Origin of the sequence: Acidipropionibacterium jensenii (assembly GCF_005890135.1) — a bacterium.
GTDB lineage: Bacteria > Actinomycetota > Actinomycetes > Propionibacteriales > Propionibacteriaceae > Acidipropionibacterium > Acidipropionibacterium jensenii.
Window position 1 is genome coordinate 980,418 of the sequence record NZ_CP040635.1, and the last position, 57,671, is coordinate 1,038,088.

The 57,671-nt window shown below is 69.3% G+C and carries 44 protein-coding genes and 1 pseudogene (2 of these 45 cut by a window edge); 28 read left to right on the forward strand and 17 right to left on the reverse strand.

The window, feature by feature from the left end:
• Positions 1–282, forward strand: partial view of an IS3 family transposase gene (locus FEZ32_RS04280; RefSeq protein WP_244937950.1) — the 3' end only. It extends 582 nt beyond the left edge of the window; only the last 282 of its 864 coding nucleotides appear in the window; its start codon lies off the left edge, out of view; its stop codon occupies positions 280–282.
• A 42-nt stretch (positions 283–324) separates the two neighbouring features.
• Here FEZ32_RS04280 and FEZ32_RS04285 read toward each other — a convergent pair.
• Positions 325–933: pseudogene (locus FEZ32_RS04285) on the reverse strand (ISL3-like element ISPfr1 family transposase); the annotation flags it as partial.
• Between the two features lie 319 nt (positions 934–1,252).
• Between FEZ32_RS04285 and FEZ32_RS04290 the strand changes: the two are divergent.
• The gene (locus FEZ32_RS04290) at positions 1,253–2,422 is read left to right on the forward strand and encodes a metallophosphoesterase family protein (protein ID WP_138680843.1); all 1,170 of its coding nucleotides are present in this window, start codon (positions 1,253–1,255) and stop codon (positions 2,420–2,422) included.
• Positions 2,419–5,283 (forward strand): ATP-binding protein, encoded by a 2,865-nt coding sequence (locus FEZ32_RS04295; RefSeq protein WP_138680023.1) that lies wholly within the window; start codon positions 2,419–2,421, stop codon positions 5,281–5,283. The genes FEZ32_RS04290 and FEZ32_RS04295 overlap by 4 nt, the downstream gene beginning before the upstream one ends.
• A gap of 284 nt (positions 5,284–5,567) precedes the next feature.
• Here the strand turns inward: FEZ32_RS04295 and FEZ32_RS04300 are convergent, their stop codons facing one another.
• The 3 genes from FEZ32_RS04300 to FEZ32_RS04310 all read right to left on the reverse strand — a co-directional run bounded on the left by FEZ32_RS04300 (position 5,568) and on the right by FEZ32_RS04310 (position 8,525).
• A complete protein-coding gene (locus FEZ32_RS04300; RefSeq protein ID WP_244937905.1) occupies positions 5,568–6,179 on the reverse strand; it encodes a GNAT family N-acetyltransferase in 612 nt (203 codons plus the stop codon).
• A 397-nt stretch (positions 6,180–6,576) separates the two neighbouring features.
• A complete protein-coding gene (locus tag FEZ32_RS04305; RefSeq protein ID WP_138680024.1) occupies positions 6,577–7,908 on the reverse strand; it encodes an MATE family efflux transporter in 1,332 nt (443 codons plus the stop codon).
• Entirely contained in the window at positions 7,905–8,525 is a 621-nt protein-coding gene (locus FEZ32_RS04310) for a TetR/AcrR family transcriptional regulator (protein ID WP_217496622.1), read from the reverse strand. Before FEZ32_RS04310 ends, FEZ32_RS04305 begins: the two co-directional genes overlap by 4 nt.
• Positions 8,526–8,877: 352 nt before the next feature.
• Here FEZ32_RS04310 and FEZ32_RS04315 point away from each other — a divergent pair, with 352 nt between their 5' ends.
• Positions 8,878–9,936: a PfkB family carbohydrate kinase gene (locus FEZ32_RS04315; RefSeq protein WP_244937906.1), complete on the forward strand. Its 1,059-nt coding sequence runs from the start codon at positions 8,878–8,880 to the stop codon at positions 9,934–9,936.
• Between the two features lie 132 nt (positions 9,937–10,068).
• Positions 10,069–10,566, forward strand: a complete 498-nt coding sequence (gene ybaK / locus FEZ32_RS04320; protein ID WP_138680027.1) for a Cys-tRNA(Pro) deacylase — start codon at positions 10,069–10,071, stop codon at positions 10,564–10,566.
• Between the two features lies 1 nt (position 10,567).
• Here ybaK and FEZ32_RS04325 read toward each other — a convergent pair whose 3' ends face one another.
• The 4 genes from FEZ32_RS04325 to FEZ32_RS04340 form a co-directional block, all read right to left on the reverse strand.
• Positions 10,568–10,993, reverse strand: a complete 426-nt coding sequence (locus FEZ32_RS04325) for a hypothetical protein (protein ID WP_051238335.1) — start codon at positions 10,991–10,993, stop codon at positions 10,568–10,570.
• A gap of 129 nt (positions 10,994–11,122) precedes the next feature.
• Complete coding sequence (locus FEZ32_RS04330; protein ID WP_084149385.1) at positions 11,123–11,608, reverse strand: hypothetical protein; 486 nt, start codon at positions 11,606–11,608, stop codon at positions 11,123–11,125.
• A complete protein-coding gene (locus FEZ32_RS04335; RefSeq protein WP_084149384.1) occupies positions 11,605–12,606 on the reverse strand; it encodes a PIG-L deacetylase family protein in 1,002 nt (333 codons plus the stop codon). The genes FEZ32_RS04330 and FEZ32_RS04335 overlap by 4 nt, the downstream gene beginning before the upstream one ends.
• A 76-nt stretch (positions 12,607–12,682) precedes the next feature.
• Positions 12,683–13,453, reverse strand: coding sequence for a L,D-transpeptidase (locus FEZ32_RS04340; protein WP_232020884.1), 771 nt, complete (start codon positions 13,451–13,453; stop codon positions 12,683–12,685).
• Positions 13,454–13,709: 256 nt separating this feature from the next.
• Here FEZ32_RS04340 and FEZ32_RS04345 point away from each other — a divergent pair, with 256 nt between their 5' ends.
• The 17 genes from FEZ32_RS04345 to FEZ32_RS04425 all read left to right on the forward strand — a co-directional run bounded on the left by FEZ32_RS04345 (position 13,710) and on the right by FEZ32_RS04425 (position 38,455).
• Positions 13,710–14,645, forward strand: coding sequence for a carbohydrate kinase family protein (locus FEZ32_RS04345; protein ID WP_138680028.1), 936 nt, complete (start codon positions 13,710–13,712; stop codon positions 14,643–14,645).
• 51 nt (positions 14,646–14,696) lie between these two features.
• The gene (locus tag FEZ32_RS04350) at positions 14,697–16,916 is read left to right on the forward strand and encodes an NAD(+) synthase (RefSeq protein ID WP_138680029.1); all 2,220 of its coding nucleotides are present in this window, start codon (positions 14,697–14,699) and stop codon (positions 16,914–16,916) included.
• A 404-nt stretch (positions 16,917–17,320) separates the two neighbouring features.
• Positions 17,321–18,286 carry a tetratricopeptide repeat protein gene (locus FEZ32_RS04355; protein ID WP_138680030.1) on the forward strand — a complete coding sequence of 322 codons (966 nt, stop codon included), beginning with the start codon at positions 17,321–17,323 and terminating at the stop codon, positions 18,284–18,286.
• A 788-nt stretch (positions 18,287–19,074) separates the two neighbouring features.
• A complete protein-coding gene (locus tag FEZ32_RS04360) occupies positions 19,075–20,157 on the forward strand; it encodes a YeeE/YedE family protein (protein ID WP_138680031.1) in 1,083 nt (360 codons plus the stop codon).
• A gap of 187 nt (positions 20,158–20,344) precedes the next feature.
• Complete coding sequence (locus FEZ32_RS04365) at positions 20,345–20,569, forward strand: sulfurtransferase TusA family protein (protein ID WP_097799675.1); 225 nt, start codon at positions 20,345–20,347, stop codon at positions 20,567–20,569.
• A 230-nt stretch (positions 20,570–20,799) separates the two neighbouring features.
• Positions 20,800–23,334 carry an ATP-binding cassette domain-containing protein gene (locus FEZ32_RS04370; protein WP_138680032.1) on the forward strand — a complete coding sequence of 845 codons (2,535 nt, stop codon included), beginning with the start codon at positions 20,800–20,802 and terminating at the stop codon, positions 23,332–23,334.
• A 51-nt stretch (positions 23,335–23,385) separates the two neighbouring features.
• Complete coding sequence (locus tag FEZ32_RS04375; protein WP_138680033.1) at positions 23,386–25,161, forward strand: serine/threonine protein kinase; 1,776 nt, start codon at positions 23,386–23,388, stop codon at positions 25,159–25,161.
• 183 nt (positions 25,162–25,344) lie between these two features.
• Positions 25,345–26,967 carry a hypothetical protein gene (locus FEZ32_RS04380; RefSeq protein ID WP_138680034.1) on the forward strand — a complete coding sequence of 541 codons (1,623 nt, stop codon included), beginning with the start codon at positions 25,345–25,347 and terminating at the stop codon, positions 26,965–26,967.
• Between the two features lie 124 nt (positions 26,968–27,091).
• Complete coding sequence (locus tag FEZ32_RS04385; RefSeq protein WP_138680845.1) at positions 27,092–29,329, forward strand: 6-phosphofructokinase; 2,238 nt, start codon at positions 27,092–27,094, stop codon at positions 29,327–29,329.
• A 152-nt stretch (positions 29,330–29,481) separates the two neighbouring features.
• A complete protein-coding gene (locus FEZ32_RS04390; RefSeq protein WP_138680035.1) occupies positions 29,482–30,420 on the forward strand; it encodes an alpha/beta fold hydrolase in 939 nt (312 codons plus the stop codon).
• 36 nt (positions 30,421–30,456) lie between these two features.
• A complete protein-coding gene (locus FEZ32_RS04395; protein ID WP_028703244.1) occupies positions 30,457–31,287 on the forward strand; it encodes a sensor histidine kinase in 831 nt (276 codons plus the stop codon).
• A complete protein-coding gene (locus FEZ32_RS04400) occupies positions 31,284–31,985 on the forward strand; it encodes a response regulator (RefSeq protein ID WP_138680036.1) in 702 nt (233 codons plus the stop codon). The genes FEZ32_RS04395 and FEZ32_RS04400 overlap by 4 nt, the downstream gene beginning before the upstream one ends.
• Entirely contained in the window at positions 31,982–33,067 is a 1,086-nt protein-coding gene (locus tag FEZ32_RS04405; RefSeq protein WP_138680037.1) for an ABC transporter substrate-binding protein, read from the forward strand. The genes FEZ32_RS04400 and FEZ32_RS04405 overlap by 4 nt, the downstream gene beginning before the upstream one ends.
• A complete protein-coding gene (locus tag FEZ32_RS04410; RefSeq protein ID WP_138680038.1) occupies positions 33,064–34,662 on the forward strand; it encodes an ABC transporter permease in 1,599 nt (532 codons plus the stop codon). Before FEZ32_RS04405 ends, FEZ32_RS04410 begins: the two co-directional genes overlap by 4 nt.
• Positions 34,655–35,827 (forward strand): ABC transporter ATP-binding protein, encoded by a 1,173-nt coding sequence (locus FEZ32_RS04415; protein WP_138680039.1) that lies wholly within the window; start codon positions 34,655–34,657, stop codon positions 35,825–35,827. The genes FEZ32_RS04410 and FEZ32_RS04415 overlap by 8 nt, the downstream gene beginning before the upstream one ends.
• A 276-nt stretch (positions 35,828–36,103) precedes the next feature.
• The gene (locus FEZ32_RS04420) at positions 36,104–37,507 is read left to right on the forward strand and encodes an MFS transporter (RefSeq protein ID WP_138680040.1); all 1,404 of its coding nucleotides are present in this window, start codon (positions 36,104–36,106) and stop codon (positions 37,505–37,507) included.
• Between the two features lie 183 nt (positions 37,508–37,690).
• A complete protein-coding gene (locus FEZ32_RS04425) occupies positions 37,691–38,455 on the forward strand; it encodes an SOS response-associated peptidase (RefSeq protein ID WP_138680041.1) in 765 nt (254 codons plus the stop codon).
• A 170-nt stretch (positions 38,456–38,625) separates the two neighbouring features.
• Here FEZ32_RS04425 and FEZ32_RS13485 read toward each other — a convergent pair whose 3' ends face one another.
• Complete coding sequence (locus FEZ32_RS13485) at positions 38,626–38,796, reverse strand: hypothetical protein (RefSeq protein WP_154655315.1); 171 nt, start codon at positions 38,794–38,796, stop codon at positions 38,626–38,628.
• A gap of 215 nt (positions 38,797–39,011) precedes the next feature.
• Positions 39,012–39,800 carry a hypothetical protein gene (locus tag FEZ32_RS04430; protein ID WP_097799685.1) on the reverse strand — a complete coding sequence of 263 codons (789 nt, stop codon included), beginning with the start codon at positions 39,798–39,800 and terminating at the stop codon, positions 39,012–39,014.
• Between the two features lie 294 nt (positions 39,801–40,094).
• Here FEZ32_RS04430 and FEZ32_RS04435 point away from each other — a divergent pair, with 294 nt between their 5' ends.
• The 4 genes from FEZ32_RS04435 (at position 40,095) to FEZ32_RS04450 (ending at position 46,333) form a co-directional block, all read left to right on the forward strand.
• Positions 40,095–41,249 (forward strand): L,D-transpeptidase, encoded by a 1,155-nt coding sequence (locus tag FEZ32_RS04435; protein WP_028703237.1) that lies wholly within the window; start codon positions 40,095–40,097, stop codon positions 41,247–41,249.
• A gap of 172 nt (positions 41,250–41,421) precedes the next feature.
• Positions 41,422–42,537 (forward strand): septal ring lytic transglycosylase RlpA family protein, encoded by a 1,116-nt coding sequence (locus FEZ32_RS14040; RefSeq protein ID WP_175415715.1) that lies wholly within the window; start codon positions 41,422–41,424, stop codon positions 42,535–42,537.
• Between the two features lie 428 nt (positions 42,538–42,965).
• Positions 42,966–44,249 carry a citrate synthase gene (locus FEZ32_RS04445; protein WP_097799689.1) on the forward strand — a complete coding sequence of 428 codons (1,284 nt, stop codon included), beginning with the start codon at positions 42,966–42,968 and terminating at the stop codon, positions 44,247–44,249.
• Between the two features lie 1,013 nt (positions 44,250–45,262).
• On the forward strand, positions 45,263–46,333 hold the full coding sequence (locus FEZ32_RS04450) for an adenosine deaminase (RefSeq protein ID WP_138680043.1): 1,071 nt from the start codon (positions 45,263–45,265) through the stop codon (positions 46,331–46,333).
• Positions 46,334–46,640: 307 nt separating this feature from the next.
• Here FEZ32_RS04450 and FEZ32_RS04455 read toward each other — a convergent pair whose 3' ends face one another.
• The 7 genes from FEZ32_RS04455 to murQ form a co-directional block, all read right to left on the reverse strand.
• Positions 46,641–47,570 (reverse strand): acyltransferase domain-containing protein, encoded by a 930-nt coding sequence (locus tag FEZ32_RS04455; RefSeq protein WP_028703233.1) that lies wholly within the window; start codon positions 47,568–47,570, stop codon positions 46,641–46,643.
• Positions 47,571–47,587: 17 nt separating this feature from the next.
• Positions 47,588–48,913 (reverse strand): alpha-L-fucosidase, encoded by a 1,326-nt coding sequence (locus tag FEZ32_RS04460; RefSeq protein ID WP_051238330.1) that lies wholly within the window; start codon positions 48,911–48,913, stop codon positions 47,588–47,590.
• Between the two features lie 321 nt (positions 48,914–49,234).
• A complete protein-coding gene (locus FEZ32_RS04465) occupies positions 49,235–49,882 on the reverse strand; it encodes an NADPH-dependent F420 reductase (protein WP_028703231.1) in 648 nt (215 codons plus the stop codon).
• A gap of 441 nt (positions 49,883–50,323) precedes the next feature.
• Entirely contained in the window at positions 50,324–51,703 is a 1,380-nt protein-coding gene (locus tag FEZ32_RS04470) for a PFL family protein (RefSeq protein WP_244937907.1), read from the reverse strand.
• A gap of 4 nt (positions 51,704–51,707) precedes the next feature.
• A complete protein-coding gene (locus tag FEZ32_RS04475; protein ID WP_028703229.1) occupies positions 51,708–51,977 on the reverse strand; it encodes an ACT domain-containing protein in 270 nt (89 codons plus the stop codon).
• Positions 51,978–52,381: 404 nt separating this feature from the next.
• The gene (locus tag FEZ32_RS04480) at positions 52,382–52,933 is read right to left on the reverse strand and encodes a GNAT family N-acetyltransferase (protein ID WP_244937908.1); all 552 of its coding nucleotides are present in this window, start codon (positions 52,931–52,933) and stop codon (positions 52,382–52,384) included.
• The gene (murQ, locus tag FEZ32_RS04485; protein ID WP_244937909.1) at positions 52,930–54,114 is read right to left on the reverse strand and encodes an N-acetylmuramic acid 6-phosphate etherase; all 1,185 of its coding nucleotides are present in this window, start codon (positions 54,112–54,114) and stop codon (positions 52,930–52,932) included. Before murQ ends, FEZ32_RS04480 begins: the two co-directional genes overlap by 4 nt.
• Before the next feature lie 170 nt (positions 54,115–54,284).
• Between murQ and FEZ32_RS04490 the strand changes: the two genes are divergently transcribed.
• Together FEZ32_RS04490 and FEZ32_RS04495 are read left to right on the forward strand one after the other, a co-directional pair.
• Positions 54,285–55,406 (forward strand): N-acetylglucosamine kinase, encoded by a 1,122-nt coding sequence (locus FEZ32_RS04490; protein ID WP_244937951.1) that lies wholly within the window; start codon positions 54,285–54,287, stop codon positions 55,404–55,406.
• A gap of 388 nt (positions 55,407–55,794) precedes the next feature.
• Positions 55,795–57,671 carry the 5' portion of a penicillin-binding transpeptidase domain-containing protein gene (locus FEZ32_RS04495; RefSeq protein ID WP_175415716.1) on the forward strand. 70 nt of this gene lie beyond the right edge of the window, so the window shows 1,877 of its 1,947 coding nt (coding positions 1–1,877); the start codon lies at positions 55,795–55,797; the stop codon falls past the right edge of the window.

Consider the following 57,671-nt stretch of genomic DNA (forward strand, 5'->3'; position numbering starts at 1 on the left):
ATGTCGAAGGAATTCACCGAGCTGCTCGAGTCCTATGATATCAGACTGTCCGTGGGGAGGACGGGACTGTGCTGGGATAATGCGTGGGCGGAGTCGTTCAATGCGACGTTGAAGAACGAGAGGGTGCACCGGGTGATCTATCGGACCAGGGATGAGGCGGTCCGGGATATTGTGCGGTGGATCGAGCTCAGGTATAATCAGAAACGTCTTCACTCGTCGTTGGGGTATCGGACCCCTAATGAGATTGAGGCGGAGTACAGGGAATCACGTCAGGTGGCCTGAAACCAAGTGTTTGGGCGTGTCCGAGAAACGGCAAGCAGTCCAGACCATGTCCAGCAGCCGTGCCGGGCCGGTCTTGTCGCGCACCGGGGTCAGGTCGATGATCACGGTCACGTACGTGTCGCCGTGGCGGGTGTGTCGCCACACGTGCTCGTCGACGCCGATCGTGGTCACGCCCTCGAACCGCGCCGGGTCATCGATCAGCCGCCGGCGGCCCTCGGCGAGGATCGCGTCGTTCGCGGCGGACCAGGACACCCCCAGCCCTGCCGCGACACGCGTGACCGAGAGATGATCGAGGACCAAGCCCGCCAGCCCCCACGCCAACCCACCGCGGGAGATCTTCGCCCGTACCGGCGCGGCGGCCGTGGTGTCCTGCCGCCAGACCCGCCCACACCCGCAGCATTTGTAGCGCCGGACCCGGATCAGCAGGGTCGTGGGCCGATGCCCGAACGGCTCATGCGCGAGCCGACGGATCACCGTGTCGCGCGGGGCGCCCTCGCATCCACACTCGCGGCACCACCGGTCCGGCTCCACGACACGGCACTCGATCACCGCCCGATCCGGGTCCAGACGCTGCCCGACAGCCTCCAGGCCGAGCTCGTCGAGACCGCAGAACGTGGTCAGGCAAGGTGTAGTGAAAGTAGCGTGGGGCACGTCGAGGTCTTCCGGCAGATGGCGAGTGTGAGAACTTCCATCCCCAGGGAGACCTCGACCCCTACCCGGCCACCGACACGCTCAACCCGCTACACCCTCGTTCGTGAAGAGCCCGATTCCCTCAAGTCCACCTCCTACCACCCACGAATGCAGGAAAGTCGCCACCTCGGGAGGGACACAGCAGGAAGGACACAACAGGGAAGCGCACAACAAGAGGGACACCTGGACACAGCGGCACCACGACACAGCGACGGCGACGGCGAACACTGTCAGACCCTCTCTCTAGAGTGAGCTCTGACCCCATTCAGGAGGCCCGATGATGGTGAAGTTCCTGCACACGTCCGACTGGCAGCTCGGCATGACCCGCCACTACCTGGCGCGCCGTCGCGGCGGAGACGACGACCCACAGGCCCGGTTCACCTCCGACCGGATCGACGCCGTGCGCCGGATCGGCGACCTGGCCCGGACCCAGGGCTGCGCCTTCGTGGTGGTCGCCGGCGACGTCTTCGAGACCCAGAACGTCTCCCGGCAGGTGATCACCCGGACCTGCCGGGCGATGGCCTCGATCGCCCTGCCGGTCTACCTGCTGCCGGGCAACCACGACTCCCTGGAACCCGGCTGCGTCTGGGACCGGCCAGACTTCACCCAGGCCTGCCCCGACAACGTCACGGTGCTGCGCGACTCCACACCCATCGACGCCGCCGACGGGGTCCAGGTGATCGGCGTCCCATTGCTGTCGCGCCATCCCTCCAGCGATCCGGTGGGACCGGTGGTCGCCGGGCTGACCGACGACGGCACCACCCGAGTGCTGGTCGCCCACGGACAGTTGCCCGGGCTGTCAGGCCAGGACGTCGAGGGAGTGCTCATCGACCGGCCAGCCCTGGACGCGGCCATCGCCCGCGGCGCGATCAGCTACGTCGCCCTCGGCGACCGTCACATCCGCTGGCCCGAGAGCCCGGATGCGCCGATCCGCTACTCCGGCACCCAGGAGACGACGCGATTCAGCGATCCCGGCAAGGGCAGCGTCGACGTCATCGAGATCGCCGACGGCCGGGTGAGCGCCACCCCGTTTCCGGTGGGCATCTGGCTGCACGCCAGGGTGAGTCGCCCGATGTCCACCGATGAGGACATCGACGCGCTGGCGTCCGAGCTCGCCGGGTTCGACGACCCGACCCACACCATCATCCGCTACGACCTGCACGGCGGCCTGACCGTCACCCAGAACGCCCGGCTGGAGGCGCTGCTGCAGGATCAGTCGGACAGTTTCGCCAGCCTCGAACCCAGCGAGGACCGCAACGACCTCACCGTCCTGCCCGATGACGACGACCTCGCCGGGATGGACCTGCCGGGCTGGGCAGGCGGCGCCGCCCAGGAGCTCGCCGACCTGGCGGGTCCCGGACGCCATGACGGCGACGTCGCGCCCGCCACCGCGGTCGACGCCCTCGGACTGCTGAGACGTCTGGCCGCCCGATCGGAGGCCGGCCGATGAGACTCCACCGGATCCACGTCGAGAACTTCCGATCCATCCACGAGCGCACCCTCACATTGCCCGACTCCGGCCTGGTGATCGCCGAGGGTCTCAACGAGGTCGGCAAGACCTCCATGATCGAGGCCCTGGACCTCCTGCTGGACCCCAAACTCAAGGCCACCTCCAGGGCCGGCCGAGTGGCCCAGACCCAGCCCTACGGCACCGACCTGCCCGTCGTGGTGGAAGCCGAGATGACCGTCGGCGGGGTGCGGCTGATCCACTCCAAGCAGTTCCTCCACCAGCCCCAGGCCCGCCTGGAGTTCGTCTCGGGACGGCGCGCCGGCGAGGTGCTGACCGGTGAGGAGGCCACCGACGCGATGGCTGAGATCTGGCGGGGCACCGACGACACACTGTGGCAGGCGCTCCGGCTGATGCAGGCCGGCAGCCTGGAGGCCCTGTCCCTGCGATCCTCCACCGCGCTCACCGCCGCCCTCGACCGGGCGGTCCGCGACCAGGGCGGGGAGGGGGACGACGTCGCCGCCCCCGACGGTGCGTCCGGGAACGGCGCCGATCGTGACGGGGCGGGTCTGCTCGCCGCCGTCACGCACGAGTACGAGCAGTACTGGACGCCGACCGGCAAGCCGGGCAAGGTCCTCAAGGAGGCCGCCGCGGAGACCGAGAGGCTGACGGCCGAGCTGCAGCAGGCCACCGCGCGGCTGGCCGAGGTGGACACGGTGGTCTCGGATCTGGAGGAGTCCCAGGAGAATCTCGAGGACCAGCAGAAGTCCCTGGCCGCGCTGAAGGTCTCGGCCGCCCGGGACGCCGCCGCACTGGCGGATCTGGAGGATCTGGAGCACGCGGTCACCGAGGCCACCCGGGCCGAGCAGGACGCCCGGCACCTCCGCGACGCCGCCGTCGACGAGTTGAAGGATCGCCGGGCCGCAGTCGCCGAACTGGCTGACGCCCGGGACGCGGAGGAGGACGCCCGTGCGGCCGCACGCACGGCTCTCGAGGCGGTCGAAGCGGTCGAGTCGCAGTTCACCGAGGCCGACCAGGCGTGGCGGGAGGCCGATTCTGCGCGCAGGAAGGCCAAGGAGGCCTGGGACGCCGCCCGGCGTCGCGCCTCCGAACTGCGCGACCAGGCCCGCCTCGAGCGGCTCAACCAGACGATCACCACCATCACCGCGCTCCAGGCCGAGATCGCCGAGGCCGAGAACCGGATCGACACCAACCCGGCCACCGCCGCCGGCATCAAGGCGGCACGGGCGGCCGAGCAGAAGCTCACCGCGGCCCGGATCCGGCTGGAAACCGCCAGCCCGAGGATGACGCTGAGCCGACTGGCCGAGGACGCCCCGGAACTGCGGGTCGACGGCGAGCCGATCAGCGGTGAAGGCGACGATGAGAGCCGGGTGGTCGACCGGCGGACCGTCGTCGAGGTCGCCGAGGCGTGGCGGATCACAGTCGTCCCCGCCGCAGACGTCGACGACCTGGCCCATCAGGTGGAGGCTGCCGAACGAGATCTGGCCGCGCTGCTGGACCCGATGAGGGTCGCCACGGTCGAGGAGGCCCGCGACCTGCTGAGTCGACGTCGCCGCGAGGAGGATGCGCTGATGGCGCTGCGCCAGCGGGTGGCGAGGGAACTCGAGGACGCCGGGGCCGAGGCCGAGGGGTCGGGTGGCACCGGTTCTGGGGTCGGGGCCGGGAGTTCGGTCGAGGCCGGGAATGGAGCCGAGGCCGGGAGTGGAGCCGGATCGGTGAGTCTGGCCGATCTCATCGCGGTCCGCGACCGGATCACGGCCTCCTCGGCCCTGGTCCGTGAGACCACAACCGAGGTGACCATGACCAACACCGAGACCGACGCGGCGCCCGGCATGACCGACGGATCCGAAGCACTCCAAGGCGCTGACCAAAGCACCGAGACCCCGGAACAGGCCGACCAGAGGGCCGACCTCCTGGAGTCCGCCCACGAGGATGCCGACCTGGCGGAGACCACCGCGCGTTCGGCCCGCGACACTGTCCAGGAGCGCCGCTCGACGGCCAGGGAGGCGGCCTCGGCGGCGTCCTCCACGCTGACCTCCAGTCATGATCAGGTGCACCGGCTCCAGGACCGGTTGGAGACAGCCCGCGAACAGACCAGCGACCAGGCCCTGGAGGATGCGGCACGCGCTGCCGAGGAGCAGCACAAGGACGCCACGAGCAGGGTCGCCGCGGCCTCCCGGGAGCTGGAGTCCCACTCCCCCGACCAGGTGCGGGAGGCGGCGCAGGCCTCCGCACGGCGTCTCGCCCGTGCAGGTGAGCGGCTGGTGGCGAGCCGGGGACGCCATGCCGAGCTCACCGGCCAGCTGAGGGGACTGGACCGGGAGGGGCGTCAGGACCGGTTCGACGAGCTGTCAGGGCTGGCGCACCGCAGCGGGATCGAGTCGGCGGCCCTCACCCGGCGGGCCGATGCCGCGCGGCTGCTGCACGACACCCTCATCCGCCATCGCGACGAGGAGCACCGGCGATACCTCGAGCCGTTCACCCGGGAGGTCGAGAGGCTCGGTCGCGGTGTCTTCGGGCGAGACATGGCCGTGCGGGTCGACGACTCCCTCACGGTCACGAAGCGCCTGCTCAACGGGGCCTGGCTGGACTGGGACCAATTGTCGACCGGGGCGAAGGAGCAGCTCGGCCTGGTGGTGCGTCTGGCGACCGCCCAGCTGGTGGATCCGAAGGACGGCGTCCCGGTGATTCTGGACGACGCGCTGGTCTACTCCGACCGGGTCCGGACCTCCCGGGTCCTCAAGGAGGTGGCCACCGGTTCACGCAACCACCAGGTGATCGTCCTCACCAGCGCCCCGGAACGCTACGACGGACTGGACGCCACCAGAATCCCCTTCCAGTGACCCAGACGTCCTGACCCTGTCCTTTCCCACGGCCCGGCCCTGTCTCGCCCTGCCCTTTTTCCGGCTTTCTTCCAGCTCGTCCGGCCTTTTCCACGATGCTCGCGAAGTTCGACGATGCTCGCGCTATAGCGCGAGCATCGTCGAACTTCGCGAGCATCGTGGAGCATGGTGGTGGTGGGCGTGGGTGGACGGTGGTGCGTGCTCCTGTCGCGTTGCCCCGACCCTTGTCACGACTCTGCCCGGCCGACGTCTGCACCTCGGCGGCGACAGCGCGGCGCCGGACTTCAGCTGGCGAAGTTGTAACGGATGAAGCCGATGCCGTGGGTCTGGTCCAGACTCCGCAATCCGCACGAACGGTAGAAGGCGGCAGTGGCCGGATCATCGTCGGTGATGAGCATCAGCTGCCGGATGACGGCGTAGCGGTCCATCGCGGCCATCAACAGGTGACTTCCCACACCGCATCGGTGAATCGCCGGCGCCACCAAGAGATCCTGGACCAGGGCCACCGAGCAGTTGTCCGAGACCACCCTCACCAGCCCGATGAGCTCGCCGGCTCCTGCCCGGCCCGAGGTCGAACACGTCTGGGAGGGATCCTCGCCCTGTGACGACGCGCCCTTCGCGGATTCTTCATTCTCCTGAAGCTCCTGGGACACCACGGCGGATCGCGCACCGCCTGACCCGGCGTCCACACTGCAATTGTCCGCAGTGGACTCCCCGAGTGAACGGTCGCCGCATGCCCGCGCGGTCATGAACCAGCTCGACCCGGCAAGAATGGCGTTCATCTTCTCCGGATGGTCGGTGTACCCGCTCCATCCGACCGACGCGTACAGCTCTGTCAGCTCACCGACGTCGGGGGCCGCCCCAACCTGATACTCGACATACTCGACCTGGGCCATCCTGTTCACGTCCACAGCCAACCACCACCTGACTTCTGGACCGAACGAGCGAGCCGACCAGACCGAGCCGCTCCTGTGCACCACCCGGCACTCCCCAGGTCTGCCACATGGGGCTGCCGGCCAGGCCGAGACGGAACCAGACCTCCAACAGCCACCGGCCCTGACCCCACGACGGCCACGGGCCTCAACCCCCAATGGCCACGGCCCTGACCCCACGATGCTCGCGAAGTTCGACGATGCTCGCGCTATAGCGCGAGCATCGTCGAACTTCGCGAGCATCGTGGACAAGAACGGATGTGGATTGCAACGGGCTACACGGATTGGACCGGCCACACCGGCCAGGTCACCCACCCCACCACCCCGGAACCCAGAGAGAGCCCACAAAGAGCCCCGACGGTCAGACTCCGACTCTCATCCAGGCGTCTCCCCGTTCCCGGTAGGCCAGGATCGCCCCGCGCACCACCATGAACCCGGTGAACGCCACCCACATCCACACCATCGCCGAGGCGCCACTCGGACTGGCCATCCGGACAGCGAGAACCATCGGCAGATAGGCCACCAGCATCACCACCTGGGCCCCGGCCAGCCAGCGTCCGTCCCCCGCCCCGATGAGCACCCCGTCCAGGACGAAGACCACACCCGACCACGGCTGAGTCAACGCGATGACGATGAGCCCGGCGGCCAGCGCGGACCGCACGGCGGGATCGGGGCTGAAGGCCATCGGCAGCACCCGGTGGACGGCCAGCAGCAGCACCCCCAGGCCAACCCCGACCCACAGCCCCCACCTCACCATCAGACGGGTGAGCTCGCGGGCCTGGCTCTTGTCGCCGGCCCCCAGCGCCGCTCCAGTGAGCGCCTGCCCGGCGATCCCCAGCGCGTCCAGGGCCATCGTGAGGAATGTCCACACCGTCATCGACACCTGGTAGGAGGCCAGCGCCACCACACCCAGGCCGGCCGCCACCCAGGTGGTCAGCAGCAGGCTCGCCCGCAGCGCCAGGGTCCGGATCAGCAGCGGGACGCCGTCGCGCATGGAGGCCAGCACCCCGACGGCCTGGAACTTCAATGAGACGCCGGTCCCCATGGTCCGCACCACGAAGACGATCACCAGGGCCAGCGCCATTCCGAACTGACAGATCAGGGTTCCCCATGCCGACCCGGCGATCCCCCAGCCGAGGCCGATCACGAACCACAGGTTGAGAATCAGGTTCACCGAGAAGGCGATCACCGTCACCACCAGCGGGGTGCGGGTGTCCTGAAATCCTCGCAGCACCCCGGTGACCGCCATCGTCACCAGCATCGCCGGCACCCCGCAGCCGGCGATCCGCAGATAGGTGACGGCGGGCTGGGCGGTGCTGGCCGCCGTCCCGAACCAGGGCACCACGGTCGGGGCGCCGAAGACCAGCAGCAGGGCGGAGATCACACCGAGCAGCACCGACAGCCAGACGCCGTCCACACCGGCCTGGGCGGCACCCTCGCGATCCCCGGCACCCATCCGTCGGGCGCTGGTGGCGGTGGTGGCGTAGGCCAGGAAGACGAACAGTCCGGTCACCGTCGTGAGCACGGTGCTGGCCACTCCCAGCCCGGCCAGTTCCACGGTGCCCACGTGGCCGATGACCGCGGAGTCGGCCATCAGGAAGAAGGGCTCAGCCACCAGGGACAGAAAGGCAGGCACCGCCAGGTTGAGTACCTGGTGATGCCTGGACGACTGAGCGTTGCTGGGAACCCTCACTTCTGGATCGAGTGGAAGATCCAGGTGCGGAGCTGGCTGAGCACCTGACCGGCACGGCGGGACTGGTCGTCCACACGCATCGTCGCGGTGGTCGCGAGCATGCTGAAGCCGTAGAGCGTCGAGCGCAGTACCACCTCGAAGTAGTCCACCGTGACATCGGGGGCCCAGCTCAACGGTTCGGGCAGCTGGAGCACCGAGCGCAGCACCTCGGGGACCATGGGGGGACGTTCAGCGACGTCGGTCGCCCCGTTGCTCCTGCCCGCACTGGTGTGCCGTACATAGGTCTCGACGCTGCAGTCGGAGATCGAGGCGCAGACACCGAACCAGCCAGGCTCATCAAGAGCGAAGTCGATGTAGCCACGGCAGGCCGCCAGGATGACCTCGGTGGTTCTCACCTTCGGTTCGGCGTTGGCGAACTCGACGCGCGCCCGCACGACGGCCTCATTCATCGCATCGGTGAGGTATCCGGTAGCTCGCACGGCAACCTCGTCGAGCAGAGCCTCCCGCCCGTTGAAGTGTCGGTAGGCGGCATTCGGGGAGACGCCGGTGCGGCGGGTCGCCTCGCGCAGCACGACGGCGTCCGGTCCACCGGTGCGGGCGAGGTCGAGACCGGCCATCACCAGGGCGTGGTGCAGATCACCGTGATGATATGTGTCTCGTCGTCCGTCAGTTGCGTGGCGTGCCTGCGGCATGGTCGTCCCCCAAGTAGGAAGTGCGGGACAGCCGCATCCGGCCGCCCGCACCATTCTTCGTGAGCATCCACTCTATGGGGCCGGGCACACGCCCACGACATCCCGGCGCCCCGCGGACCCGTGTTGACACCGATCCACAGCTGATTGACATCATATGGCCGGTTCACAAGGGGACTCACGACGTCGCGCATTCGGGCGACCGGTAGATGTGGTCAGTGCACACAGCGGTCCGGAAATGGTCGGGCCGGACCCTCGGCGGTGGTCTAGCCTGACGCCCATGAGCGCCGAGTCACGAGCGGGACGCGACCCGTCCCGACTGATCCACACCGGGCAGGCCCTGGTGGACGCGGTCGTCGAGATTCCGGCCGTGCCGCGCAATGGCGGCAACACGATGGCCAGCAGCTACCGGCAGTACGCCGGCGGGGCGGTGAACACCCTGGTGGCCGCCGCCCGCAGCGGCGGCCGGGCGACTCATGCCGGTGCGATCGGTCAGGGGCCGAATGCCCGTCTGATCCGCGAGGTACTGGCCGCGCAGGGGGTGGAAATCAGCGCCCCGGCCGTCCCGGAGGCTGATTCCGGGGTGTGCATCGTCCTGGTGGAACCCTCCGGAGAACGCACCTTCATCACCACCACCGGGGCCGAGCGGATCATCTCGGTCGGCTCGCTGGCGACCAGCGATCCTCAGCCGGGGGACGCCGTCTGCGTCACCGGCTACTCGCTCGTGATGGCCTCGACCCGGGACCCTCTGCTGGAGTGGCTTTCCGGGCTGCCCGCCGGGGTCGACGTCGTCCTGGACCCGGGGGACGTGATGGCCGGGCTGCCCGCCGCGGTGCACGAGCGGATGCGTGCCCTGACAACGGTGTGGACCGGAAACCTCGAGGAGTCCCGCGCCCTGGCGGGGCTGGTCGCACCGGATGCCGGCGACCTCACGATGGCCCAGACCCTGGAGCCCTGCGCCCGCTCGCTTCCCCGCGGGACGGTGGTCATCACCCGCGACGGTTCGAATGGCTGCGCGGTCCTGGCCGATGGCCAGCTCAGTGTGGTGCCGGGTTTCCCGATGGAGGCGGTGGACACCAATGGCGCCGGTGATGTCCACACCGGAGCCCTGCTGGCGGCGCGGTTGAGCGGGACGGCACGGTTGGGCAGAGCTACGCAGGTCGACAAGACGGCACAGGCGAGCGGGGGCGCACAGGTCGGCGGGACGGCACAGGTGAACGGGGCAGACTGGGAGGACGCCGCGCGCTGGGCCAATGCCGCCGCAGCCATTTCGGTGACCCGACGCGGACCCGACACCGCACCGGGGATCGACGAGATCCGGGTCTTGCTCGAGTCCTGAGCCACGCGTAACTGCTTCGAACACTCGGCTGCGAACACTCGTCTCCGACACCTCGGCGCGATGGACTCAGCGCCGCATCCTGCCGCCTGTCCAGTCTCCGACCCGCCCCGGCGTCGGAATTAGGCTGGGATCATGCCCCACTCCGATGCCGCCTCCCCCGCCACCAAGGCCCTGGCCCGGGCCAAGGTCAAGCACACCCTGCACGCCTACGACCACGACCCCTCGAACCGTCACTACGGCGAGGAGGGGGTCGCCCAGCTCGGCTTCTCGGCGGACGTGATGTTCAAGACCCTGGTGGTCCATCTGGAGGGATCGGGGGTGCGGACCCCGTTGGCGGTGGCGGTGGTCCCGGTCAGCGGCATGCTCGACCTCAAGGCGTTCGCCGCCGCGATGGGGGCGAAGAAGGCGTCGATGGCCGAACCCGACGTCGCCCAGCGGGCCACCGGATACATCGTCGGGGGTATATCCCCCCTCGGTCAGAAGAAGAAGCTGCCGACCTGTGTGGACTCCTCGGCCCTGGACCACGACGTGATGCTGGTCTCGGGCGGGCGACGGGGCCTGTCGGTGGAGCTGGCCCCCGCCGACCTCATCCGGGTCATCGGGGCGACCACCGCCGCGATCGCCGACTGAATCAGTGGCGGCGCGACCGCAGGCTCATCGGCAGCCCGATGAGACCGATCAGGATGATCACTCCCAGCACGACGTGGACCCACTTGATCCCGGACTCCCCCAGGCCGATCTGAATGATCATGAGGATCGGCATCGAGATCGCGTGGGCCATCACTCCCGACCGTCCCCCGCGCCGACGCCACACCACGGCCGAGATCGCCGCCAGGACAGCCGCCAGGGTGGCCGCGTAGCCGAGTCCGGCATGGGCCTCGATGAGGTTCCACGAGCCGTTGAGCATCAGGATCCCGAGCACCAGCTGCCCCAGCACCAGCACCACCGCGACCCACGAGGCCCAGGTGAGGACCGGCGGGATGGTCGGCCCCGACCCGGGGGCCAGGTGCGGAGCAGAGGGGCGGTCGGAGGCGTGGGGCGAGTCGGATGCTGTCATGGCGCCAACAGTATGAGGATCGGTGCGAGGCGACGCCGGATTCAGCTACCGGCCGGGCGCGCCGCTCCGCCCCTCCGGTCGCGCCGCTCGCCCCCTCCGGCCGCTGCGATCAGTCGCCCAGAGCCGCACTCACCGGGCTCCGCGCGCACGGATCCCGAACCGGCCCTCCATCACGAAGGGCCCGCCGATCGCACCCAGCACCAGCGCCACCAGCGCCGCCGGCCAGCTGATCTGTGCGATGACCGACCAGGTGCCGACGATCCAGTACTGTCCGACGGCCGCCACCACCAGGCCGAGCAGGGCGACCAGCACCCCGGCGAGCCGTTGCTGACGACGTCGCCCCACCAACCGGGACCCGCTCAGCGCGGCGCACAGCAGCACCGGGATGAGGCAGACCACCGCCACCCCGGCCCCGCACAGCAGCCCCAGGAGCAGACCGCCGAGCCAGCCACGGGCCGACAGGGTGCCGGCGTCTCCGGCCGATCCGGTCCCCATCGACGACCAGATCGCCAGGCTGAGTCCCCACACCAGCCCGGAGGCCACCGCGGCGAGCACCAGGCCGCCGGCGGCCCGCCCGACCCGCACCGACTCCCCGCCGATCGGATCGCCCCTCATGAGTGCCGGGCCGCCGAGTCCACGGCGTGCCCCTGGACCCCCGGAGCTCCCGGGTCCGAGACCTGCCGGTCCACCTGACTCCCCGGATTCACCGGATCCATCGGCCCCACCGCGTCCTCGGGTCTGGTGTCGGGGGCATCGCCAGGCATCGGGCGCCCCTCGTCGGCGCAGGTGCAGCGCGAGGGGGTGCCGGGCCAGGGCGCGCCGTCGAACGGCCAGGCCACCTTGACCGGCCCCTCGACACTGGGCTCGCGGTAGCACTCCCAGCCGAAGACCTCGGCGAAGATGTCGTCGGGCAGGGAGGTGAAGGCGGTGATGTCGCTGGTCTGGCTGGCATGACACTTCAGGGCCGCCCGCTTGACCTCCGCCAGGTCGCGGACGTCGACGGCCCACCGGAGATCAGCCTCCGGGGTGCCGATCGGGTTGCCGTCGTCACCGGGGTAGACCGGGTCGGGCATCTTCTGGGTGAGTCCGCGAGACCGGGCGAGTCGGGCGGCCTTCGCCTGACGCTCGCGATTGATCGAGACCTCCAGCACCCGGGGCCTTCGGGCGGCCTGTTCGACGGCGCTCCAGGTGACGTGGTGGACCATCACATGATCGGGATGGCCGTAGTTGCCGTGCCAGTCGTAGCCGATCAGGGCGTCGGCGTCCTCCTCGTCGAGAATGTCGGCGAGCCTGCGACCGGCCTCCTCGGCGTCGGAGTCCATGAAGGATCCCGGCGCGTGGTTCTGGGTCCAACCGGTCATCCCCGAGTCGTGGTAGCCGAGCCATTCCACCCGCGACACCCCGAGGACCTTCGCGGAGGCCTCCAGCTCGCGGTGCCGTCGGGCGGCGACGGTCTCATGGGGGTCGGCGTCCAGAGCCTCCTCGCCGCACGCCCCGTCGGTCGCCACCACCAGGATGACGCGGTCCCCCCTGGCAGCGGCACGCGCCATCGTGCCGGCGGTCGAGGAGGACTCGTCGTCGGGATGAGCATGAAGAAACACCAGGGTGGCCATGCTCCCCATCCTTCCGCGGGGAGTATCGCCCATCCAACCTCTGGACACAGGTCTCAGCTGATGGCCAACAGGGGGCTCAGCGCACCACGACGTGGGTGCCGACCCTGGTGAACGCCCAGATGGCCTTGGCATCGGCCGGCCTCATCCTGGCGCACCCGTCGGAGACCCGGCCGTTCTCGCCGACGGTGTCCAGCGGCTGGGCGCGACGGCTGTGCCGGTCGTGGGGCACCTCGTGGAATGCGATGTCCCCGTCGGCCCCGGGACGGCGCCAGAAGGCCACGAAGTAGGGCAGCGCCCAGGTGCGCTTCCCGTCCAGGGAGGCGCTCTCGGCCACCTTGTACTTCACCTTGTAGGTGCCGGGCGGGGTTTTCCACGACAGCGCGGTGGTCGGCATCACCCGGGTGACGATCCCCTTGTGGACCAGGTAGACGTGGTTCTCCGCACGCAGCCACAGGACATAGGACCCGCCGCCGGCCGAGGACTTCTGGCCGACCCGCAGCGAGGCCGGCGGAACCGATGAGGACGGTGAGGGAGTCGACGCGGCCCGGGGAGTGGCAGACGCCGAGGGTGCCCTCGGGGCCGAGGCGGAGGCAGATGGCGCGGTCGGGGCCACCGGGTCGGCGACGATCGGTCCCGCGACGCCGGTGCCGGCGGCCTCCTGCTCCGCCTCCGACCCGACCGGGCAGCGGTTGGGAGCCATCCGGGTGCGATCGTTGAGGTCCCCGGCCCGGGGCACCGCGTCGACGCAGTCGGTGGAGCCGGAGGGTGCAGCGACGTCGACGACCGAGCAACTCGCCAGCAACGGCACCGTGATGAGCGCCGTCACCATCGCACGCAGATCGACCATCCGTCACCTCCCTGACTCAGGGGCGCCGCACCGCCGTGCGGGCCCATCAGCGCATTCTATGGCGCCACTCGAGGCTCCTCCCGGGACCGACGAGCACCCCGCATGTCGGCCGGTCGGATCCCCGAGCTCGTCCCGCCACTCAACCCGGGCACCGGATCCCGGTACCGGGAGGGCAGACTTGGGCCGTGACCCCGCCGACGCGACCGGCGGGCCGCGACCGCAGACCGTGCTCCGCCCACGACTCCAGGAGGACCCCATGACCACCGAGCAGGCACCCACCCAGTCCACCGCCCTGGTCATCGGGGAGTCCCTCATCGACATCGTCAGCCGCCCCGAGCAGACTCCGGTCGAGCACCCGGGCGGGTCCCCGATGAATGTCGCGATAGGCCTGGCCCGGCTGGGACGCCGGGTCGAGCTGGCCACCTGGTACGGCTCCGACGAGCACGGCCGGCTCATCGACGACCATCTGGCCGCCGACGGCGTCATCGTCTCCGAGGGCTCCCGGCAGGCCTCCAGCACCTCGACCGCGATCGCCCACGTGGCCGCTGACGGGAGCGCCGAGTACGTCTTCGACCTCGACTGGTCGCTGCCGTCGGTGAGCGTGCCGCCGAACTGCCCGGTGGTCCACGTCGGATCCCTGGGCACCTCGATCGACCCCGGCGCCGAGGTCGTCCGGCACGCCGTGGAGGACGTCCGGGGAGCCGCGACGATCAGCTACGACCCCAACATCCGCCCCGATCTCCAGCCCGATCCGGCGGCCGCCCGCGCCATCGCCGAGCGGTTCGTCCGGCTGGCCGACGTCGTCAAGGCCTCCGACGAGGACCTCGCCTACATCGGCGAGGGGGCCGACCCCGAGGAGGTGCTCGCGGGCTGGCTCGACCTGGGCCCGAAGCTGGTCGTGATGACCGCCAGCGCCGGGGATGTGGTCGCCCTCACCGCCTCGGGTCTGGGGGTCAGGACGAGCGCCAAGAAGGTCGAGGTGGCCGACACGGTCGGCGCCGGCGACTCCTTCACGGCCGGTCTCATCGACGGACTGTGGACCGCCGGGCTGCTGGGCGCCGACAACCGCGACGCCCTGCGCCGGATCGATTCGAGAACCCTCGACGCGATCCTGGACCGCTGCACGACCATCGCCGGGATCACCGTCTCCCGGGCCGGGGCGAATCCTCCCCGCCTCGACGAACTGGTCTGAGCTCGGACTCGCTCGACACCCTGACGGGTGCTCGGATGCCAGACTGGGGGCGTGAACTTCCACTCCGCCTATGACCAGGGATTCGCCCGGGTGGCCGCCTGCACCACGCAGGTGCACCTGGCCGACCCGGCCGCCAATGTCACCGGCATCATCGAGACGGCCCGCGAGCTGGACTCCCGGGGGGTGGCGGTCGCCGTCTTCCCGGAACTGTGCCTGACGGGCTACAACATCGACGACCTGCTCCTCCAGGATGTCGTGCTGGACGCCACCGTGGCGGCCATCGAGACGTTGCGCGCCGCCTCGGCCGGGCTGCTCCCGGTGATCATCGTGGGCGCCCCGCTGCGCAGGGGGAACCGGCTGTACAACTGCGCGGTGGTGGTCCACCGGGGTCGGGTGCTGGGCGTGGTGCCCAAGAGCTACCTGCCCAACTACCGGGAGTTCTACGAGAAGCGGCACTTCGCGGCGGCCGCCGACGGGGTCGAGAACGGCGGGTTCCTCACCGGACTGCCGACCGGCCCGGAGACGGCTGATGTCCCGGGCGCAGGAGATCGGCCGAACCCGGCAGACGGGTCGAGCACGCCCGTCGGGTCGAGCGTGACTGCCGGGTCGGGCGCGACCGACCGATCGCACCCAGCACCGGCCGGATCACTTCCGGGCGACCGGTCCGAGGTGCCCTTCGGCACGGACCTTCTGTTCCGCGTCACCGACGTCCCCGGGCTGGTTCTTCACGTGGAGGTCTGCGAGGACCTGTGGGTACCCATCTCCCCGAGTGCTCAGGCGGCCCTGGCCGGGGCCACCGTGGAGGCGAACCTGTCGGGCTCCCCGATCACCGTGGGCCGGTCCCGGGAGCGCCACAGGCTGTGCCGGACGGCGTCGGCCAAGCAGCTGCAGGCCTACATCTACGCCGCGGCCGGGCCCGGTGAGTCGTCGACCGACCTGTCCTGGGACGGCCAGACGCTGGTCTACGAGTGCGGTGAGCTGCTGTCCAAGACCCCGCGTTTCGATCCGGAGCCGGGCTACTGCCTGACCGACGTCGATCTGGACGCCATCCGCCAGGAACGGATGCGCCAGGGCTCCTTCGACGACAATGCCCGGGCCACCGGTCGGGGCGAGTCCGCCGGCACCGGCGAGTCCGCCGGCTACCGTTTCGTGGACCTGAGACTCGACCCGCCGCGCACCGACATCGGTCTGGAACGCCAGATCAGCCGCTTCCCCTTCGTCCCCAATGACCCGGCCCTGCTGGAGCAGGACTGCTACGAGGCCTACAACATTCAGGTCTACGGGTTGCGACGTCGACTGGAGGCGATCGGCGGGTCCAAGGTGGTGATCGGCGTCTCGGGAGGTCTGGACTCCACCCACGCCCTGCTGGTCGCGGCCAAGGCGATGGACCAGGCAGGACGTCCGCGCTCCGACATCCTGGCCTTCACGATGCCGGGGTTCGCCACCAGCGACCACACCAAGAGCAACGCCCTGGCGCTGTGCGAGGCGCTGGGGGTGCCCTGCGAGATCCTCGACATCCGACCGGCCGCCACCCAGATGCTCAAGGCGATGGGGCATCCGGCCGGGGACGGGGAGCCCGTCTACGACGTCACCTTCGAGAACGTCCAGGCCGGGCTGCGCTACGACTTCCTGTTCCGGATCGCCAACCAGCGGGGCGGCATCGTGCTGGGTACCGGAGACCTCTCGGAACTGGCGTTGGGCTGGTGCACCTTCGGGGTCGGCGACCAGATGAGCCACTACAACGTCAATCCCGGGGTGCCGAAGACCCTCATCCAGCACCTGATCCGCTGGTGCATCTCGTCGGCCCAGTTCGACGAGGCGACCGATGCGGTGCTGGAGTCGGTGCTCGGCACCGAGATCTCCCCCGAACTGGTGCCCTCGCGTCCCGGCGAACAGATCCAGTCGACCCAGGCGAAGATCGGGCCCTACGAGCTTCAAGACTTCACCCTCTTCCATCTGCTGCGCCGCGGGCTGCGTCCGAGTCGGATCGTCTTCATGAGCCATCACGCCTGGGCCGACGCCGCGGCCGGCGAGTGGCCGCCGGGGTTCCGGGCCGAGGATCGCAACCAGTACTCACTGGGCGACATCAAGGAGTGGACGCGGCTGTTCCTGCGACGGTTCGTGACCAACCAGTTCAAGCGGTCGACGCTGCCCAACGGGCCCAAGGTGGTGGCCGGCGGGTCGCTGTCGCCGCGCGGGGACTGGCGGATGCCCTCCGATGCGGTGGCCCATGCCTGGCTGGCCGATCTGGAGACCGTCCCCGACAAGTGACCCCTTTCCCGGGGCGGACTGTCGGCACCTCCCGGGCAACGCCGGTTTCCCCCCGGCACTGCTGACCCTCCGGACGCTGTCGGCCCTTGGACAACGCCGGGTTCCCCGGATCTCCCCGTCCACCGCCAGGTCCCTCGAACACCGCCAGCACGTCGCCCCAGCCCGCCTCTCCTCCGGTTCTGTGTTCGATCCTCAGGCGTAGTCACCCCACAATCGAACACACACCCCAACGCTCACCCACCGATCCGCCCGGCGTCATCGATGACGCGACGCCAGGAGTGGGTCCCGACGCCAGGGATCGACACCAACCCCGGAGCCAGGAGTCGACACCAATCCAGGAAGACACCATCACTTCTCCTCGACACCGCCAGCACGTCGCCCGGCCCACATCTCCTCCGGGGTTCGTGTTCGATCCTCAGGCGAAGTTACCCAACGATCGAACACAAACCCCAACGCCAAGAGCCGACACCCATGTCAGGTGGGGACATCAAACCCAGGAGGACACCATCAGGTACAACCAGCGGCGAGTCCAGTTCACCTACCCGAACCCGGACGCCGACGCCAGGGAGGCCGACAGCGTCGACTCCACCTTCGAGCAGGCCCTCGACAACGCCACCTCCGAGATCCTGATGGGACAGCGCGAGGGCTGGTGGAACCTCGCGCTGGCCTACGACATGGTCGACCGGCCGGGAGAGTCCTTCAGCGCCCTGCGCCAGAGCGCGAGGCAGGGCGATATCGACGGCATCATGCGCTACTCCAACTGGTTGTGGGAGGACGGAGAACGAGCGCAGGCGATCCGGGTCAGGTCCCGGCACCACATCGTGGACCCGGTCGATGACCCCGTCGACCCGCAGATCCTGCGCCTCAAGGACGTCACACTGACCTACTGGACCCAGGTGTGCCACGACGACGTCAGCGAGGAGACTCTCGCAGCCCTCGCCGACCTGGATGTCAGCTACGTCCCCGACTTCGCATACTGGCTCGAGGACCACGATCGCTTCGAGGAGGCCGTGACTCTGCTGCGCACCACGATCGAGGCCAAGCACGAGGCTGAGCTCCTGTCCCTGCCGCTGGGCACCGTCCTCGAGAGCCATGGCGACCCTGGTGGAGCCACAGACTCCTACGCCGCGGGGATCGCCGCCGGGGACTTCTTCTGCGCCTTCAACCTCGGCACCCTGAAGAACGACCTGGGACACCCACGTGAAGCCCGCCGGCTGATCTGCCTGGCGGCATCGCACGGAGATCGCAAAGCGGTCCGATGGCTCCGCTCGGAAAGGCGCCGCTCCAGACGACGCCGCTCCCGAGGAGGGTCACTGCTGAGGCCGAGTCGCTGCGGGGTCTGTGTGCGATCTTCGGGCAAAGTCACCTGAAGATCGAACACAGACGACATCGCTCCCACGAGATCTCGAGCGGTTGCACTCCGAACGATCTCAGGGGATCTCGAGCGGTTGCACTCGGAACGATTTCGTGATTCTATGAATTCCGTTCACCCCGATCAGGGGTTGACGAGTTGGATTCACAGCACGATTCATCCCAGCGATTCGGCGCCCGGTTGATCCCGGCGCCACGACGAGTCGCAAGGCATCGAAGGACACCGTCATGACGACACTCGGGTTCATCCCGTTCCGGACCGGTCGCAGCACCGCCGCCCGGATGTCGTGTCCTTCCTGTCCGGCCTGCATGCCCTGTCTGGCCTGCTGAGCCCCCATCAGATGTCGCGCTGATCACCTTGTGAGGCCGGTCTGGCCTCGCTGAACCGGCATCTGTCCATTCCGACAGCCGGTAAGGGACGCGGTGTGACTTCATCTCCCCGGATCCCTGCTCGGTAGAACTCAGCCGCCGTCGGCCCCGCATCCGCAGGCTCAGTCTTGACTGACTCGGTATCAGCAAACTCAGTCTCAGCGGGCTCAGCATCCGTCGGCCCAGCCTCCGCAAGCTCAGTCTCAGCGAGTTGAGTCTCAGCAGACCCAGCCCCCGCAGGCCCAGCTGACCGGACGCCGACGAGACCATCCCGTACTCATCGGATCCCCCGAAACTCCGGGCAGTATTCCGTCATCGATCTGACGGCTGTTTCATTCTCACCATTCCGCAGATTCTGCACGCCTTTTCCGGCTGCACACTGCACCCCTGTCACCTCCCCTATCGACAAGGAACAACCATGGCCATCACCGGACTTCTCGTCGGTCTGATATTCGGATTCGCCCTTCAACGGGGCCGATTCTGCGTGACCACCGCCTTCCGCGACGTCTGGCAGTCCCGGCGCGCCACCTACTTCACCGCCTTCGTGACGGTCATCGCGGTCCAGGCGGTCGGCGTCGGCATCCTCGACGCCACCGGAGTGATCCACATCACCCACAAGGCCCTGCCCTGGCTGGCGGTGAGCCTCGGCTCCCTGATCTTCGGGGTGTCCATGGTGCTGGCCGCCGGCTGCGCCACCGGCACCTGGTACCGGGCCGGCGAGGGTCTGGTCGGCAGCTGGATCGCCCTGGTGCTCTACGCCACCTCCGCCGCCGCCATGAAGTACGGCCCCCTCGAGCCCCTCAACCAGGGGCTGCGCAGCGTCACCCTGCCGGTCACCACGATTCCGGCCAGTCTCCACATCTCCTCGTGGATCGTCATCGCGGTGATCGTCGCGGGCGCCGGGTACCTCGTCTACCGGGAGCTGACGACCCCGCGCCCCAAGGTCGCCACCCTGCCTCCCACCCGCACCGGCCTGGCCCACCTGCTCTTCGAGAAGTCCTGGCACCCGCTGGTCACCGCCCTGGCCATCTCGGCCGTCGCGATCGTCGCCTACCCGCTGAGCTTCGCCAGCGGCCGGCAGGCCGGCCTGGGAATCACCACCCCGTCCGCCAACCTCGCGAACTGGTTCGTCACCGGCAACCCCGCCCGCATCGACTGGGGCGTGTGGCTGGTCCTCGGCATCTTGCTCGGATCGGCCGCGGCCGCCTGGGCGAGCGGCGAGTTCCGGATCCGGGTCCCCGACGCCGGCACCGCGATCCGCTCGGCGATCGGCGGCATCGGTCTGGGCGTGGGAGCCTCCTGGGCCGGTGGTTGCACCATCGGCAACTCGATGGTGGAGACCGCCCAGCTCGCCTGGCAGGGCTGGCTGGCCTTCGGGTTCACCTTCATCGGCGTCGGCCTGGCCGTCCGCTACCTCCAGCCGCGCGCCGCCCGCTCCGTCCCCCACACCCTCACCACCGTCGGGGCGCAGACGCCGACCTCGGTCCCCGTCTCGCTCTGAGTCGGATCACCGACGCCCCCACGCGGACTCGGCGGCCTCATCGCGCTGCCGCAGACGACGTGCCGGACGCCACCACCGACCTGCGCTCGTCGACACGGCTCCCCGAACCATCTCGTCCACGCGCCATCTCGTCCACGCACGTTCCACCCAGCACATCCCACCCGTCCCATACCCCTAGGAGACAACCATGGCCACCCACATCCTGGAGACCGGCGGCAACGTCTGCCCCTTCCCCCTCATCGAGGCTCAGGAGGCGATCAGCCAGATCCCAACCGGCGATGAACTGGTGATCAACTTCGACTGCACCCAGGCCACCTCGGCGCTGCCTGCCTGGGCCGCCGACGCCGGCCACGAGGTGACCGACTTCCGCAAGGTCGGCAGCGCCAGCTGGACCATCACGGTCCGCAAGTAGGGGCCCTCGCCAGCGCCGCCCAGGAACCCCTGCACGGGAGCCCCGAACCTGTCCCGCAGCTGACCTGACCCGGCCCACACCGGACCCGGCCCGACTCCATCGGGCCGGGTTCGCCCCCTCCTGCGAGTCCGGTCGGTAGTCTGACCGAAGGATTCACCCTGCCGCCATCCGCCACCGGACAGGAGCACCACGTGACCCAGACGCCGTCTCGTCCCCATCCGGGAGCGCCCATGCCCTCCAACGCCGGGACGGGCACGGTCCTGGCACCGGTGCTCACGGTCACCTGCGGACCCCGCACCACTCTGCTGGCCCAGGGCACGCCGATCCGGATCGGACGCGACCCGGGCGCCCAGCTGGTCATCGACGACGGCCGCATCTCCCGGACCCATCTCGTGCTCACCGCCCTCGGGGGCGACCGCGTCGGGGTCGAGGACCACTCCAGCAACGGCAGTTTCCTCAACGGGTCCCGGATCGGCAGCACCGTCCTCGTCGCCCCGTTCACCCTGGCGCTCGGTGCCCCGGACGGCTTCCCGGTCCACATCGAGGCCGCCAGCGGCCACAGCCCGGTGGAGTCCTCCCCGTTCAGCACCGTGATGGTGCACCGACAGCCCGGCATGGCCCCCGGCCCGGGGGCGCCCTCCCAACCCGGCGGTCCAGGAGGTCCGGGCGGGTTCGGCGGAGCGGGCGGTCCAGGTAGCGCCAGCGGCCCCGGCACTCAAGGCGGCCCCGGCGCACAGGGCACACCAGGCGCACAGGGCGGCCCAGGACAGGCCACCCCGGCCACCGCACCCCGGGCCGTACCACCACAGAACGCACCCCAGACCACCCCTCAGGCTCCAGGCCCGGGCACCCCGGTCTGGGGAATCGGGCGCGACCCCCACAACGCCATCGTCATCGACGACCCGCTGGTCTCCCGCTCGCACGCCCAGCTGCGGCCGGCCGGCAACGGATTCGACGTCTGGGACCTGCGGTCGGGAAACGGCACCTACATCAACTCGCGGCGGATCAGCCGCGGCCACCTGGGCGAGGGGGACCGACTCACCGTCGGGCGCACCAACCTGGTGCTGAGGGCCGGACAGCTCACCCTGGCGGCCCCGCCGCGCAACATCCTGGCCGCCCACGGACTGTGCTTCACCCTGCCGAACGGCAAGCAGCTCCTCCACGACGTCAGCTTCGGCCTGCTCACCGGCAGCCTGGTCGCCGTCATCGGGCCCTCCGGGGCCGGCAAGTCCACCCTCCTCAAGGCCCTCACCGGGTCCCAGCCGGCCACCTCCGGGGCCGTCGTCTACGAGGACGAGGACCTCTACCGCAACTACGCCGAACTCAAGGGCCGGATCGGCGTCGTCCCCCAGGACGATCTGGTGCACACCCGGCTCACCGTGCGCCAGGCCCTCGACTACGCCGCCCGGCTGCGACTGCCCAAGGACTACACCGCCGCACAGCGCGACCACGAGATCGACCGGGTGATGGCGGATCTGGGCCTGGCCGAGCACGCCGCCACCACCATCTCGCGGCTGTCGGGGGGCCAGCGCAAGCGGGTCTCGGTCGCCCTGGAGCTGCTCACCCAGCCCAGCCTGCTGCTCCTCGACGAGCCCACCTCCGGCCTGGACCCCAACCTCGACCGGTCGGTGATGCGGCTGCTGCGCAGCCAGGCCGACGCCGGCCGGGTGGTCATCGTCATCACCCACTCGATCAGCAACCTCGCCGCCTGCGACAAGGTGCTGCTGCTGGCCCCGGGCGGCCGGGTGGCCTACTTCGGAGCTCCCGACCAGCTGCTCGAGCACTTCCAGATGGCCGACTATGCAGACGTCTTCGAGGCTGTCACCGCCGAACCCCAGCTGTGGGCCCAGCGGGCCGGCAACCCTCCCGACGCGATGCCTGCCGGACAGCCGCCCGCACGGCCCGGCGGCTCGGGGGCCAGACGCCGTCGAACCCGGGTGAGCTCGGCCACCCGGCAGTGGTCGACGCTGGCCTCGCGCCAGATGAGGCTGATCGCCTCGGACCGCAACTATCTGCTCTCCAGCCTCTTCATGCCGATCGTCATCGCCCTGATGGCGCTGGCCATTCCGGGCTCCGGGGGGTTCGGACCGCACGACCCGAAGCATCCGGGCGAGGCCTCCACCCTGCTCACCATCATCGTCATCGGTGCCTCCTTCATGGGGGTCTCGGCCAGCATCCGCGAGCTCATCGCCGAACGCCCGATCTTCCTGCGGGAACGGGCCGTGGGGCTGTCCCAACAGATGTACCTGTTGTCGAAGGTGACCATGCTGGTGCTCATCAGCGCCGTCCAGTCGGCCCTGCTGATCGGCGTCGTCCTGATCGGCAAGGATCCCCCCGGCAACGGCGTCATCCTCGGTCCGGGCTGGCTGGAGCTCGGCGTGTGCGTCTTCGGCACCGCCTTCTCCTCGGCTGTCGCCGGCCTGCTGATCTCCTCGGTGGTGAGCACCAATGAGCAGGTGATGCCCGCCATGGTGGTCTTCGTGATGGCCCAGCTGGTCCTGTGCGGGGGCATCATCGAGGTCGCCGGACGCACCGCGATGGAGATTCTGGCCGCCCCCGCTCCGGGACGCTGGGGTTATGCTCAGTCGGCGAGCACGATTGATCTCACACATATCCGACCGCCCTCACCGGGGGCGCACGAGGACTGGCTGTGGCGTCACGAGGCCACCCAGTGGCTCATCAGTGGATCCGCGCTGGCGGCCATCTGCCTGGTGAGCTGGGTGGCGACCGCTGTGGTGCTGAGACGTCAGAGGGCCAGTGCCTGAGGCCGGGTCCGAGGGCACGGCGGGGGCCACCGCCCGGGAAGGAGCGAGACGATGACCGAGTCCGGCGACCGTCTCGGCAGCCACTACACCCTCGACCGGATCCTGGGCAGCGGCGCAATGGGCCAGGTGTGGCTCGCCCACCGCGAGAACGGCGACAAGGTCGCCGTGAAGATGCTCCACCCCCACCTCACCTCGGACCGCGCCATCGTCCGGCGGTTCATCGAGGAGCGGGAACTGCTCACCTCCATCCACAGCCCGGCGGTGGTCGAGGTCTTCGACATGGTGATGGAGGGGGAGCACCTCGGCATCGTGATGGAGTACGTCGACGGCCCCGACCTGGGGTCCGAGCTCGCACTCCACGCGAAGAACCACGAACTCATGCAGGAGGGCTACGCGGCACGACTGGGCGCCGAGGTCTGCGACGGACTGTCGGCGGTCCACGCCGCACGGATCTGCCACCGCGACGTCAAACCGGCCAATGTGCTGCTCTCCCAGGGGCCGGACGGCGACTGGCACCCCAAGCTCACCGACTTCGGCGTCTCGAAGATCCTGGACTCCACCCTCGAGGGTTCGACCGCATTCGCCGGCACCCCGAACTATGTGGCTCCCGAGATCATCAAGGGTCAGACGCCGTCGGCCGCCAGCGACCTGTACTCCTTCGGGGTGATGCTCTACGAGATGGTCGCCGGCCACACCCCCTTCCCGGCCCTCAACCGCGAGGCGGTGATCCTGGCCCACCTGGACCGGGAGCCACCGCGACCCACCGGGATCAGCGACGCCATGTGGTACGTCATCTCGTGCTGCCTGGCCAAGGATCCCGCCCACCGGCCCGTCTCGGCCGCCTCGGTCGGCACCAGCCTGCGGCGGCTGGTCGAGGGTCTGGACCCCGGCGTGCTGGTCCAGCCGGCGGTCTCGGGGATGCCACCGGAGGCGCCCGGTCCGCTCCCCGGGGGCGCCGCGACCCAGATCGTCGGCCAGGTCGGCGGGCAGGGCTGGACGTCGATGCCTCCCCAACCGGCCGGCGGCGGCCAGCAGCTCCCCCCGGGGTCTGCCCCGCAGCCCTCCGGGACGCCGCAGCCGGGATACCCCGCGCAGTCGGGATACCCGGCAGCGTCCGGGTCGGGGTACCCGGCCGGGGTCTACCCGGGAGCGCCGCAGTCCTACGGTTCGGGCTCCTATCCGGCGGGTTCCTACCCCTCCGGGGCCTACTCCCCCGGTGCTCCTGGTTCCTATCCGCCCGGCTCCTATCCTTCCGGGTCGGTCCCACCCGGCCCGGCGGGAACCTCGGGCACCTCGCCATCGGGGATGACTCTGCTCGGACTCCCCCACTCCGGGGGTGCGGGAACCCAGCAGACCGCGCACACCGAGTCCAGCCGGCCCCGACGTCGCACCGGGCTGTGGATATCGGTGGCGGCACTGGCCCTGCTCGCCGTCGTCGTGATCGGGGCGATCTTCCTGGACCCGTTCGGCTCCGAGCCCTCCGCCGGCAGCGCGCAGTCCGCCACCGCGACGCCGTCCGGCCAGACCTCCTCCGCCAGCGGCTCCGAGTCGAGTTCCGCCCAGACCACCAGCCAGCCGACCCAGACCGTCACCCTGCCGGCCGGAGCGAAGTTGTGCAGCCCGAAGGTGGGGGTGGGAACGGAGAACACCTCCTGCCAGTTGGCCGCCAATGTGGCAGCCGCGATCCCCGACAACCCGGGGGACCGGTTCACCGTCACCGCCTACTCGCCGGTGACCGGCAAGAACTACACCCTCACCTGCACCTCGGGGCAGTACTACATGTGCACCAAGTCGGAGAACAACATCGAGGTGTACGTCATCAAGTGACCCGGCGCCGTTGTCCCCAACTGGAGGGACAACGGCGACCAGGGATCACTCCAGAACCCAGCAGGGACGCCGTCGTCCCCGATCGGCCCACCGGTGCCGGCGCCCTCGCCATCGGATCGGCATGGGAGAATGCGCGCGGGAGGGGCCGTGCGTCCCACCCGCCCGGGCGGAAGGACACTTGAGATGAGCGACGACGACACGGAGACCGGCAGCACCGGGCCCACCATCGACCCGGCGCTGGCCGGGACCGGCCTGTGGCGTGAGGACCACGGGACCGAGGTGATCGGCCCCGAGACTGCTGTCCCGCCTGTCGCGCCGACCGAGACAGTCATCGTCAACCCCGCCCAGCAGGCCGGACAGAACCCCGGCGCGCAGAGCGATCCCTCCGGCTACCCCCAGGCGGGCGCGGGCCAGTCCCAGTCCGGTCCCAGCTACCCTCCCTCGGCACCCAGCTACCCGCCCGCGGCACCCGGCCAGTCCGCTGCCAGCTACCCGCCCGCGGCTGCGGGATATCCGCAGTCCGGACCCAGTTATCCCCAGTCGGCCGGATACCCGCAGGGCGGCTATCCCCAGTCCGCCGGCTACCCCCAGGACGGTTCCGGCTACCCCCAGTCCGCCGGATACCCGCAGGGCGGCTATCCCCAGGCGGGATACCCCGGCACCCCCGCCGGATATCCGCAGTCTGGACCCAGTTACCCCCAGTCGGCCGGCTACCCCTTCTCGGCCGGATCCGCACCGTCCACCCAGTCGGCCCCCTCGGCCCAGTCCTGGGTCCCCGGACTGGGACAGCCGGCCCCCTTCCAGGCGCCGCCGCAGCCCGAACCGCCCAAGCGGCGCTCCCCCGGCCTCATCGTCGGCATCGTGGCCATCGTCCTGGCGATCGTCGTCGGCGGCGTGTTCGGCGTCCGGGCATTGATGAACCGCGGCGATCAGGCCGCCTCCTCGGCGTCCGGTGGCGCCAGCCCGTCGGGCGGCGCCACGGTCGCCGGCACGGCGGGTCCGGTCACCGGCGGCGCGGCCAAACCCCAGGCCACCGGACTGGTCAACTCCACCCAGATGAAGCCGAGCCCGGAGCTGGTCCGCCAGATCTTCGCCGCCCCCGACATGGACGTCTCCTGGGTGGCCCTCAGCGAGTCCGGCCAGACGGCGGTGGCCTACTCGACGAGCTTCACCATCGATGGGAAGGCCGCCGGTGCCGACGGCGGTCACCTCATCATGACGGCTTCCAACGGCCGCTGGACGAAGATGCCCGGCGGCGTCATCGTCTCCTCCACAGACTGCTCGGCGCTGATGGCTCTAGGCCGCAAGGAGTCGGTGGCGGCCTCGGCGGTCACCAAGGGGAAGTTCTGCGATCCCGAGGTGGTCTACCAGATCGTCTCCGGCGAGCCGCTGACCACCGCCGGTCTCGGACCGTTGCGGGTCAGTCGGCCGGTCGACGAGCTGTCGACCACCCAGATCATGCCGAGCGACCTCGGCACCGTGTGCACCCGGTCGACTCCCCCGCTGGACCGCTACTCGGGATTCGTGTCCGATGTGTGGACCAGTGACGGGAAGATCCAGGCCTTCTCGATCACCGGGGGGACCAACAAGACCGCGAAGGGTGCCGGGATCGGGACCAGCCTGGCCGATCTCCAGTCGATCTACGGATCGAAGCTGACCGACGTCACCACCGCCTACACCACCGAGTCCATCGAACAGGCGCTGGCCATCAGCTACGACGGCTCGGAGGTCGACTTCCTCATCTCCGGCGGATCGGTGTCGACGATCATCGTGCGGGAGTCGTCCTTCTCCACCTCCTCCTGCTGACGCACCATCCTGCTGACACACCCTCCTGCGGACACCCCCGCATCTCCCGCCCGTCACCGGGGCACGGCAGACTAGGGGCGTGCCCAGTGACGAGTGGAACGACGACAGCCGAGACTTCACCGACATCAACCCGACCCCCTCCCTACCCGACGGCCGTGGGGTGCGCATCGGCATCCTCACCAGCGGCGGCGATGCCCAGGGGATGAACGCCGCGGTGCGCGCCGTGGTCCGCTCCGCACTGAGCGTGGGGGCCGAGGTCTACGCCATCTTCGAGGGCTACCAGGGGATGATCGACGGCGGCGACGGGATCCGCCCCTTCGACTGGGAGGACGTCGGCTCGATCCTCAATCGCGGCGGCACGGTCATCGGCACCTTCCGGTCCAAGGAGATGCGGGAGCGGGAGGGACGCCTCAAGGCCGTCCGCCACCTGCTGCACCGCGGCATCGACCGGCTGGTCGTGATCGGCGGGGACGGCTCGCTGACCGGCCTCAACCTGCTGCGCAACGAGTGGCCCGGACTGGTCGCCGAGCTCGTCAAGCGCGGCGACCTGGCCCCCGAGACGGCCCGCGAGCACCCCAGCCTGATGATCGCCGGGATGGTCGGCTCGATCGACAACGACCTGGTCGGCTCGGACATGACGATCGGCGCCGACACCGCCCTGCACCGGATCGTCGACGCCATCGACGACCTGGCCTCCACCGCGGCCAGCCACCAGCGCTCCTTCGTGGTGGAGGTGATGGGACGCCACTGCGGCTACCTGGCCCTGATGAGCGCGGTGGCCGGCGGGGCCGACTTCGTGCTGGTCCCCGAGCAGCCCCCGGAGCCCGGCTGGGAGGACCGGATGTGTGCCGACCTCAAGGCCGGGCGCAAGGCCGGGCGGCGCGACTCCATCGTCATCGTCGCCGAGGGGGCCACCGACCGGCAGGGCAACCCGATCAAGGCCGACTACGTCCGTCAGGTCCTCATCGACCGGCTCAACGAGGACGCCCGGGTCACCATCCTCGGCCACGTCCAGCGCGGCGGGACGCCGAGCGCCTACGACCGGTGGGCCTCCACCTGGTTGGGGTACAACGCCGTCCACGAGGTGCTCACCGCCACCCCGGACTCCGAGGGCCGGGTGATCGCCACCCGCTCCAACCGGATCGACCGGATCTCCCTGGTGAAGGCGGTCGCCGACACCCAGCGCGTCCCCGACCTCATCGGCGACGGCAAGTACCGCGACGCGATGCGGATGCGCGGACGCTCCTTCGTCGAGATGGACGCGATCTTCAACGAACTGGCCGCGCCGGTGCGCACCATCCCGGCCGAGGGGGACAAGAGGATCGGGATCATGCACGCCGGCGGCCCGGCGCCGGGAATGAACACGGCGGCTCGTGCACTGGCCCGCCTGGGCATCTCCCGTGGTCATCACATGATCGGGATCCACAGCGGGTTCATCGGGCTGGCCGCCGGCGACCTGTCCGAACTCACCTGGGAGGAGACCGAGGGTCTCACCGGTGAGGGCGGGGCGATGCTCGGCACCCGCCGCGAGGTGCCGCGCACCCAGGACCTGTACGCCATCAGCAGGGCCTTGGAGAAGAACGAGATCGACGCCCTGATCGTCGTCGGCGGCTACTCGGCCTACGACGGCGTCCACAAGATGACCACCGAACGGGACCGCTACCCGGCCTTCCGGATCCCCACCGTCTGCGTGCCCGCCAGTATCGACAACAATCTGCCCGGCTCGGAGCTGTCGATCGGCGCCGACACCGCCCTCAACGTCATCGTCGACGCGATGGACAAGATCAAGGAGTCCGGGATCGCCTCCAAGCGGTGCTTCGTCGTGGAGACGATGGGCAAGAACTGCGGCTACCTGGCGATGATGTCGGGGCTGGCGGCCGGTGCCGAACGGATCTATCTCAACGAGGAGGGGATCAGCCTCGACGACCTGGTCGCCGACATGCACTGGCTTCGCGAGTCCTTCGCCAACGGACGCCGGCTGTTCCTGGCGGTCCGCAACGAGAACGCCTCGGCGAACTACACCACCGACTTCCTGGCCCGGATGATGGAGGAGGAGTCGCACGGGATGTACGACGTGCGCACCGCGGTCCTCGGCCACATGCAGCAGGGCGGCTCCCCCTCCCCCTTCGACCGGCTGCTCGCCAGCCGGCTCGCCTACCACGCCCTCAATCTCACCGACGACGAGCTGGCCGCCGGTCACGACGACGCCTGGTTCATCGGGGTCAAGGAGGGCCACCTGCGTCCCGGCAGGATGGACACCATGCCGACCCTGGTCGACCCCCAGCACCGGCGTCCCCGCGACCAGTGGTGGCTCGACCTGCGCGCCGTGGTGAGGACGGTCTCCGACGAACTGAGGAGTTGAGCCCGAGGCGCGGAGCCCAGGGCGCGGGAAGGCGATCTCGCCGATCTCTGCGCGGGTGGTTCCTGGTTGCCCGGGGTCCCCGACAGTCCCGACTAGGGTGGAGCTGCGCCCCCAATCACGCGGGCGCCACCCCTCACACTCAGGAACTGTCGATGGCTCTCAATGAAGTGACCTTCCCCTCCCACAACGGACGCGACGAGATCCACGCCTGGATCCACACCCCGGCGCAACCGCCGCGGGCCGTCGTGCAGATCGCCCACGGTCTGGGGGAGCACTCCCGGCGCTACATCCACATGATCAGCACCCTGCTGGACGCCGGCTTCGCGGTGGCCGCCGATGACCATGCCGGGCACGGCGCGACCGCGATGGCCTCCGGAGTCTGGCAGGACACCGGGGCCGACGGCGTCGAGACCGTGCTGCGCGACGAGAAGACCCTGCACGATCTGGCCGTGGACCTGCACCCGGAACTGCCCTATGTCTTCTTCGGCCACTCCTGGGGATCGATGATCGCCCGCGGCTACGCCTCCCGGTTCGGCGAGGACCTCTCGGGGCTGGTGCTGTGCGGGATCGCCGCCCACATCCACGGCATCGAGAAGACCCTGGACCGTGCGGCGCTGGCCGCAGCGCTGGCCGCCGGGGACGGCACCGAGCCGGATCCCGGCTTCCAGAACGAGATGTTCGACGGCTTCGTCGACCGATTCGGACCCGACGCCGGCCCGACCGCCTGGGTGGCCTCCGATCCCGCGGTGGTCGCCGACCACAGCGTCGACCCGCTCAACAACTTCGGCGCCCCGATGTCGCTGCGCTTCGTCCGCGACTTCGTCGCCCTCTACGACCAGGTCAACGCCGCCGACTGGCCCGCCAGCATCCCCGCCGGCCTGCCGGTGCTCATCCTGGCCGGCGACCAGGACCCGGTCGCCAACTACGGCGAGGGGGCGCTGCACGTCGCCAACCAGCTGTGGGACGCCGGCCACACCGACGTCGAGACCCACGTCTACCCGGGGGTGCGCCACGAGGTGCACAACGAGCCGGCCTCCCGGGCCCAGATCGAGGCCACCCTGGTCGACTTCGTCGAGAGGGTGGTCTCCTGATCTGGCAGCCGTTCACCCGGATGGCATACTGACGCGGTGCTCGTACCGATGTGGATCCTCCTCGTCGTGATCGCCGCCGGACTGGTCCTGACCAATCTGTGGATCCGTTCGCGGCGCAGCCTGGTTCTCATCCGGCGCGACAACGAGCAGCTGCGAACCCTGGTCGCCCACCGCATGGAGCACCCCAACGTCTTCTCCCACGAGGTGCGCACCCCGCTGGCCCTCATCCAGGGCGCGGCCGAGCTGCTCAGCGAGGAGACGCCGGGGCCCCTCACCGAGCGGCAGCGCGAGTTCGTCGAGACCATTCTCGACAACACCGCCCAGATGTCGGCGCTGGCCGAGAACATGCTGGCCGAGGCTCGCGTCGATGCGCAGCTGGTGGAGCTGCATCGCAGCCAGGTGGAGATCCGCGGCCTGGTCCGGGACGCCGTCAACGAGCTGCGGCGGCTCACCCACACCGCCCTGGAGATGCAGAACTCGGGACGACGTATCCTGCTCGCCGCAGACGCCAATCTGCTGCGCCAGGCACTGTGGAATCTCGTCAACAATGCGGTGCGCCATGCCGGGGAGGGGGCGGTGGTGACGGTTCAGGTGACCGAGTCGGAGGGCTGCGTCGTGATCTGCGTCTCCGATGACGGCGCCGGGATGAGCCAGGCGGAACGGGAACAGCTCTTCCGTCCGTTCACCGGAGACCTCACCGCGATGGAGAACCACGGCACCGGTCTGGGAATGATGGTGACCCAGCGGGTGATCGAGGCCCACGGCGGCCGGGTCCTGGTCGACACCCTGGCCGGGCGGGGCACCTCCATCTTCTGCACCATCCCGATCGTCCCCAGCCCGGCGGTCCAGAAGGAGGACCAGGCATGACGTCCTCAGCAGAGCCGCTGGCACTGGTGGTGGACGACCAGGCCCAGATGCTGTCGATCGTCAGTTTCGCCCTGGAGACTCAGGGATTCCGGTGCCTGACGGCGCGCAACGCCGAACGCGCCTGGGAACTGTTCAACCAGCAGCACATCGACATCATGGTGCTGGACATCATGCTTCCCGGCGCCTCGGGAATCAGCCTGTGCGAACGGGTTCGCTCGGTCTCGGCGACCCCGGTGATCCTGCTCACCGCCAAGAACGCCACCGAGGACCGGATCAAGGGACTGATGGCGGGCGCCGACGACTACCTCACCAAGCCGTTCAGCCCTCGCGAACTGGCGCTGCGGGCCCAGGCGGTGTTCCGGCGCAGCTCGCCGGCCAGTGATGAGACGACCCTGGTCAATGGCGAGTTGACCGTCAACTCCGCCGTGCGCGCCGCCTTCTGGAGAGGCCGGAACCTCCATCTGCCGGATCTCGAACTGCGGCTGCTCACCGCGCTGATGCGCCGCAAGGGGGAGGTCACCTCCTGGGCCGTCCTCCTCAACGACGTGTGGTTCACCAGCTCCGAGGTCGGTTCCAGGGCGATGATCAAGACCACCATCTACCGGCTGCGTCAACATCTCGAGGGGGAGGGTGCTGCGCTGATCCTCACGGTGCGCGGCGAGGGCTACCTGATGCCGGACGCCGGGAACCCCCAGTGAGCGCTGCGGCAGATCCCCTCGGCCGCGTCGGGCGCCGGGATGGCCCGGCTCGCCGCTGGCGGACCAGACTGGCCGGACTCCTGATCCTCATCACCGTTGTCGGATGGGCCGTCGTGGGAGTCGTCGGCAATGCCCGTGGATCACAGCTGTCGGTGCTGTGCTCGTCGATCGATGACATCTGCCAGGAGTGGGCCGATGCCTTCACCGCCGAGACCGGGATCCGGGTCACGATGACCCGCCGTTCCGCCGGGGAGGCGCTCACCCTCATCAGCCAGCCCGGTCACCACTTCGACGTGTGGCACGGCGGCCCATCGGAGGCCTATGCGACCGGCACCAGCCGCGGCCTTTTCGTGGCCTACCGCCCCCGGGGCTGGTCGCAGGTTCCTGCCTTCGCCCGCGACAAGGAGGGCTACTGGACCGGCACCTACCAGGGGATCCTGGGCTTCTGCTCGGACCGTTCGGTACTGGCCCGCAACGGCCTTCCGGTGCCCATGTCCTGGCAGGACCTGCTCAATCCCCGCTACCGGGGCCTCATCTCCGCCCCCAACCCGATGTTCTCGGGCACCGGCTACACCATGGTCGAGACCCAGGTGGCCCGACTGGGCGGCGAGCAGGCGGGGATGGACTGGCTGCGGCGACTCAACAGCAACGTTCTGCAGTACACCTCCTCGGGTCTGGCACCCTCCGGTGTTGTGGCCCGCGGGGAGGTGGCGACCGCGATCACCTTCACCCAGCACTGCGTCAAGCAGATCGAGCAGGGGCACCGCGATCTCGTGGTGAGCTATCCCCGTGAGGGCACCGGCCGGGAGATCGGTGCGGTGGCGATCCTTCGCGGCACCGATCACCGCAGCGCCTGGCACCTCGCCGCCGCCAGACGCTACGAGGACTTCATCCTGTCGGCCAAGGGTCAGGAGCTCGGGGGCCGCACGCACTCCCGACAACTCCCGGCCCGCGCCGACCTGCCCTCCGACCAGCGCCTCAGGCTGCCGGCCGATCGCCGGATCGTCACCCTGCCGCTGGCCGAGGGCGCCCAGCGCCGCGAACACCTCACCGAGCAGTTCCGGGAGCAGGTGCTGGGGTGACCGCGGATCCACTGGCCCGGGCCCTGCGAGCCATGACATGGCTGTGTCTGGCCGTCCCGATCGCGATACTGCTCCGCCCGACGCTGGCAACCGTTGTCAGCACCGCGGGCAGAACCGCTCTCGCCGGCGTGCTGATCCATCGGTTCCCGGTCGTCGGAGCAACCCTCGGGTTGGCGACAGCGGTCGGGGTGGTGGGCACCGCCGCCGGAGCCATGATGGCGGCGGTGCACCACGCCTACCGCTTCACCGGCCGCGGCTTCCTCCACTGGATGACGCTGGCCCCGGTGCTGCTGCCGCCGGTGACGGCCTCCACCACCCTGCTGCAGATCTGGGGGAACAACGGCGTCGTCGCGCAGCTCACCGGAGGGGACTGGGTGTCGGTCTACGGGTTCACCGGCCTGGCGCTGGCCGACATCCTGGCGATGGTGCCACTGGCATATCTGGCAGTGCTGTCCGGACTGCGCACCCTTGATGAGGGGCTGATCGACCAGGCCCGCGACCTCGGCCTGCCGACCCGGAAGATCCTGCGGGTCATTGTCCTTCCGCACCTGTGGCCGGAGCTGGCCGCCGTGTTCCTGCTCCTGGTGGCCAACACGGCCGTCGACGTGGCCAACCCGCTGGCCCTGGGCGGCTCGTACCAGGTGCTGGCGACGCGTCTCCGAGAGGCGGCCATCGGCGAGGGGGACGCGGTGGGGGCTGCCGCGACCTCCTCGGTGATGTTGGCCATCTGCGTCCTGGCATGGCTGGTGATGACGGCGATCTCGTCGAGGACCGGGGGCGCCGCACCCCAGCAGTCCTCGATCCGGACCCGGCGGCGTCCGCCATCCTCCATCTGGCAGCGCGTGATGGTGGGGGTGGCCTGGTTCGTGGCGGGAGCGAACGCGCTCAGCCTTCCGGTGGTGATGCTGGGCTCGGTCATCGACACCACCTCCGGCCTGTCCTGGACGGCGTCGGGATATCGCGAGCTGCTGGCGGGCCAGAACGGGCTGGCGCTGGCCGACTCGGTGATCGTCGCGGCCGGCGCAACGGTGATGGCGATGGTCGCCGGGTCCGCCATCGTCTCCACCGCAGGACTGCGCCGGGGAGGCTCGGTCTCCACCAACCTGCTGGCGTCCTCGGCCCTGACGCTGCCCCTGGCCCTCGGCGCTCTGGAGATCTGGCGGAGGACCGGGACGAGCGGGAACTCGACATCGACGATCCTGGTCCTCGTGATGACCGTTCAGGGTCTGGTGCTCGTGCCCGTCGTCGTGGCCTTCCTGCGGGCCCGCACCGATGCCATGACGCTGCCGATCAGGCAGTCCGCGGCCGGCATGGGGATGGCCCCGGCACGGATGCTGAGGCCGTTGATCATCCCTCAGCTGCGCCCGGCGCTGACCGCAGCCACGGCTCTGGCGTTTGCGATGGGCCTGACGTCGGTGCCCTCGGTGATCCTGCTCACCGGCGCCGACACGCCGTTCATCGCAGCCCAGATCGTCACCGAGGTGGAGGCGGGACGGCTCACCGAGGCATGCACCCTGTCCACCGTCACGGCGATCACGGTGGCGCTGGTGGCGTGGGGGATCTGGTTGAGTGCTGGAGGGAGACGCCGTGCGTGAGGGCCGGGTTGAGGTGCAGGGACTGTCCAAGATCTTCCCCGGGATGTCGCACCCGGCGCTCGACGAGGTGGACCTGATCGCCGAGCCCGGACAGTTGATCGACGTGATGGGGCCATCGGGGTCGGGAAAGTCGACCCTGGTGATGATCCTCAACGGGCTGGAGACCGCCGACCGCGGCAGAGTGCTGATCTCGGGCCGGGACATGAGCGGCGTGCCGGCGGCAGGACGTCCCACGGCGACGGTCTTCCAGCAGGACAATCTCTTTCCCGATCTCACCGTCTTCGACAACGTGGCCTATCCGCTGCGCGCCGCGCACGCCAGTCCGGTGCAGGTGGCCGACCGGGCGGAGGTGATGCTGCTGAGGCTGGGGCTGGCAGGGCTGGAGGGGGCCCACAGCCACGAGCTGTCCCGGGGCCAGCGGCGCCGGGTGGCGTTGGCCAGAGCGCTCGTGACGCAGCCTCGGGTACTGCTGCTCGATGAGCCCCTGTCGGGTCTGGATCAAGCGCTCAAATCCGTCCTGCTCGACCTGATCGACGAGTTGAGGCGCAGGCTGGGCACCACCGTCGTGCACGTGACCCATGAGCAGGGGCTGGCGCTGGCCACCTCCGACCGGATCGTGGTGCTCGATCATGGCCGAGTCGCGGGCGCGGGGACGCCTCGTCAGATGTATCAGCATCCGCCGAACTCCTTCGTCGCCGAGTTCATGGGCCGGTCATCCTTCCTGGATGCCGCGATCCTGGGCCCGCAGACTCCTCGCGGTCCCGGCCACGACCAGCGTGCCAGGGTCCGCGTGCTGGGTGTCGAACTCGTGGTGCCGGTGGCTGCCGGCGTCCCCCTGGTGCCGGGACGCACCGCGACCCTGCTGGTGCGCCCCCACTGCCTCACGATCCACCAGCTCGGGAGGGCCGGTGACGGCGGGGACGCCGGTCATCGCGGGGACGGCGACTCCGCCACGCGGGTGGGACACCATGCGTACGAGACCGCACCCCACGGGCTCATGGGAGTCGTCCAGCAGGTGCGCTACCGCGGAGAGACGATGGAGTACCTCATCGAGACCGAGCAGGGCAGCCTGCTGGGTACCGGTGACCTGTGGTCCGAGCCGCTGGCCCGCCATCAGCGGGTCAGGCTGGAGCTCGCAGCCGACCACCTGTGGCTGCTGGCCTGACGACTCGCCGTGACCACTCGCCGTGACCACCGGATCGCCGGCTCACCATGCGGTCGGCTGCGCAGGTGCCGGGTCCACAGGCCGTCGGCCGCATGGACTGTCAGCCGGACAGGTAGTCAGCCGCACGGATTGCCCCGAGAGAGTGCGGGCCCTTGGTCACAGCACTGTGACCAACTGTCACCACAAACCATCGCCACGGCCCTCACCAGCTGCAAACATAAGGAGCTGAACAGTGCCGTCCACACGGGACGACGATGAGTACCGGAGTGTCCATTCATGTCCATCACTGAGAAGCCGCTGACGCAGAAGCGCTCCTGGCTGTCAGCACCCCCGCCCGCCCCTCGTCTCGACGAGGCCGAGGTCAAGCACCGGTACCCCCGGTTGCGTCTCCAGGTCTTCCTCGGGATCTTCCTCGGCTACGCCGGCTTCTACCTCATCAGGAACAACATCTCGCTGGTCTCGGCGATCCTGCTCGACCAGGGTCGGATCGACAAGGTCGGGATCGGCGTCATCGCCAACGCCGTCCTGATCTCCTACGGCTTCTCGAAGTTCTTCATGGCGATGGTGTCGGACCGCTCCAACGCGCGGTACTTCCTGCCCCTCGGCCTGTTCCTGTCGGCGCTGGCCAACCTCGCCGTGGCATTCGTGCCCGCCATCTCGGCGTCGGTCACCGTCTTCGCGATCGTGATGTTCATCAACGGCTGGTTCCAGGGCATGGGGTGGCCTCCCTCGGGCCGCGTCCTGGTGCACTGGTTCTCCACCAACGAGCGTGGTTGGAAGACCTCGATCTGGAACTGCGCCCACAACGTCGGAGGAATGGGCGTCGGGGCCGTCTCGGCCTGGGGTCTGGCCATCACCGCCAACGACTGGCACTCCGCATTCTGGCTGCCCGCCCTGGTCGCCATCGTGGTGGCGATCATCGCCTTCGTGCTGATCCGTGACACCCCGGCATCGGTCGGACTGCCCCCGATCGAGGAGTACCGCGACGACCCGGCGAAGGTCGAGACCGACACCTCCGAGCTGGAGACCAGCAGCTACTGGCAGGTCGTCGTCCAGCACGTCTTCAAGAACAAGGTGATGCTGCTGCTGGCCTTCGCCAATGTCTTCGTCTACACCCTGCGATACGGCGTGCTGAACTGGGTTCCGACCTACCTGTCCGAGGTCCACGGGGCCTCCGTCACGGGTGGTATCGCCGGATTCTCCCTGTTCGAGCTGGCTGGACTGGTGGGCACCCTGGCCTGTGGCTGGATCTCTGACCACGTCTTCGGTGGCAACCGCACCCGCACCGGAGTCACCTTCCTGATCGGCGTCGGGGTCTTCCTGGCCGCCTACTGGCTCGCCCCTGTCGGCACTCCGTACTGGCTGCTGATGGTCTTCCTGTTCTTCATCGGTGCCTTCATCTACGGACCGGTGATGCTCATCGGCCTCCAGGCGATCGACATGTCCGCGGCCAATGTCGCCGGCACCTCGGCGGGCTTCACCGGACTGTTCGGATACGTTCTGGGAGCGACGATGGCATCCTCCGGAGTGGGCTTCCTCGCCCAGCACTACGGCTGGGGAGTCACCTACGGTGCCCTGGTCGGCGGCGTCGTCGTCGCGATCGTGCTGCTTGCGCTCATCGGCCCTGAGGAGAAGCGCCTGATTGCCGAGCACGCCGGAAAGTCCGAGCACAGCCACTGAGTCGACAAGCACCGACTCGACATGCACAACCCCTGAGTGGTGATGCGCAGCCGCCGGATGGTGGTTCGCGCCGATCCATCGACACTGCCGGCTCGGTCCAGGTCTCTCCTGGACCGAGCCGGCAGTACGTCACACTGGGGAGCGTGTCGCGAGATTCCTCAGCCGCGCACCCGAGGAGAAGCCATGTGTGGACGGTACGGCCTGAATGTGGACGCCAACGATCTGATGCGGGTCTACCAAACGATCGGCAGGGACATCGAGGAGTGGACGCCGAGGTACTCGGTGGCGCCGTCGAACACCGTCCCGATCCTCATTGCACTGCCCGGTGAGCTGCCGGCGGAGATACCCGCACCGCAGGAGCCGGCCGCGGCGCGCACCCGGGAACCGGCTGTGGCGCGGGCCCTGGAGCCGGCCGTCTGGGGGTTTCGGCCGTTCTGGGCGAAGGAGGGCCGGCCCCGTCCGATCAATGCCCGGCTGGAGACGGTGGCGACCAATGGGATGTTCCGGTCCTCCTTCAGGGCGCACCGCGCGATCGTGCCGATGACCGGCTACTACGAGTGGACCCCGGGGCCGGGCCGGACGAAGATCCCGCACTGGATCCATGCCGACGGCGCCCTGCTCCACGCCGCTGCCGTGACGACCAGCGGCAGGTCCGAGGAGGGGGAGGCGAGAACGGTCGCCATCGTCACCACCACCGGAACCGACCGTGCCGGGGAGATCCACGACCGGATGCCGGTCTTCATGACCGCTGACTGCCTGGACGACTGGCTGGCCCCCGGCAAGCTCGAGCCGCAGGAGGGCGAGGAGTTGGTGCACCTGGCCGCCGACCAGGCCCGCCGGGTCGCCTCCTCGCTGTCCAGCTACCGGGTGAGTCCCCGGGTCAACAGCGTGGCGCGGATCGATCCGCACGACCCGACCCTCATCGATCCGGCCGAGACCCTGTTCTGATTGGCCGGGCCCGGCGCCCTGTCAACCGGGCCCACCACCGGACCCACCAGCACCGCCAGAGCTGCCACCGGTTCGGGACGCCGCCAACCGCGTCAGCCGGGTTCGGGACGCCGTGGGGAGCGTGGCCCCTCGGGGTCCTCAGTTCAGGAAGACCTCGGCCCTCGGGGTCCTCAGTTCAGGAACAACAGCATCCAGGTCCACACGACGAGGATGATCGCCCCGATGATCCCCATCCCCCATACCAGCGCCCAGATCAGCTTCTCGTGGAGAGGGGGCAGCGGCTCCTCCTCGGGTCGCCCGTCGTCGGGCTGTCCCTCGGACTCATCGGGGGCGTTGGTCATCGCATCTCCTGGATCGGCAAACAGGACGATTCTACGGAGCCTCTCCAACGGCCCTGCGTCAGAGCCCGGCTTCAGAACCCCGCGCCGGAGCCCTGCGCCGGAGTCCCTGGCGCCCCGTGCCGGTGCCCCGCCGTCCCGATCCCACCTGCGCCAACCGGCTGCGCGCCAGGGGCGGCCGGCGGCGAACCCCCGGTCGTGCGCGATGCCGAACCGGGTCAGCCGACCTCGGGGATCGTCACCGGCTGGTTGATCCTCGACAGCTGGGTGGAGTTCACCGCCGTGGTCTTCTGGGCCTTCATCGTGACCGCCGACCTGGTGGCGAGGAAGTCATCGGTGGTCCACAGCTCGTAGTGCGCAGTGGCGCCGCTCGGCAGCGTCTCGATGTAGTCGCTGGAGGCGCCGCGCCGATCGGCCGCCCACCGTGCCAGGGCCTTGCGGTCCAGCACGAAGCTGAAGTGGTGCCCCGAGGAGTCCCGACCCAGATAGCTGCCCCTGGTCGAGGCGTCCAGGGCCTTGAGGGGATCCGCCGGGTTCGCGGCCACCGAGGTGTAGCTGAGGTCCATGTCGCTCTTGACCCACTTCCCGTCCTGGCGGACCCACGCCGCGGAGTCCCTGACGACCATCTCGAAGGTCTCTCCACTCATCGTCATCCAGGCGTGTGCCCGCGGGGTGTCGGTGTCGGCGCGGTCGATGTCACCCTTCAGGGACATCTCGAGGGAGCCGGCGGTGATCGACGTCACCTGGTGATAGCTCCGCAGACTCTTCTGGGCTGTGGAGATCCGCTCGCCGAGGTCGCGGGGAGCCACGGTTCCCGAGCCTACGGTGAACGCGAAGGAGCTCGCCGTCGACGACGGCGAGGCTGAGCCGGCAGAGCCACCGGCTGTCCCGATCGCCGAGGAGGTGTTCGCCGGAGTGCTCGGCGAGGTACTGCTGCAGGCGGACAGGCTCACCAGCGCCAGGACGGTCAGACATGCCGCGACGCCACGGCGTGGGGAATGAGTCATCGCAGATCTCCTGTCGGGGCGACGTCTCTGCCACCCGGATCGTGGGGTCCAAGGGTCGTCGGCGGCACACATCCCGGCCACCGAAACCTCCCCCGGGAGCCGTTGAGCGCGCCGACCGGCGTCCCACCCGGGGGGCGCTGTGCCGAGCACGAGTTACCATGGTATGGAGTTTGGATCCTCGGCAGGGCGCCGACCCCGCCGATCTACCCTCCCACACATCACTCGCTGGAGGCATTTGTGCCGTCATTCCCCACCCGACGATCTGTTCTCGCCTGTGGCGCCGTAGCGGTGCCCCTGGTCCTTGCCGGGTGCTCGAAGAACGCCGGTTCCACAGCGGGATCCCCGGCCGGTTCCTCCGGCCAGGGCGGCGCATCGGCGCAGCCCAGCGCGACACCGACGCCCGCCCAGGCCTCGGTGGTCGTCACCTCCCAGCACCCCCTGAACCAGATCCGGCCCGCCGACACCCTCACCTTCACAGTGAAGAACGGCACCCTCGCCTCGGTCGCGGTGACCAATGCCGACGGCGAGTCGGTCGACGGCACTCTGGCGAAGGGCGTGTGGACCCCGAAGCACCCGTTCCGACTCAACCGGAACTACACCGCCGTCTCCACCCTCAATGGTGCCGCCGGGACCTCGAAGGTGACCACCAGGGTCACCACCCTGGACGCCGACTCCAACACCGTGAACTTCCTCTACGAGGACATGCAGGTCGGTGCCGGGATGCCGGTCATCATCAAGTTCGAGAACGACGTCGCCGATGCCGACAAGCGCAAGGCCATCCAGGAGGCGATGACGATCACCACCTCCCCGCAGCAGACCGGCGCCTGGGGATGGATGGACAACACCCAGCTGGTGTGGCGTCCCGAGAAGTACTGGCAGGCCGGCACCAAGGTCAGTGTCTCCGGCAAGATCGCGGGCCTGCCGACCTCCAGCCACCGATTCGTCACCGACAACGTCTCCGGCGGGTTCACGGTGGACGCCGTGCGGATCATGTATGTCGACATTCCCGGTCACACGATGAAGGTCACCAAGAACGGTGCCACCGTGAAGACCCTGCCGATCACCACCGGCAAGGACGGTTTCGCCACCCGGTCGGGCACCAAGGTCATCATCGAGCGCGACTCCTCGCTCATCATGGACTCCTCCACAGTGGGCATCCCGGAGGGAAGCGCCGACTCCTACCGGCTCGACGTCAAGTGGGCGATGCGGGTCACCTACACCGGCGAGTTCATCCACGCCGCCCCGTGGTCCCAGGGATCCCAGGGCTCGGCCAATGTCTCCCACGGCTGCGTCGGACTGTCGACGGCCAACGCCCAGTGGCTGTTCAACTTCTGCCGCGCCGGCGACATCGTGGTCAACACCGGTTCCAGCAGGAACTTCAAGCCCTCGGAGGGCATCGGCTGCTGGGTCTACGACTGGGCCGGGTGGCAGAAACTCAGCGCCGTCTGATCCCGGAACTCTCAACCTCGAGGCACGGTCGAGAGTTCCATTCCGCGTCAGCGCATGATCCGAAGCTGAGAACTCTCAACGTCGATTGAGGTTGGTCGCGTCCTTTCCTAGGCTCCCTGAACTATCAGGGTCCTGGTCCCCACGGGCCCCCGCCGAGGTCGGAGGACACCCCGTGATCGACACCCACCTGATCGTCAAGAAAGTGCGCGGCACCGCCGCGACCCTCGCGGTGGCCGGCACCCTGGCCTTCGGCGTCCCTGCCGTGGTCGGGTCGAGCGCCCTGGCCACCGACACCGCGACCACCCGCGCCACCACCGCCGTCAACGTCCGCACCGGACCCAGCACCTCCAGGCCCTCCATCGCCGTCTTGTACCCCGGAGACCCGATCGTGGTGACCGGGGCATCGGTCGGCGGATGGACGCCGGTGCGCTACCAGGGCAAGAACGCCTGGGTGGCCAGCGCCTACCTGTCCGTCGGCCAGTCGGGGTCGACGTCGCGCCCGACGTCCTCCTCCCAGACCGGGGTCGCCTATGCCAGCGTCGCCCTCAATCTGCGCACCGGGCCCGGGATGTCCGCGGCGGTGCGCACCGTGCTGCCGGGTGGCACCCGGGTGGTGCTCACCGGAAACGTCTCGGGGAGCTGGGTGAGCGTGAGCTCCTCGCAGGGCTCGGGGTGGGTGAACTCCGGATATCTGTCCCAGTCGGCGTCGAGCTCGGGGTCCTCCTCGAGCTCCGGGTCGAGCGGATCGGGAACCGCGACCGTCATCGGCACCCGCTACGCCACCACCAGCCTCAACCTGTGGACCGCCTCCAGCGGCGCGAGGTATGTCGGCGACGTCGACCCCGGAACCTCCCTGGCGATCACCAACCGCACCGCCAACGGACGCACCCAGATCGTCATCGGGGGCTCCACCAAGTGGGTGACCAGCCGCTACCTGGCGACCTCGGCGCCCAGCAGCCCGGCCGCGAACACGGCGTCGAGCAGCTCGGGAGAGGGACAGGCGACCGTCACCGGATCCTGCCGGGCGTCCTTCTACTCCGACCCCCAGGAGACCGCCAACGGCGAGACCTTCGACCCGGACGCCTACACGGCCGCCAACAAGACCTTGAAATTCAACACCCGGCTCAGGGTGACCAATGTGGCCAACGGCAAGTCGGTCGTGGTGCGGATCAACGACCGCGGACCCTATGTCTCGGGACGCTGCCTCGACCTGTCCCAGGCGGCATTCTCGGCGATCGCCAGCACCTCCGCCGGAGTGATCGCGGTGAACTACACGGTGCTCGGCTGAACTACACGGTGCTCGGCTGAGAGCTCTGCCCTCGGACCATCTCGAGCGCGCGGTGCGCTCCGGATGGTCCGGTCCATGCCGCACGGAGCCCGGGCCGAGGACCTCCGACCGGCGTTCTCCCCGCGCCGTACAGCGCCCCGCCCCGCGCCCGCGAGCCATTCGGCTGACGGCGGGATCGCGTTGACATCCGACCGGCTCGCCCTAGGCTGGGATGAGCTGTACACCACGTTGAAACTCACATAACGACGTCCTCCCCGCGACACGGGATCGACGTACCCACGACGTCCCTCACGTCAGTCGGCAGCCGCGACAATGTCCGCCGCACCGCCAGAACCCGCTCCGTCCCGGACTGCACCGCAGTACGGCTCGCCGGACTCTGCACCCGACCGTCCGTGAGCTGCGGGACGTGTGCCCCCGAAAGGAGCAAGATGAGCGAGACCGCGCGTTTCATTGACGGCGACACCGAGTTCGAACTCGAGAAGGTGACCGCCAGCAACGGCCAGGTCGGCTACGACACCGCGGGGTTCCTCAACAAGACCGGCAATCTGCTCCTCGACCCGGCCTTCGTCAACACGGCGTCCTGCAGCTCGAAGATCACCTATATCGACGGTGACAAGGGAGTTCTGCGCTACCGGGGATATCCGATCGAACAGCTGGCCAAGCACTCCTCCTATCTGGAGACCGCCTACCTGGTGATCTACGGCGATCTGCCCACCACCGAGCAGCTGGAGGTCTTCGAGCAGCGGATCCGCCGGACCACCCTCATCGACGAGCGGATGCGCGACCTGTTCCGCTGCTTCCCCCGCCGCTCCCACCCGATGCCGGTGCTCGCCGCCGGGATCATGGCGCTGTCGACCTTCTCCGAGAAGAGCGCCGGCACCGATCCCGAGCAGGTCGAGAACGCCACCGACCGGCTCATCGCCAAGACGCCGACCCTGGCCGCCTTCTCCTACAAGAACTCCGTCGGCCAGCCGACCCTCTACCCGGACAACTCGCTGTCCTACATCGAGAACTTCATCCGGATGAGCTTCGGTTTCCCGACCGAGCCCTACGAGTTCAACGACGAGGTCACCCGGGCTCTGGAGGTGCTGCTCATCCTGCACGTCGACCATGAGCAGAACTGTTCGACGTCGACCGTGCGGATGGTCGGGTCCTCGGGGGCGAACCTGTACTCCTCGGTGGCCGCCGGAGTCAATGCTCTGTCGGGGCCCAAGCACGGCGGGGCGAACCAGGCCGTGATCGAGATGCTCCAGGGAATTCGCGACTCCGGGATGTCGACGCAGGAGTTCGTCAACAAGGTCAAGGACCAGAAGTCCAATGTGAAGCTGATGGGATTCGGGCACCGGATCTACAAGATCTACGACCCGCGCGCCGCGATCATCAAGGAGCACGCGGACAACATCCTCAAACTCCACACCGGACGCCAAGACCTTCTGGAGATCGCCCAGGAGCTGGAGGAGACAGCCCTCAATGACGACTACTTCAAGGAGCGCAAGCTCTACCCGAACGTCGACTTCTACTCCGGGCTGATCTACGAGGCGATGGGATTCCCGGTGAACATGTTCACCGTGCTGTTCGCCATCGGTCGGCTGCCCGGCTGGATCGCCCACTACCGCGAGCAGATGCAGACCAACAACAAGATCTGGCGGCCCCGCCAGCTCTATACCGGGGAGCAGGAGAGGGCCTACCGCCCCATCGAACTGCGTCCCTGATCTGCCCCGTGCCCAGGGGTCCGGTGGGCATGCTGTCCTGTTTGGCCCACCGAACCTGACTGACCTGCTTGGCCTCTCGGGGCTACCTGGCCTCCCGGCTTGGCGGACCTACTGCCTACCTGACCCCCCGGCCCGCCGGACCTACTGCCTACCTGACCCCCCGGTCTCGACCGATGCAGCCAAACAGCACAGATGCAGCAAATCTGCCGGGCCCACCGGATCCACCTGCCCTGTTTGCCCCCCATCGGGCCCGACAGATGCAGGAAAACAGCACAAGTGCAGGCAGGTGTCACGGATGCAGTGGAGCTCCACTGCATCCGTGACGTTTGGCTGCATCCGTGCCCGAACGACGGAACCGACCGTCTCGGAAGACCGCCGTGCCCGAACACCGGGCTCCACTCACAGTCCGCAAGCAAATCCAACCCGCCGGACCCGACCTTCGCCCAAGTCCACCCGGCCCAGGACGTCCATCAGATCTGACCTGTCTGGACCGTTCCCAGTTTGGTGGACACTCCAGTCGCCTATCTGATGTGGTCTGACCTGCAACACCATGCAGAACCCACAGATGCAGGGCAACGCCACACATGCAGCAAATCCACCGGACACCGGGCGTACCTGCTCCCTCGGGCCCGACAGATGCAGGGAAGCAGCACAAGTGCAGCAAGTCCGCTGGACCCGACGGGTCCACCTGGCCTTGTTTGCCCTCCGCAGACCCAACAGGGGCAGGAGAACGGCACAGGTGCAGGCAAAAGGCACGGATGCAGTGGAGCTCCACTGCATCCGTGACGTTTGGCTGCATCCGTGACCGAACGACGGCGCAGACTGCTGGGCCGAAAGCCATACCCGACCTCCGTGACCGAACGACGGGGAAGACCACGGGGCACGACCACCGGGGCAGACCCCCGTGCCCGAACACCGACGCAGCCCCCCATACGTGACCCGCCCAGGCGAACCACCGTCCCCGAGCATCCGTACCCCGAACACCGGGCATGACCCCAGCTAGGCTCAAACCCATGTCCCTGAGTCCCGATCTCGTCCGCATGGCCCCCAAGGTCGCCCTCCACGACCACCTGGACGGAGGCCTGCGACCGGCCACCGTCCTGGACCTCAGTCGTCAGAAAGGGACTCAGGCTCCCGGCCAGACGGAGGAGGAGATCGCCGACTGGTTCTTCCGTACCGCCGACTCCGGCTCCCTGCCCCGCTACCTGGAGACCTTCGACGTCACGGTCGGGCTGATGCAGACCGCTCCGGCACTGACCCGGGTGGCCCGCGAGTTCGTCGAGGACATGGCCGCCGACCACGTCGTCTACGCCGAGACCCGGTGGGCCCCTCAGCAGCACCTGCGCGCCGGACTCACCCTCGACCAGGCCGTCGCCGCCGTCCAGCAGGGCCTCACCGAGGGGATGGACGCCGCACGGTCGGCCGGCACGCCGGTAGTCGCCCGACAGCTCATCACCGTCATGCGCCAGCTCGACCCCGACCCGGAACTGGCCCGGCTGACCGTCTCCTGGCTGGGTCGCGGAGTGGTCGGCATGGACCTGGCGGGCCCCGAGGCCGGCTTCCCGGCGTCCCGCTTCTCCGATCTGTTCGACGCAGTCAGAACCAACGGCGGCCATCTCACCATCCACGCCGGGGAGGCCGACGGGCTGGAGTCGATCCAGAACGCCATCGACTGCGGGGCCGAGAGGCTTGGCCATGGGGTCCGGCTGGTCGACGACATCACCAGCTACGGCTCAGGGGTGATGAGTCTGGGACCGATCGCCACCGATGTCCGCGGCAAGGTCATCACCCTTGAGGTGTGTCCGTCCTCCAACATCCAGACCGGAGTGTGTCGCACTCTCGCCGACCATCCGATCGGGCCCCTGTGGAGGGCCGGGATCCCGGTGACCATCTCCTGCGACAACCGCCTGATGAGCGCCACCTCGATGACCCGGGAGCTGACTCTGGTCGCCGAGCAGCTGGACTGGGAGCTGGCCGATCTGCGCCAGATCACCCTTGCCGGGCTGGAGGCGGCGTTCTGCGACGAGGAGACCTTCGAGGATCTCGATCGGACCGTCACCGAGCAGTTCGACGACCTGGGCTGACCCCAACACCGAGTCCTTCATGACCCTCGACGGGCCCATGAGTCGAGTTTGCGCCGCCGCAGGTGAACACATCACTCGCCGAACCCCGGATCCCGCACCCCACAGCGCACCAACCCCAGTTCCGCGAGTGAAATGTTCACCCGACCGCACGAAACCACACGAAGGAGCCCGGCGCGGAGCATCCCCGCCACCTGATGCCCACTTCCCCGAGTGAAATGTTCACCCCACCACACGAAGAAGCCCCGCGCGGAACGTCTCCGTCACTCGATACCCGGTTCCCCGAGTGAAATATCCACTCCCCGGAACATCACCCCACCAGTGAGAGCCACCCCCAGCAGTTGTGCACATGCCCGCCGGCCCGCCACTGATCGATCATGGTGCGGTGCAGGCGGGTGTCGTAAGGGAGCTCATCGATGATCTCGGCGACCCGCTCGCCGTCCGAATAGGGCCGGTCGAAGCCGAAGAACACCCCGGAGCCGTCCGAGATCTTCCTGTCCCACACCGTCCACAGCCGGGCGAAGGAATCCACATTGGACCCCGGCATCCGCCCCATCAACTCGGTGTCGAGCAGCCACGACGAGCACACGGCAACCTCAAAGGCGCCTGGCTCGGCGGCCAGCTCCGCGAAGTGCTCCACGAAGAATCCGTGCGCCCGCCCAAGGGAGGCAGCCACCGCGTCGGGCGACAATGACCCGATCGGCGCGATGTGGGTCGACAACACCAGGGAACCAGCGCCCTCCCCTCCCCGCCCCAGATCGGAGCAAGTGATCTCGAACTGGAGACGCCCCAGCTGGGCGAACCCGCCGCGCCAGATCATCTCGAGCCAGCTCGCCTGACCGAGCCCGAACCGCCCCGTCACCGCGACCGTCTTGCGGACCTGCCGCCCGAGGTCGGACAGGGTGTCGGCGATGATGTCATCCGGGTACCCGAGTCCACCCCAGAACGCCTCGACAGCCGGTCCGGCGACGATGAGCGCAGCCAGCGGCACGGCTCCCTCGACCCCGCCGAACCCGGCCAGGTCGGTCTCCGACAGCAGAGTCTCCTGGCCAAAGAAGTGGCCGATACGGCTGCGGAACCCGGCCGCCAGCTCAGCGGTTCTGGCACCGGCAGCCGGATCGGCGGCGACGGCGTCCAGCAGGTGTCGGGTCGGTGCGAGCAGATCGGCACCCACGCCGAGGCGCTCCAGCAGCTCGTCGGGGACGCCCGCCAGGGGCTCAGCCACGGACTCGCGTGTCATCGGATGCTCCTTCGCGCTCATCGGAGGGTGACCTCCAGGACGGTGTCCACCGGATCGGGCAGCGGATAGGTCCACTCCGGCTGGGGTCCGAAGGAGACGAAGGCCTCCTCGGGGTGGTCGGCCACCGACCAGGCGTCGACGACCGGCACCTGGGACCCGTCGGACAGCAGGTGGACGTCGTCGATCTGGTCCCTGCGCAGGCCCTGAAGCTGGAGTGGTCCGATCGGCGACTCCATCACATGGGCGTAAAGCCTCCCCCGGCCCGCCGTCCACCATCCCCAGTCGGGTTTCGGTAACCCGGCCGGGCCGCAGCCGCGGATCGAGTCGGCGTTGGCGTCCATCCACTCGCCGATCCCGGCCAGGATCTCGCGGGACTGTGCCGGGAAGGTCCCGCGGGCGTCGGGGCCGACGTTGAGCAGCATGTTGCCGCCCTTGGCGACGCACTCCACCAGCTTGTGGATGAGCATCGGCGCGGTCTTCCAGTCGGCGTCGTGGCGGCAGTATCCCCAGTGGTTGTTGAGCGTCAGACAGCTCTCCCACGGCACCGGTCGACCAGCCGCATCGCGGATCCCCTCGGCGGGGATGACCTGCTCGGGAGAGGTGAAGTCGCCCGACCACGGCGTCGGGTCGCCGGTGAGGATCGACCCGGGCTCGGGGCCCGATCCCTCCAGCCGGTTGTCCAGGACCGCCCCGGGCTGAAGCTCCCGGACGATCCGGATCAGCTCGGCGGCGCCCCACTGGTCGGGGCCCATCCCGGCATAGGAGAAGTCGAACCAGAGGATGTCCAGGGGCCCGTAGTGGGAGCAGATCTCGCGGACCTGACCGTGCATGAACGCGCGGTAGGAGGCCAGGTCCGGACGATGATCACGGAACTCGACGGCGTCGCGCATCGGGTGCTGGAGGTCGCCGTGGTGGGGGAAGTCGGGGCGCGCCCAGTCCAGCAGGGAGAAGTACAGGCCGACCTTGATCCCGCGGGCCCGGAAGGCGGCGAGGAACTCGGCGACGAAGTCGCGACCGAGGGTGGCGACGGTGGAGTAGTCCGACAGGGCGGTGTCGAACAGGGCGTAGCCGTCGTGGTGCTTGGCGGTCAGCACGACGTATCTCATCCCGGCGGCCGCGGCGGTGGCGGCCCAGGCGTCGAAGTCCGGGTCGGGGTCGAAGGCGTCGATGGCCGGCTGGTAGTCCGCCACGCTCAGCCTCTCGTAGGACCGGACCCACTCCCCGCGGGCCGGCACCGCGTAGGCGCCCCAGTGGATGAACATCCCGAAACGGTCCTCGCGCCACCACGCGGAGCGGTCGAATCGGGGGTCCAGGGGTTCGGGTCGGCCGAGCTGTTGAGCCATGGTCCCATCCTGCCGTGATCATGGGACCGGGGCGAGGACCGCTCAGGGACGGTGCGTCCGCTCCCATCGGGTGGACGCCGTCCGCCGGCTCCGGACCGGGGTGGCGGGTCCGCTGTCTCCGGGGACGTCGTCGAGTCGAGTGGGTGCACGACAAGCTGCGACGGATGGAGGACGTCGTCTCCGGCAGATGCTCCCCGGACCGTCGGCGTCACCCCCGACGGATGCTCCGCGGACTGTCGGCGTCACCCCCGACGGATGTTCCCCGGACCGAGGACGCCGTCGCCCCGACTGTCGCGATGCCCGGAGATCACACGTCACATGTCACATGTCGCGGTAGCGCTTGGCGAGCGCCAGGGCGTGCACCAATTGCGGTGCGGTCAGCGGCTGGACGTAGCCGGGGGTGTCGCGCTGGATGCGCCAGGACTCGCTGAGCGGCTGAATCGGGACGGGGTCGAAGCCGAAGCGGTCGAGGAGGCGGGACACGACCAGGAGGGCGGCGTCATGATCACTGGCCACTGCCAGGGCGCGGCGGTCCGGGTCGCCCGCCGGACGGCCCGCGGTGGTGATGTCGGCGGCCGGAATGTGATTGAAGGCCTTGACGACGAAGGACTCCGGGAGGTGCTCCTGCAGCATCTGGGCGGTCGTGGTGGTCTCCTCGTCGAGGGCCGTGATCTGGCCGTCGCGCTGCGGGTAGTAGTTGTTGGTGTCGATGACGATCTTGCCGATCAACGGCTCGATCGGGACGCTGCCGATCGCCTTCAGCGGGATGGTCACCACTGCCAGGTCGGCGGCCTCGGCGGCCTCGGCGGGGCTCGCTGCCCGTGCGTGGTCTCCGAGTTCCTGGATCAGGCCCCTGAGCACCTCGGGCCCGCGCCTGTTGCTGAGGACGACGTGGTAGCCGAGCTGAACCGCCTTCCGCGCGATCTGGCTGCCAATGTGTCCCGCACCGATCAATCCGATAGTTGTCATGTCCGCCACGGTAACCGCTGGGGATCCGCAATCCAGATCCGCGCCCGGGGGAAGGCCCGACGTCCTCCCGTTCCTCTGCTTCCCACCCACCCCTGCTTCCCACCCATCCCTGCTTCCCACCCATCCCTGCTTCCCACCCATCCCTGCTTCCCACCCATCCCTGCTTCCCACCCATCCCTGCTTCCCACCCATCCCTGCTTCCCACCCATCCCTTGTCACGATGCTCGCGAAGTTCGACGATGCTCGCGCTATAGCGCGAGCATCGTCGAACTTCGCGAGCATCGTGGAACTTAGGCGTGGAACTTGGGGGGCCCAGGCGTGGAACTTGGGGCGTGTACTTGGGGGTGGGCCGAGGCGTGGAGCCCGGGATCCGGTGCCCCGGCCACCCCCGGGTCCACCCCGGCACCTACTACCCAGGCGCCTCCGTCACTGGGCCATGCATCAGTTCCTGAAGGCGTGGATCGGGGCCGGAATGTGACCTCCCCGGGCGATGAACTCGTCGGACCCGAACCTGCTGGTGGCCATGATCGGGGCGCGCCCGAGCAGCCCCCCGAACTCGGCCTCCTCGCCGACCTCCTTGCCCGGAACCGGGATCAGCCGGACAGCCGTCGTCTTGTGGTTCATCACGCCGATCGCCGCCTCATCGGCGATGATCGCCGACAGCGTCTCGGCGCTGGTCGACCCGGGCAGCGCGATCATGTCGAGCCCCACCGAGCAGATCGCGGTCATCGCCTCGAGCTTGTCCAGGCTGATCGCACCGAGACCGGCGGCCTCGATCATGCCGATGTCCTCGCTGACCGGGATGAACGACCCCGACAGCCCGCCGACGTGCGAACAGGCCATCATGCCGCCCTTCTTGACGGCGTCATTCAGCAGGAACAGCGCCGCGGTGGTGCCGTGCGTGCCGACCCGCTCCAGCCCCATCTCCTCCAGGATCCGCGCCACCGAGTCGCCGACGGCCGGGGTCGGCGCCAGGGACAGGTCGACGATCCCGAAGGGGACGCCGAGTCGGGCGGCGGCCATCGTCCCGACCAGCTGGCCCATCCGGGTCACCTTGAACGCGGCCTTCTTGATCGTCTCGGCCACCGTCCCGAAGGATCCTCCCGGCACCTTCTTCAGAGCGCGGGCGATCACCCCGGGGCCCGAGACGCCGACCGAGACGCAGCAGTCCGCCTCCCCGACGCCGTGGAAGCCGCCGGCCATGAAGGGGTTGTCCCCGACCGCGTTGGCGAAGACCACGAGCTTCGCGGCCCCCAGGCCGCCGGCGTCCGCGGTGAGCTCGGCGCTGCGCTTGATCGCGCGGCCCATGTCGGCGACCGCGGACATGTTGATCCCGGCCCGCGAGGAGCCGATGTTGACCGAGGAGCAGACGTAGTCGGTCTCGGCGAGGGCCTGGGGGATGGAGTCCACCAGGACCTTGTCGCTGTGGGTGCGGCCCTTGTCGACCAGGGCGGTGAATCCGCCCAGGAAGTCGACGCCGACCTCCTTGGCAGCGGCGTCCAGGGTGCGGGCGAAGGGGACGTAGTCGTGCTCCCCGCTCGCGGCGGCGATCAGCGAGATCGGCGTCACGGTGATCCGCTTGTTGATGATCGGGATGCCGAGCTCGGTCTCGATCCCCTGGCAGGTCTGCACCAGGTCGCGGGCCCGGGTGGTGATGCGGTCGTAGATCTTGCGGCGGGCGACCTCACCGTCGGAGTCGATGCAGTCGAGCAGCGAGATCCCCATCGTGACAGTGCGGATGTCCAGCCGCTCGTCCTCGATCATGTGGATGGTCTCGAGGATGTTCTTGGTGGTGGCAGTGTCCATCGGTTCGGAGCTCATCGGATCACAGCCTGTGCATCGCGTCGAAGATGGCCTCGGACTGTATGTGGACGACGACGCCGGCCTGCTCGCCGGCGTCCTTCATCCGGGCCTGGATGGTGGCCAGGTCGGGGGTGCCGTCACCGAGGACGCACTGCATGATCATGGTGAAGTAGTCGCCCATCAGGGTCTGCGACACGTTGACGATGTTGACCCCCATCTCAGCCAGCGCCGTGGAGATGGCGGCGATGATTCCCGGATGGTCGTTGCCGGTGACGGTCATGATCGCATTCATGGTCCCCATCCTCCCGCATCCCTGGACAGCCGAGGACGTTGGTAGGGCTCCAGCGGGATCCTCGGCACGGCGGGGACGTCGGGTGGGCAGCTGTCCCCTCAGACCTGGTCCGCTCCCGCTCCTGCCGTCTGTCTGTGATCCCGCTCTTACCGTCTGTCCGTCTGCGATCCAGCCCGACGCTCCGCCCGCCGAAGCTCTCCGCCCGACCCCACTCCGCCCGACCCCACTCCGCGTTGATCCAGTTACTCGGCGTTGATCCTCTTGTAGCTGGATCAACGCCGAGTAACTGGATCAACGCGGCAACGTGGACTGGAACTGCCACAGAACTGGATCAACGCGGCGATGGTGGACGACGCCCGTCACCAGATCTGCGACCCCAGACCGGGACGCCGCCAAAACAGACCTCAGGCGATCTGGTTGCGCAGCAGGGACATCGTGATGGAGTCCCACCGGCGTCCGTTCCACGACCGCGCCTCCGGGATCCGGGCGCTGACCGTGTAACCGAGCTGCTCGGCGCACCTCATCATCCGGGTGTTCCCGCTCCAGGTGGTGAGGGTCAGGACGTGGGCGTCGGTCTCCTGGAAGGTCTGGCGGGTCCAGGACGACAGCGCCCGGCGTCCGATCCCCTGTCCCCACAGCCGGGGCTCGAAGATCACCAGGCCGAGCTCCCACCAGCCGCCGCCGGCGGGCTCGATCTCGAAACGGTTGACGAAGCCGCAGCGGTGACCCTCCACCGTGATGATCGCCCGGTCCCCCGACCTCACCCGGGGCCGCCAGTCATGGGCGAACTCCGAGTAGCTGCGGTCGTCCTGGTCGCCGAAGTAGGGGCCGTCCCACTTCTTCCACTCGGGATCGACCGCCTCGACATTCCAGTGCCACAGCCAGATGAGGTCGTCCTCCACGAGGGGAATGACGTCGACCTGGGGGATCAGCAGATGCTTCAGTCGGGTCGTCACCGCTGGTCCCTCCCGATCCCACGAACACTCCCGGAGTCATCCCCGGCCGGCGCGACTCCACCGGTCGACCCAGTGCCCGCAGCACCACCGGCGGATCCCGAATCCACAGCACCACCGGTCGTCCCGGACCCACCGGAGGCCGACCTCGCCCGATCGATCGCGGTGCGCACCCCCGACGGGTCCCCCGCCCGCTCGGCGCTGGGCGGTGTCTCCTCCAGAGCCGCCTCCGCCTCCGCGACGTCGACCCCTGCGGCCAGCGCGACGATGGCCACCCGGACCCGCCCGTCGGCAGCCTCCAGCGCGGCACGCGCACGGCCCGCATCGGCCTCGGTGGCCTGCTCGACGATCCGCACCATCCGGACCCGCAGCTTCTCGTTGGTCGCGACGACGTCGATCATGAGATTGGACCAGGTCTTGCCGAGCCGGATCATGGCCGCCGTCGAGATGGCGTTGAGGGTCATCTTCTGCGCGGTCCCCGACTTCATCCGGGTCGATCCGGTGACCGCCTCGGGACCGGTGTCGGGCAGGATCGAGATGTCGGCCAGATCGGCCAGCGGGGCGTTCGGATTGGTGGAGATGAGTGCGGTCGGCAGGCCGCGACGTCTGGCCTCGGCCAGCGCGCCACCGACGTAGGGGGTCCGACCGCTCGCGGCGATCCCGATCACCAGATCGTGCGGACCGGCCTGCGCCAGCTCGGCGGCGCCCAGTTCCGGGGAGTCCTCGGCCCCCTCGACGGCCCGCACGAAGGCCCGCTCGCCGCCCGCCATGTGACCGATCACCTGGTCGGGCCGGATGCCGTAGGTGGGCAGCAGCTCGACGGCGTCCAGCACACCGAGCCGCCCCGAGGTCCCGGCCCCGACGTAGTGGACGCTGCCTCCCGCGCTCAGCGCGGCGACCACCAGGTCGACGACCCGGCCGATCTGGGCGATGCAGGCCTGCACCGCGGCTGCCACCCGGGCGTCCTCGGCGAGGATCTCGGAGACGACTCCGGCGGCGTCCAGCTGGTCGATGTCGAGGGTTCTCCGGTTGCGCGACTCGGTCGCCCAGGTGAGCCGGGGGGAGGACTCGGCCGCCACCGTCGAATCGGCTGTGACGTGGGGTTTCGGTCCGGAATCAGGGATACCGGGCAGCTCGGAGGAGGTGGTTCGAGGGTCCTCGGGATGCTCGGAACTGCTGATCACAGGGTCTCCTTCGGTGGCTGGGGCGGTCCATATCTTGTCACGTCCGGAAAGCGGCGCCGACCGGGGGCGCGACGTCGCCTCTGGCCCCCGACCGGAGCGAATCCGCCGGGGGTCGGTGCGCGCCGCTGGAACCGGGTGGCAGGGGCGGTAGCCTCCTGCCCGTGACGGTGATGGGAATCGATCTGGGCGGGACCAGCACGCGAGCTGAGCTGGTGGACGGCTCCGGCGCGCTGCTGGGGCGGGGGCTGGCCGGTGGCGCGAACCTCCGCTCGGCCGGGGGCGGTATCGCCGGGGCCGCCGACGCCGTCCGGACTGCTGCCGAGATGGCCCTGGCGGCCGCGCAGAACCCTGGCACAGCTGGCCCTGGCGACGTCCCGCGCAACAGCCCTCACGACGTCGCGCACTGCGCGCCTCATGACGTCGCCCCGAGGATCGCGTTGGGACGGCACCGCCCCCGGGTCGTCGTCGTGGCCGCCTCGGGTGCCGGACCGGCGCGTCATGACGAGGTCGCGGAGGCCTTCCGGGATGCACTGACGGGCATCTGCGACCGGGTGCACGTCGAGAATGACCTGGCCGCAGCCTTCCGCTCGGCCAGTTCCGGAGGCGACGGCTACCTCCTGCTGTCGGGGACCGGCGCGGTGGCCGGGCGCTTCCAGGGCGGAGTCCTGCAGCGGCGCGCCGACGGGCTGGGCTGGATCCTCGGTGACACCGGCTCGGGGCTGTGGATCGGCTGGCAGGGTCTGCGGGCGGCGGCCGCCGATCTGGACGGACGCGGCCCCCGCACCGAGCTGACCGGACTGCTGGTGACGGCCCTGGGGGTGAGTCCAGTCACCGGCGATCCGTGTCAGGATCTGGTGCGCCGGGTCGACGACCTCACTCCTGCACAGATCGGCAGCATGGCACCGATCGTGCTGAGAGTGGCCGGCCACGACGCCGTCGCCGGCCGGATCGCCGAGCAGGCCGGTCGGGCGCTGGTCACCAGCCTGGACGCCGTCATCGACGACGCCGGGACCGACGGGGTCGTGATCGATCATGCACGAACCGTCGGGGTCGGCGGGCTCGACGAGACTGCGGTCAGCCCGGATGCAGAGACAACAGGCATGCCCAAGAAGTGCGCAGGCGGCGTCCCCCACGAGGTGGTGCTGGCCGGAGGGGTGCTGAGCCACCCGAACCCGGTCCGCGACGCCGTCCTGGCCGCCCTGGAGGATCGCAGCTGGCGGGTGGTCACCGCCACCGAACCGGTGATCGGGGCGGTCCGGATCGCCCAGGACCTCCTCGCCAAGGGCCTGTGAACGCGGAGCCGGCCCCAGCAGCCCAGCCCAACCAGCCCGGCCCCACCAGCCCGTGTCGACTCCAACTCCAGGCAACCGCATCGGGCCCAATCACACGGGCCTGACCACCCCACACGGGTACTTCTGGGTGGGCCGCCTGAAGACTGTCGGTGTGCGGTGGTTTCATGGGTCCTGCCGATGGCACCCGCACATGTGTCGGCCGGATGACATCGGTGGGAGAGTTCGGATGGAGATCGGCCTGTCCGCACTGGGTTCACTGTTCGGCGGCGCCGTTCGGATGATCCGGGTCGGGCAGTGCCGTTCAAGCGGTCCACGCAGGGCAGTCCTGTTCAGATGGTCCAAGCCGGACACGACGTACCGAGGTATCGGGACGAGGGAGGAGAGCCGCATGACGCCACAAGGCCCGCGCCTGTCGCGCCGCGCCCTCGGGGGCGCCGCCGTCGGCACCCTGGCGGCCGCCGCACTGGTCACCGTGAGCGGATGCAAGGGGTTCGACTCGACCTCCGATGTCCCCGACGACGCCCGCCAGACCGCCCAGAAGCTCGCAGCCGGCCTCACCAGGGGCGACCTCACCGGCGTCCCCGTCGACGACCCTGCCACCGCCGCCTCCGACCTCAAGGTCGTCTTCGCCGGGATGGACGGCCTGCGTCCCACCACGAAGGTCAGCTCCGTCGCCGGCGCCGGGAGCGGGACGGTGACCGCCACCCTGTCCCACACCCTCTCGCTGGCCGGAAAACCCTGGACCTTCACCTCCACCGCCCGCATCGTGAGCAGCGGCGGCGCGTGGCGGGTGGCCTGGGAGCCGACCGTCATCCACCCCCGACTCACCCAGGCCACCCGGCTGCGTCACACCCGCCAGCTCGGCGAGCGCGCCTCCATCACCGGCACCAACGGCTCCGACATCATCGTCAACCACACCGTCCATGACGTCGGCATCGACAAGACGAAAATCGACAAGACGAAATGGGCCGGCTCGGCGACCGCCCTGGCGAAAGAGCTGAAGATCGATCCCAAGGCCTTCACCGCCCTGGTCCAGGCCTCCGGCCCGCAGGCCTTCGTGGTGGCGATCACCCTGCGCGAGCAGGACATCCCCCGCAACATCGGTGTCATCCCGGGCGCCGCGGTCACCGACCGCGAACTTCCGCTGGCCCCCACCAAGACCTTTGCCCTCGGCCTGCTGGGCACCTCCGGACTGGCCGACGAGGCCGACGTCAAGCGCGGCAAGGGGGAGATCGAGGAGGGCGACGTGGTCGGCAAGTCCGGTCTGCAGCTGCGCTACGACGCCCAGCTGCGCGGCAAGGTCGGTCACATCATCGCCCTGGTCGCGCGCAAGGATCCGACGTCCTCCGCCTCACCGGCCCCGCAGCCCGCGACCTCGGCGTCCGGCAGCACCAGCTCGGGTCCCACAACGCTGTTCACCACACCGAAGAGCGACGGGAAGCCGCTCAGGCTCACCCTTGACCCGACCCTCCAGTCCAAGGCGGAGACGGCCCTGGCCAGGGTCTCCGGGGTCGCCTGCCTGGTTGCGATCCGGCCCTCGGACGGTGCCATCCTGGCAGCCGCGAACTCCAAGGACGCCGGTGCCAACGCCTTCGCCACCTCGGGCCAGTACGCCCCTGGCTCCACCTTCAAGATCGCCACCACCCTCGCCCTGCTGCGCACCGGGCTCACCCCCGACTCCACGGTGACCTGCTCGCCGACCATCACCGTCAACGGACGCCGGTTCCACAACTACTCCGACTACGACTCCGCCTACTCCGGGGCTATCCCCCTCAAGCAGGCCGTCGCCCAGTCCTGCAACACCGCCTTCATCTCCCAGCACACCAAGGTCACCTCGGCCAGCCTCCGCCGAGCGGCCGGCAGCCTCGGGGTCGGCACCGACTACGACCCCGGCTTCACCTCCTTCTACGGTTCGATCGCCGACACCACCACCGCCGACGTGCTGGCCTCCGACGTCATCGGCCAGGGCGGCGTGCTCGCCTCGCCGATGGCGATGGCCGGGCTGGCGGCCTCGGTGGCCGCCGGCTCGACCGTCGTCCCCTGGCTCATTGAGGGCCGCCGTCCAGCATCCAAGGCCACCCCGCTGAGCACCAAGGAGGTCGCCGGGTTGCGCGAGGTGATGGTCACCACCGTCAAGCAGGGGTCCGGACGGGTGCTGTCTGGGCTGGCGACCGGCGCCAAGACCGGAACCGCCGAGTTCGGCCCGAGCGGAAAGCTCAAGACCCACGCCTGGATGATCTGCTGGACGTCGTCGATCGCGGTGGC

Bases quoted from the DNA above. Each gene is read 5' to 3' on its own strand.
- FEZ32_RS04330 (WP_084149385.1), bottom strand. From the start codon at position 11,608: ATGAGGGGCGATCCGATCGGCGGGGAGTCGGTGCGGGTCGGGCGGGCC.
- FEZ32_RS04365 (WP_097799675.1), top strand. From the start codon at position 20,345: ATGGCCACCCACATCCTGGAGACCGGCGGCAACGTCTGCCCCTTCCCC.
- FEZ32_RS04455 (WP_028703233.1), bottom strand. From the start codon at position 47,570: ATGACACGCGAGTCCGTGGCTGAGCCCCTGGCGGGCGTCCCCGACGAG.
- FEZ32_RS04290 (WP_138680843.1), top strand. From the start codon at position 1,253: ATGGTGAAGTTCCTGCACACGTCCGACTGGCAGCTCGGCATGACCCGC.
- FEZ32_RS04375 (WP_138680033.1), top strand. From the start codon at position 23,386: ATGACCGAGTCCGGCGACCGTCTCGGCAGCCACTACACCCTCGACCGG.
- FEZ32_RS04335 (WP_084149384.1), bottom strand. From the start codon at position 12,606: ATGGCCACCCTGGTGTTTCTTCATGCTCATCCCGACGACGAGTCCTCC.
- FEZ32_RS04470 (WP_244937907.1), bottom strand. From the start codon at position 51,703: ATGAGCTCCGAACCGATGGACACTGCCACCACCAAGAACATCCTCGAG.
- FEZ32_RS04380 (WP_138680034.1), top strand. From the start codon at position 25,345: ATGAGCGACGACGACACGGAGACCGGCAGCACCGGGCCCACCATCGAC.
- FEZ32_RS04370 (WP_138680032.1), top strand. From the start codon at position 20,800: ATGCCCTCCAACGCCGGGACGGGCACGGTCCTGGCACCGGTGCTCACG.
- FEZ32_RS04450 (WP_138680043.1), top strand. From the start codon at position 45,263: ATGTCCCTGAGTCCCGATCTCGTCCGCATGGCCCCCAAGGTCGCCCTC.
- FEZ32_RS04400 (WP_138680036.1), top strand. From the start codon at position 31,284: ATGACGTCCTCAGCAGAGCCGCTGGCACTGGTGGTGGACGACCAGGCC.
- FEZ32_RS04295 (WP_138680023.1), top strand. From the start codon at position 2,419: ATGAGACTCCACCGGATCCACGTCGAGAACTTCCGATCCATCCACGAG.
- ybaK (WP_138680027.1), top strand. From the start codon at position 10,069: ATGCCCCACTCCGATGCCGCCTCCCCCGCCACCAAGGCCCTGGCCCGG.
- FEZ32_RS04475 (WP_028703229.1), bottom strand. From the start codon at position 51,977: ATGAATGCGATCATGACCGTCACCGGCAACGACCATCCGGGAATCATC.
- FEZ32_RS04340 (WP_232020884.1), bottom strand. From the start codon at position 13,453: ATGGTCGATCTGCGTGCGATGGTGACGGCGCTCATCACGGTGCCGTTG.
- FEZ32_RS13485 (WP_154655315.1), bottom strand. From the start codon at position 38,796: ATGACCAACGCCCCCGATGAGTCCGAGGGACAGCCCGACGACGGGCGA.
- FEZ32_RS04390 (WP_138680035.1), top strand. From the start codon at position 29,482: ATGGCTCTCAATGAAGTGACCTTCCCCTCCCACAACGGACGCGACGAG.
- FEZ32_RS04490 (WP_244937951.1), top strand. From the start codon at position 54,285: ATGGGAATCGATCTGGGCGGGACCAGCACGCGAGCTGAGCTGGTGGAC.
- FEZ32_RS04325 (WP_051238335.1), bottom strand. From the start codon at position 10,993: ATGACAGCATCCGACTCGCCCCACGCCTCCGACCGCCCCTCTGCTCCG.
- FEZ32_RS04345 (WP_138680028.1), top strand. From the start codon at position 13,710: ATGACCACCGAGCAGGCACCCACCCAGTCCACCGCCCTGGTCATCGGG.
- FEZ32_RS04445 (WP_097799689.1), top strand. From the start codon at position 42,966: ATGAGCGAGACCGCGCGTTTCATTGACGGCGACACCGAGTTCGAACTC.
- FEZ32_RS04310 (WP_217496622.1), bottom strand. From the start codon at position 8,525: ATGGCCGGTCTCGACCTCGCCCGCACCGGTGGACCGGACGCCGTCGTG.
- FEZ32_RS04465 (WP_028703231.1), bottom strand. From the start codon at position 49,882: ATGACAACTATCGGATTGATCGGTGCGGGACACATTGGCAGCCAGATC.
- FEZ32_RS04425 (WP_138680041.1), top strand. From the start codon at position 37,691: ATGTGTGGACGGTACGGCCTGAATGTGGACGCCAACGATCTGATGCGG.
- FEZ32_RS04315 (WP_244937906.1), top strand. From the start codon at position 8,878: ATGAGCGCCGAGTCACGAGCGGGACGCGACCCGTCCCGACTGATCCAC.
- FEZ32_RS04420 (WP_138680040.1), top strand. From the start codon at position 36,104: ATGTCCATCACTGAGAAGCCGCTGACGCAGAAGCGCTCCTGGCTGTCA.
- FEZ32_RS04430 (WP_097799685.1), bottom strand. From the start codon at position 39,800: ATGACTCATTCCCCACGCCGTGGCGTCGCGGCATGTCTGACCGTCCTG.
- FEZ32_RS04460 (WP_051238330.1), bottom strand. From the start codon at position 48,913: ATGGCTCAACAGCTCGGCCGACCCGAACCCCTGGACCCCCGATTCGAC.
- FEZ32_RS04360 (WP_138680031.1), top strand. From the start codon at position 19,075: ATGGCCATCACCGGACTTCTCGTCGGTCTGATATTCGGATTCGCCCTT.
- FEZ32_RS04300 (WP_244937905.1), bottom strand. From the start codon at position 6,179: ATGGCCCAGGTCGAGTATGTCGAGTATCAGGTTGGGGCGGCCCCCGAC.